This is a genomic window from Streptomyces sp. SID3212 (genome assembly GCF_009865405.1).
In the GTDB taxonomy this organism is placed as follows: domain Bacteria; phylum Actinomycetota; class Actinomycetes; order Streptomycetales; family Streptomycetaceae; genus Streptomyces.
Genome location: NZ_WWJY01001044.1, coordinates 1 through 43,229, shown reverse-complemented (window position 1 = coordinate 43,229; position 43,229 = coordinate 1). Strand labels below are relative to the sequence as shown.

24 protein-coding genes are annotated in these 43,229 nt (G+C 70.9%); 14 read left to right on the top strand and 10 right to left on the bottom strand.

The features are described 5' to 3' along the window. Positions 1–21: 21 nt before the first annotated feature. The 11 genes from GT042_RS30760 to GT042_RS30710 all read left to right on the top strand — a co-directional run bounded on the left by GT042_RS30760 (position 22) and on the right by GT042_RS30710 (position 29,581). Positions 22–5,040, top strand: coding sequence for a thioester reductase domain-containing protein (locus tag GT042_RS30760; protein WP_237531362.1), 5,019 nt, complete (start codon positions 22–24; stop codon positions 5,038–5,040). Positions 5,041–5,207: 167 nt separating this feature from the next. Beyond that, positions 5,208–5,825, top strand: a complete 618-nt coding sequence (locus GT042_RS30755; RefSeq protein WP_161311966.1) for a TetR/AcrR family transcriptional regulator — start codon at positions 5,208–5,210, stop codon at positions 5,823–5,825. A 304-nt stretch (positions 5,826–6,129) separates the two neighbouring features. Further along, the gene (locus tag GT042_RS30750) at positions 6,130–7,572 is read left to right on the top strand and encodes an NAD(P)/FAD-dependent oxidoreductase (protein ID WP_161311965.1); all 1,443 of its coding nucleotides are present in this window, start codon (positions 6,130–6,132) and stop codon (positions 7,570–7,572) included. Between the two features lie 609 nt (positions 7,573–8,181). Then, positions 8,182–8,865 (top strand): TetR/AcrR family transcriptional regulator, encoded by a 684-nt coding sequence (locus GT042_RS30745; protein WP_161311964.1) that lies wholly within the window; start codon positions 8,182–8,184, stop codon positions 8,863–8,865. Between the two features lie 105 nt (positions 8,866–8,970). Then, positions 8,971–9,759: an alpha/beta fold hydrolase gene (locus tag GT042_RS30740; protein WP_161311963.1), complete on the top strand. Its 789-nt coding sequence runs from the start codon at positions 8,971–8,973 to the stop codon at positions 9,757–9,759. A 194-nt stretch (positions 9,760–9,953) separates the two neighbouring features. Beyond that, entirely contained in the window at positions 9,954–12,116 is a 2,163-nt protein-coding gene (locus GT042_RS30735; RefSeq protein ID WP_237531361.1) for a BTAD domain-containing putative transcriptional regulator, read from the top strand. Between the two features lie 259 nt (positions 12,117–12,375). Continuing rightward, positions 12,376–13,962, top strand: a complete 1,587-nt coding sequence (locus tag GT042_RS30730) for an aminotransferase class III-fold pyridoxal phosphate-dependent enzyme (RefSeq protein ID WP_161311961.1) — start codon at positions 12,376–12,378, stop codon at positions 13,960–13,962. A gap of 122 nt (positions 13,963–14,084) precedes the next feature. After that, positions 14,085–27,809, top strand: a complete 13,725-nt coding sequence (locus GT042_RS30725) for a type I polyketide synthase (protein ID WP_161311960.1) — start codon at positions 14,085–14,087, stop codon at positions 27,807–27,809. Between the two features lie 307 nt (positions 27,810–28,116). Next, positions 28,117–28,668, top strand: a complete 552-nt coding sequence (locus GT042_RS30720; RefSeq protein ID WP_161311959.1) for a flavin reductase family protein — start codon at positions 28,117–28,119, stop codon at positions 28,666–28,668. Then, positions 28,661–29,212: a hypothetical protein gene (locus GT042_RS30715; RefSeq protein ID WP_161311958.1), complete on the top strand. Its 552-nt coding sequence runs from the start codon at positions 28,661–28,663 to the stop codon at positions 29,210–29,212. Before GT042_RS30720 ends, GT042_RS30715 begins: the two co-directional genes overlap by 8 nt. Positions 29,213–29,371: 159 nt before the next feature. Next, positions 29,372–29,581 carry a DUF6480 family protein gene (locus GT042_RS30710; RefSeq protein WP_272925779.1) on the top strand — a complete coding sequence of 70 codons (210 nt, stop codon included), beginning with the start codon at positions 29,372–29,374 and terminating at the stop codon, positions 29,579–29,581. A 119-nt stretch (positions 29,582–29,700) separates the two neighbouring features. On the opposite strand, the gene GT042_RS30705 is transcribed toward GT042_RS30710, so the two are convergent. Beyond that, entirely contained in the window at positions 29,701–30,354 is a 654-nt protein-coding gene (locus GT042_RS30705; protein WP_161311956.1) for a winged helix-turn-helix transcriptional regulator, read from the bottom strand. A gap of 78 nt (positions 30,355–30,432) precedes the next feature. Between GT042_RS30705 and GT042_RS30700 the strand changes: the two genes are divergently transcribed. Both GT042_RS30700 and GT042_RS30695 read left to right on the top strand, forming a co-directional pair. Then, positions 30,433–32,025, top strand: a complete 1,593-nt coding sequence (locus GT042_RS30700; protein WP_202534224.1) for a DHA2 family efflux MFS transporter permease subunit — start codon at positions 30,433–30,435, stop codon at positions 32,023–32,025. 110 nt (positions 32,026–32,135) lie between these two features. Further along, positions 32,136–33,059: a 2-dehydropantoate 2-reductase gene (locus tag GT042_RS30695; RefSeq protein WP_161311955.1), complete on the top strand. Its 924-nt coding sequence runs from the start codon at positions 32,136–32,138 to the stop codon at positions 33,057–33,059. 13 nt (positions 33,060–33,072) lie between these two features. Here the strand turns inward: GT042_RS30695 and GT042_RS30690 are convergent, their stop codons facing one another. The 7 genes from GT042_RS30690 to GT042_RS30660 all read right to left on the bottom strand — a co-directional run bounded on the left by GT042_RS30690 (position 33,073) and on the right by GT042_RS30660 (position 40,611). Continuing rightward, positions 33,073–34,659 (bottom strand): MFS transporter, encoded by a 1,587-nt coding sequence (locus tag GT042_RS30690; RefSeq protein WP_161311954.1) that lies wholly within the window; start codon positions 34,657–34,659, stop codon positions 33,073–33,075. Positions 34,660–34,791: 132 nt separating this feature from the next. Continuing rightward, positions 34,792–35,388, bottom strand: coding sequence for a hypothetical protein (locus tag GT042_RS30685; protein ID WP_161311953.1), 597 nt, complete (start codon positions 35,386–35,388; stop codon positions 34,792–34,794). Continuing rightward, on the bottom strand, positions 35,385–36,551 hold the full coding sequence (locus GT042_RS30680; protein ID WP_161311952.1) for an ROK family glucokinase: 1,167 nt from the start codon (positions 36,549–36,551) through the stop codon (positions 35,385–35,387). Before GT042_RS30680 ends, GT042_RS30685 begins: the two co-directional genes overlap by 4 nt. 289 nt (positions 36,552–36,840) lie before the next feature. Beyond that, entirely contained in the window at positions 36,841–37,638 is a 798-nt protein-coding gene (locus tag GT042_RS30675; protein ID WP_161311951.1) for an ATP-binding cassette domain-containing protein, read from the bottom strand. Beyond that, entirely contained in the window at positions 37,635–38,711 is a 1,077-nt protein-coding gene (locus GT042_RS30670) for an ABC transporter permease (RefSeq protein ID WP_161311950.1), read from the bottom strand. The genes GT042_RS30675 and GT042_RS30670 overlap by 4 nt, the downstream gene beginning before the upstream one ends. Next, positions 38,708–39,736 (bottom strand): substrate-binding domain-containing protein, encoded by a 1,029-nt coding sequence (locus tag GT042_RS30665; RefSeq protein WP_161311949.1) that lies wholly within the window; start codon positions 39,734–39,736, stop codon positions 38,708–38,710. Before GT042_RS30665 ends, GT042_RS30670 begins: the two co-directional genes overlap by 4 nt. Positions 39,737–39,873: 137 nt before the next feature. After that, the gene (locus GT042_RS30660) at positions 39,874–40,611 is read right to left on the bottom strand and encodes a GntR family transcriptional regulator (protein ID WP_161311968.1); all 738 of its coding nucleotides are present in this window, start codon (positions 40,609–40,611) and stop codon (positions 39,874–39,876) included. Between the two features lie 153 nt (positions 40,612–40,764). On the opposite strand from GT042_RS30660, the gene GT042_RS30655 reads away from it, so the two are divergent. Further along, positions 40,765–41,769, top strand: coding sequence for a Gfo/Idh/MocA family oxidoreductase (locus GT042_RS30655; protein WP_161311948.1), 1,005 nt, complete (start codon positions 40,765–40,767; stop codon positions 41,767–41,769). Positions 41,770–41,799: 30 nt separating this feature from the next. Here GT042_RS30655 and GT042_RS30650 read toward each other — a convergent pair whose 3' ends face one another. After that, positions 41,800–42,987 carry a cytochrome P450 gene (locus GT042_RS30650; protein WP_237531363.1) on the bottom strand — a complete coding sequence of 396 codons (1,188 nt, stop codon included), beginning with the start codon at positions 42,985–42,987 and terminating at the stop codon, positions 41,800–41,802. 1 nt (position 42,988) lies between these two features. Further along, the coding region (locus GT042_RS30645) for a helix-turn-helix transcriptional regulator (protein ID WP_161311947.1) at positions 42,989–43,229 on the bottom strand (241 nt) is incomplete at its 5' end.

The following is a 43,229-nucleotide window of genomic DNA, read 5'->3' as shown; positions in this document are numbered from 1 at the left end:
CCGCCGGTTGTCCCCTGGTTGTTGTCCGGGCGGACCGAACAAGCACTGCGGGACCAGGCAGCCCGCCTGCTCACCCACCTGCAGAACTCCCCCACCCACTCCGACCTGGACATCGCCCACTCACTGGCAACCTCACGCACCGCCCACGAACACCGCGCCGCCCTCACGGACACCGACCGCCACGCCGGACTGCACGCACTCATCACCGGCACCACCCACCCCCACGTCATACGCGGAACACAAACCGAAGGCCGCACCGCCTTCCTCTTCACCGGCCAAGGCTCCCAATACCCCGGCATGGGAATGGACCTCTACACCACATTCCCCACCTTCGCACAAGCCTTCGACGACATCGCCGCACACCTCGACCCCCTCCTCGACCAGCCACTGCACGAAACCATCACCACAGGCAAAAACCTCGACAACACGGGACACACCCAACCCGCCCTCTTCGCCATCGAAGTAGCACTCTTCCGCCTCCTCGAATCACTCGGCACACGCCCCGACTTCATGGCCGGACACTCCATCGGCGAAATCGCCGCAGCCCACACCGCCGGCATCCTCACCCTCCCGGACGCCGCCACCCTCGTCGCCGCACGAGCCACACTCATGCAACAGCTCCCACCCGACGGAGCCATGCACGCCATACAAACCACCGAAGCCGAAATCACCACCCTCCTGAGCGGTGGAAGGTTCCCCCGGGTAGCCGTCGCCGCGGTCAACTCACCGGTCTCCGTGGTCGTCTCGGGTGACACTGAAGCGGTCGACGCGCTGGCGGAGGAGTTGCGGCGGCGGGGACGGAAGACGAAGCGGCTCACCGTCAGCCACGCGTTCCACTCCCCGCACATGGACGGGGTGCTGGAGGACTTTCGGCGGGTGGCCGGTCAGCTGACCTTCCACGCGCCCCTCATTCCCGTGGTGTCCACCCGGACGGGTCGGGTGGCGACCGGCGACGACCTGCGGACTCCGGAGTACTGGGCCGGCCAGCTCCGCGGCACGGTCCGCTTCTCCGACGCGGCCAGAACCCTCGCCGAGCAGGGTGTGGTGAACTTCGTCGAACTGGGTCCCGACGGTGTGCTCGCGGCTCTCGCCCACTCGACCGTCGGGACGGGGACGGTGGTGCCGCTACTCCGCCGAGGCCGGCCGGAGGCGGAGTCGATGATCACCGGCCTCGGTCGGCTCCACTCCCAGGGGGTGCCGGTGAGCTGGCCGGCGTTCTTCGAGGGCACCGGCGCCCGGCGCGTCCCCCTGCCCACGTACGCCTTCCAGCACGAACGGTACTGGGTCGACACCTCGAAGGACACCGGCGATCCGGGACGGGCCGGCCTGCGATCCAGCGGTCATCCGCTGCTGGGGAACGTCATCGGCGTCGCCGGCGCGGACGAGCTTCTGTTCACCAACCGGATCTCGCCGGGTACCCATCCCTGGCTGGCCGGTCACGTCCACGACGGCTCGGTGGTTCTGCCCGCGTCCGCATACGTGGAACTCGCGGTGCGGGCCGGCGACGAGGTCGGATGCGCGGTGCTTGACGAACTGTCGACGACCGCGCCGCTGGTGATTCCCGATCACGCGAAGCTCCAGATCCAGGTCCGTGTGGCGGCACCGGACGCGGGCCGTCGGGCGGTGACCGTCCATGCGCGGCCCGACGATCCCGACGTGCCCTGGACACTGCACGCGCGCGGTCTCCTGAGCCCCGGAAGTCGCTCGGGCGCGGCCGGACTCACGGAGTGGCCTCCCTCGGACACCGAGGCGCTGGACCCCGCCGAGGTGTACGAACGACTCGCGCGTACGGGTGCGCGGTACGGCTCCGCGGCCCAGGTGCTCAAGGCCGCGTGGCGGCGGGGTGACGAGGTGTTCGCCGAACTCGCCCTGGACGAGGAGACAGCGACGGAGGCCGCGGACCATCTCCTGCACCCCTCGCTGCTCGACGGGGCCGTCCACGCGGTGCTGCCCGCCGTCCTCCACGACCTGCCCGCCGGGACGGCCCGGATCGTGTCGGCGTACCGGGGCGTACGGCTGTACGCGAGCGGCGCCCCCGCGGTGAGGGTCAAGCTGACCCTCGACGGTGATCACATCCGGACGGTCCTGCTGGCCGACCGGACCGGAGCGCCGGTCGCCTCGCTCGACTCCGTGGAGACCCGGTCGGTCGAGGTCGGCGAGGTCGGAAGCGCGGCGGCTCGGATCGGTGACAGCCTCTTCCACGTGGACTGGACGCCCTTGTCGCCACCGGCGCTCCCCACCGAAGCCGTGCGATGGGGCGTCTGGGACGGGACGGGGGCTGCCGGCCCGGAGACCGACCAGGTGAGGACGATCGCGGAGGCCATGGCCTCCGGGGACCGGGTCGACGCGGTACTGGTTCACGACACACCGCGGGTCGGCGACGACCTCGCGGTGGCGGCCCACGACGCCACGCGCCGCATCCTGAGTCTCGTCCAGGCCTGGCTCGCGGAGGACCGGCTTGCCGACACCCCCCTCGTCGTGGTCACCCGGGGAGCCATGTGCGTCCGTGACGGGGAACTCCCCGATCCGAGTGCGGCCGCGGTCTGGGGTCTGCTGCGCTCGGTGCAGTCGGAGACTCCCGGCCGGATCGTCCTCGTCGACGCCGACACCGGAGTCGCCGGCACCGTGCCGGACCAGCTCCTCGCCCTGGGCGAGCCTCAGCTCGCCGTCCGAGCGGGACAGATTCTCGTACCCCGCCTCCGACGCGACGAGGACACCGCCGACCCGCTGCCCGCAGCGCGGTGGGACAGGTCGGGAACCGTGCTCGTCACCGGCGGTACGGGTTCGCTCGGCGCCCTCTTCGCCCGCCATCTGGTGCGCGAACACGGCGTGCGGAGCCTCCTGTTGACGAGTCGTCGTGGCCAGGACGCGCAAGGGGCCTCCGAGTTGGCGGCCGAACTGAGGGACCTCGGCGCGACGGTACGCATCGCCGCCTGCGACGTCGCGGACCGGGCGGAGCTGGCCGCGCTCTTGGCCGGTATACCTGCGCAGCATCCCCTGACCGGAGTGGTCCACGCGGCCGGCGTCCTGGACGACGGTCTGGTCGGCGGCCAGACGTCTGAACGGCTGGCCGCCGTATTGCGCCCGAAGGTGGACGCCGCCTGGCATCTGCACGACCTGACCCGCGACGCGGACCTCTCGGCGTTCGTACTGTTCTCCTCGATCGCCGGACTGCTGGGCGGCCCCGGCCAGTCCACCTACGCCGCGGCGAACTCCTTCCTGGACGGCCTGGCACAGCGCCGAGCCGCCTCGGGACTCACCGCGACGTCGCTTGCCTGGGGCCTGTGGTCACAGGACGGCGGACTCTCGGGAGGACTGGACGAGACAGACCTCAAACGCATCGCACGCAGCGGTTTCCGTCCCGTCACGGCCGACTCGGGGCCCGCACTGCTCGACCTGGCACTCCGCCGGGGCCGACCGGCTTCGGTGGCGTCGCCGCTGGACATCGCGGCCGTACGGGAACAGGAGCTGGTACCGCCCCTGCTGAGGGGTCTCGCCCACAACGCGGGGCGCCGCAAGGTCCATGGGACGGGGGCCTCGGCCGAGCCACTCGCCGCACGACTCGCCGGGCTGCCCCACGCGGAGCAGCGCCAACTGCTCAACGAGGCCGTCCTGGCCGAGATCTCGCGCGTACTCGGCCACGCGGACGCCACGCGCGTCGACGAGGAGCGGCCCTTCCAGGCCATGGGATTCGACTCCCTGACCAGTGTGGAACTTCGCAACCGGCTCAACACGCTCGTCGGTCTGCGGCTGCCCGCCACTCTGGTGTTCGACCACCCGACCCCGGCGGCCCTGGTCGCCCACGTGGGGGGCGAGCTGCTCGGGGGGCAGCCCGACAGCGAGTACGGGCAGCGTGACATCTTCGACCTCGATTCCGAGATCCGCCTGGCCGAGGACATCCACCCGGCGGCCGAAGTGGTTCCTGTCACCGCCGATCCGCGGCACGTCCTGCTGACCGGTGGGAGCGGGTTCCTGGGCGCCTTCCTCCTGCGTGACCTTCTCCGGACCACCGACGCCGTCGTCCACTGCCTGGTCCGTGGTGGTGACGCGGACGAGGCGTTCGCCCGGCTGCGGAAGAACATGGAGCAGTACGGCATAGGGGACGCACTCGACCCCGAACGCGTTTCGGTGGTCGTGGGCGATCTGGCGCTGCCGCGCCTGGGGCTCTCCGAGGAGGACTTCGACCGCCTCGCCGAGACGGTCGACGTCGTCTACCACAACGGAGCGCAGGTCCACTGGCTGCATCCCTACGCGACCCTGAGGAACGCCAACGTACTGGGGACCGAGGAAGTCCTGCGTCTGGCAGCGCGCCATCGCACCGTGCCGGTCCACTACGTCTCGACCGTCGGCGTATTCGCCGGCGCGGCGGTGGCGGGCGTCCCACTGAAGGTGAGCGACCCGACGGGTCCCGGCGAGAAGCTGCCCAGCGGCTACCTCCAGAGCAAGTGGGTCGCGGAACAGCTCATCGGTATCGCCCGGGACAGGGGCCTTCCCGTGTCCGTCTACCGGGTCGATGTCATCTCCGGCGACCAGGACAACGGCGCGTGCCAGACCCGGGACTTCGTATGGCTGAGCATGAAGGGCCTGCTGGAGGCGGGCGCGGTGCCCGCGGGAGTCGGGGGGCGGTTCCACCTGCTGCCGGTGGACTACGTGAGTGCGGCGATCCTCCGCATCTCCGGTCGGCAGGAGGCCGGCGGCGGGACGTTCCACCTGTTCAACCCGAGCGCGGTGACCTTGCGGGAGTGTGTTGGCCGGCTCCGTTCGCTCGGCTACACGCTGGAGGAGGTGGACTGGGACACCTGGCGTGAGCGGGTGCATCAGGACCGGGGCAACGCCATCATTCCGCTGCTCCACGCCTTCGAGATGATGACGGGGGACACGGACGCCTTCTATCCCCCGATGGACACCACACAGACCGAGGCGGCCCTGGAGGGCAGCGGAATCACGTGCCCCCCGGTGACCGAGGAACTGTTCGCCAAGTACGTCGGCTACTTCGTGCGGACGGGACACTTCCCGGCCGCCGCGGCCGTCCTGTCCTGACACGCGCGAGGAGTCCGCCTCTTGGACCGGCGGACTCCTCGCGCGCCGGAGCGGCGCCGCCCCATGGTCGCCGGCCAACGCACCGACCCCCGGGACGATCCCGGGGTCGGTGCGTATTTCACAACGAGCCCCCCTATAAAGAGCGTCCTACTGGTAATCTCAGAAGGATGAAAAAGACTCCCTTGAACGACGCGGAGCGGCCGGCGGTCGACGCGGAGCCCGTTCTTACGCGCGAGCGCATCGTGCGGGCCGCCTCACGACTCATGCAACGTCAGGGTTACGACGGGACCGGGGTCAAGCAGATCTCGCAGGAGGCACGGGCGACTCTCGGCTCTGTGTACCACTTCTTCCCCGGCGGGAAAATGGAGATCGCTGTCGCCGCGATCCACCACGGTGACCAGGAGTTCTCCGAGGAGCTGCGCGTCGTACTGGACAGCGAACCCGACCCCGCGCGAGCCGTCGCGAGCTTCACCCACCATCTGGCCGAGAGTCTGCGTGCTTCCGACTGGATCGACGGCTGCCCCATCACCACGACAGCACTCGGCGCCGTGGGCCGCCTGCCCAAGATCCAGGAAGCCGCCGCCGATGCCTTCACCCGCTGGCGTGAAATCGTGCGCGTCAAACTCCTGGAGAGCGGGATCGGCGAGACAGAAGCCCACGAGCTCGCTCACACCGTCATCAGCACCCTTGAGGGTGCTGAACTCGCCGCCCAGGTCAGCCAGGACAGCGAACCGCTCGACCTCGCCGGCCGGCACCTCGCCCAATTGATCACCAGTTACCAGTGATCGGTTCTCTCCCCCGCGTGCCCGCGATCCCTTCCTGACCGGCGCGTCGCGCGACGTCGCCCGGCCGGAACGTCCCCCACCTGGGCGGACTTCTTCCGCGCGACGCCCTGGCCATGACCTGCCGCGTTCCGGCGACGAGCAGGAGCCGGACGCTCCCCTTCCCCTCAAAGGTGAGGCGTAAACCCTACGATTACCCGTCGGTGACCAGCTTTCGGCACCGCGCCGCTAACTTTCCGTGGACCAGAACGAGCCACTCATCTCCCGGTGGGAGTGGCCTTCAGCGACCAACGGAAAAGGTGCACCGATGAGTTCCCGACCACCCGTCACACATCAGTCCCCACCCGCGGGGCTCGGACGTCGTTCGCTGCTCAAAGCCCTGGGCGGGACCGCCTTGGCCGGGGGGGCGGTCGCCGCGGCCGCTCCGGCCGCGGCATCGGTCCGCGCGGACAACGTCGTTGCCGACGTGATAGTCATCGGCGCGGGATACGCGGGCGGTACGGCTGCCCGCGAGCTGAGCGCCCAGGGGCTCAACGTCGCGGTGGTGGAGGCGCGGGACCGCATCGGCGGCAGAATCTGGACGGACACGTTCGCCGGCAAGCGCATTGAACTCGGCGGCGGCTGGCTGAGCCCCGATCACCATCTGGTGGCCGCCGAGTTCAGTAGGTACGGCCTGACGAACGCCGCAGACGTCATACCCACCACGTCGGTCATGCCGGGCGCCAACGGCGGCTTCGACCGGCTCCTTCCGCAGGACGCCAACGCCCACCTCGGAGAGCTGTTCGATCAGTTCTTCGCCGGGTCGGAGACCTACTTCGAGCGGCCCAACGACCCGCGCTACCGCAGCGACCTCCTGGCTCAGTTGGATCTGCTTTCCTTCACCGACCGAATCAACCAGCTCGGGCTCTCCGACGTGGACGCGACCTGGCTCCACGGCTACTTCGCGGCCTACACGGGCGGTGACAACACCAGTCGTGCGATGACCTCGATGGCGCAGTGGTGGGCGCTCGGCGGGTGGAACATCGAGGGCTGGGAGAAGCAGACCGCGTTCAAGCCGACCGCGGGCATGACCAAGCTGCTCCAGAAGATGCTGGACGCGTCGCCGAGGGCCAAGGTGTACCTCAATTCGCCGGTCACCGCGGTCACCAGCACGTCGAGCGGTGTCCAGGTACGGGTCGGCTCCAATCGGCTCTTCACCGGCAGGGCCGCCGTGTTGGCGACTCCCGTCAACACCTGGAAGAAGATCAGCTTCAACCCCGGACTGCCGGCCGTACACGCCGCCGCGACCAGCGAAGGCGTGGGCGTCGGACTCGCGACGAAGCTGTGGATCCACCTCGCCGGGGACGTCGAAGCCGTGTACGCCATGGGTACCAAGTCGTCCGCCCTGCCCCTGATGATCCCTCAGGAAGCACTCTCCGGTGGAGGGCGGCTCATGATCGGCTTCGCTGGATCCTCCCTCAACGTCTCGGACGCGACAGCCGTCCAGAAGGCCGTCCGCGAGTACATACCCGGTGCCACCGTCGTCGGGTACCGGGCCCACGAGTGGGGCCGCGACCCGTACGCGCTCGGGGGATGGGGCCTGCGCCGTCCCGGGCAGCTGTTGAGGCAGCTGCCCGGGATTCAGCAGCCCCATGGCCGCATCGCCTTCGCGGGGGGCGACATCGCGTCCGGATGGAACGGCGCCTTCGTCGAAGGCGCCGTCGAGACGGGACTCCGGGCCGCGCAGCAGGTAGCCGCTCTCATCAACTGACCCTCCCTGTCGCGTGATCCGGTGTGTGGTGCCGACTCGACAGGCGTCGACGCAACCGGGCAGGACGGGTCGGGCGGACCCGTCCTGGCGTTACGGCGACGTTGCCGATTCCACTGTATAGAACATTCTAGTGAGAACCGTGGGGCGTGGAGAAGATGGCGTGAAACGCCATCTCCGCCCCGGCCTCTCCGAAGGAGCGGCGCGCCGCACCGCCGCCGGACCGCGTGGAACGCCGTCCGGCGGCGTCGTTCGTCCCGGGCCTGTGAATCGGTGGGACGCGGGGAGTGCCCCGAGGAGGGTCAGATCCAGGCCGGAAGCCGTTCACCCGCGCGGGTCCACGTGCACCGACCCATCGACAATGCGCCAAGTCCCCTCCACCCGCCCCTCGGCGATCGCTCTTTTCGGTCGCGGAGAGTGCGGGTGCGGTAGTCATGCTGTTATATGGGCCGACCACGAAGGTGCTCTCACGGTGACCAGCTGTCGCGACCGCCCGTTCCCGACGGCCGGTACCTGTCGCGCCGCGCGGTCGGCCCCCCGTCACGGGTACCGCGCCGTGGTGGTGTTCCGACACGCACCGGCCCGCCGTTCCACGCCCCTACGGAGTTCCCGATGACCAAGCAGTATCGTTCGTTCTGCACTCGCCAAGACCTGATCCGTTCAGCTGCCGAGGTCATCGACCAGTGGGGATTCGCCGAATCCTCCCTCAATACCATCAGCTCGCGGGCCGGTGTCAGTACAGGCGGGCTGAGTTTTCACTTCAAGAACAAGCAGGCGCTGGGTGAGGCGCTCGAACTGGCCGCCGCGCAGGCGCTGCTGAGTCTCACCGGAGCGGTTCCGTTCCGGCACCCCGCCCCCTTGCAATCGGTGATCGACGCCTCGCAGGCGCTGGTGCGGAGCCTCACCGACGACCCGGTCCTGCGGGCCGGATTCGGCCTGAGCCGCGACGCCACCTGGCAGGGCGGTGTCCGCCTGTGGGAGCAGTGGCAGGACTGGGTCCAGCTGTCACTCACCGTGGCGAGGGACCGGGGCACTCTCGCGGCGGACGTGGCGCTGGATGAGGTGGTGTCGGCCATCACCGTTTTCGTGGCGGGGTTCGAAGTCCTGCGGGGAACGGGCGAGGAGTGGCGTTCACGAGACGCGGTCACCGGGTTCTGGCGGTTGATGCTGCCCCAGATCTCGGCCGAGGCGTTGCTCGACGAGCTCGTTCCGGAAGGTACGGCCGCGGGGCTGCGGGCGGCGGACAGGTGCCGAATCGGCGACAGCCGGCCGACCAAGGTCTGCGGCGGCGCGTGAGCGGGTGAGTTGTGCGTACTTTGTGCCTCCTTTGAGCCGCACCACCGATGATGGGGCCGCAGCCCGGTCCGCCAGGGGTCGAGCACAGCGACAAAGGGAGCTGAAGTGGGAACTGAGTGGTTGCGCAGGTTCGCCCCTCCGGCGGACGGTCCCAGGCCGTCCGCCATCGCCGTGCGGTTGGTCTGCTTCCCCCATGCGGGCGGTGCGGCCAGCTCCTTCCTCCCGCTGTCCCTCGCGATGCCACCGGCCGTCGAGGTGCTGGCCGCCCAGTATCCGGGGCGTCAGGACCGCCGGCACGAGGAGCCCATCGACGACATCGGACGCCTGGCGGACATCCTGGCCGACGAGGTCCACGGGCAGATCGAGGGCCCGTACGCCCTCTTCGGGCACAGCATGGGCGCCGTACTCGCCTATGAGACCACCCGCCGCCTCGAGGAGCGCCAGTCCCCCGGACCCGTCGCGGTCATCCTTTCCGGACGGGGCGCACCCCGGCCGCGGCCGGAGGCCCACGACGGCCTCCGTACGGACGCCGACATCCTGGCAGCGGTACAGCGCCTCGGGGGCACCTCCCCGCAGGTGTTCGAGGACCCGGAGGTGAGGGAGATGGTCATGCCCGCGCTGCGCGCCGACTACCGGGCGATAGGCACGTACGAGTGGCAGGAACGCGGCCCCCTGAGCACCCCGTTCACCGTGCTCGTCGGTGACAGCGACCCGGTGGTCTCCGTGGAACGGGCCTCCTCCTGGGCGGACTTCACGAAGGCCGACACCCACACCCACGTCTTCTCCGGCGGGCATTTCTACCTCGACAGCAATCTTCCGGAGGTGGCCGCGGTACTCACGGCGGCTCTCAGCCGTTTCGCACCGGGCGCAGCCGCGGCATCCCTCACGTGGTAGCGCGGGCCAGGCGCGGCGGTGCGATGCGATCCGGCCGTCGCGGGGGTGGACTGCTTGTCCCAGATTTGTGCGCGCGTTGAACGTAATGTTGCACGATGGTGATCATATCTTGATCGGATCCCGGAAGGCGCTCCGGGCTCAGCCTGTTACGTGTAGGTATGGGGGACACGATGCAGTTCCGACTCCTTGGCCCAATGGAGGTCGACAGCCATGACGGGCCGCTGAACCTGGGGGGTACCAAGCAGAGAGCCACGTTGGCCTTCCTGCTGTTGCAGGCCAACAGGGTCGTGCCCACCAGTCAGTTACTCAACGCGCTGTGGGGTGTGGACGACGCTCCGACCACGTCACGCAAGATACTCCAGAACGCGGTGTACGGGCTGCGGGGCATCCTCTCCTCGGGCTCGCCGCGTCAGCGCAACCCCACCGGGACCACCGCGCTGTTGACCCAGCCGCCCGGTTACATGATGCGTGTGGAACCGGAGCAGGTGGATCTGCACCGGTTCCACACGTGGGTGGAGGAGGGGCGGGAGAAAATGGCGCAGGGCGCGTCGGAGTCGGCGGCCTCACTCCTTCACGACGCGCTGGCCCTGTGGCGGGGCCCCGCCCTGGCCGATCTCGTCGAAGCCGGCATCGAGTGGCCCGAGTTGGTGGCGGTCCAGAGAGCGCGCCTGGACGTGATGGAGGACTACTTCGACACCCAGTTGGCCTGCGGTCGCCACCATGTGGTTCTCGCCGAACTGGAGGCCATGGTCAAGGCCCAGCCGCTCAAGGAGCGGTCGTGCGGTCAGTTGATGCTCGCCCTCTACCGGTGCGGACGGCAAGCGGACGCGCTCAACGTGTACAGCCGTATCCGCACCGCGCTGGTGGAGGACCTGGGTCTTGAACCCGGCCACGGGCTGCAGCGGCTTCAACAGGCCATCCTCGCCCAGGAACCGGAGCTGTCCCTTGCCGGTCCGGTGTCCGGACATCCCTTCGGAGCGGCAGGTGACAGCGCCACCAGGGAACGGTTGAGCACCACATCGTCGACCCGCCCGATCGGGCAGCCGGCCGGTGTCCGGGTTCCCCGGCCCGGTCCGGCAGCGCCGCCCGACGACGCCGGGCCGGAACAGTTGCGTGTCTCCCGCCACCAGGTCGCCGTCGTGTCGATACGCACCTGGCTCGCTCCCACCCTGGTCGGGCCCGGCGACGAGGAGCTCGACGACCTGCTGAACGGCACCGCCGCCGTGGTCAGGGAGCAGGTCGAGCGATTCGACGGCACGGTGACCGCCTCGATCGGATCCACGTACCTGGCCCTGTTCGGACTCCACGGGCCCCAGGACAACCATGCCGGACGGGCCGTACTCGCGGCGCTGGCGATCCGCGACATACTCGACGTCGCCGGCCGGTCCGGGCCCGAGGCGGCCCAGCTGACGGTGCAGTCCGCCGTGACCATGGGCGGAGTGCTGCTGTCCCGGCGAGGGCGTGAGGCCGCGCCGACCGTAGTCGGCGCGGTGCTCGACGAGTCCCAGGCCCTGCTGTCCACCGTGCCCGCCGGTGAGGTCCTGGCCAGCGACGCGGTCCGCCAGGCAACCGGTGACACCGTTTCCTACCGCCTCTCGTCCACGGGCTGGCAGGTGATCGGCGCCCGGGTGAAGCGCGGTGATGCCGATGACGCGGAGCCGTGCTACGAACTCGACGTCCTGCGCGGGCTCATGAAGCGGACACAACACCGGGCGGTGCCTCATCTGGTCACCGTCCTCGGCGAACCGGGGACGGGGAAGAGCCGGCTGCTGGGTGACTTCGAGCACTGGGTCACCGGCCACCCCGGCGCGCCCGTCGTGCTGTCAGGCCGCACTCCCGCGGTCACCCATGACAACGCGCTCGCCGCACAGGCGCAGATCCTGGCCGCCTACTGCGGCATCCGTCCGAACGACGACGAGGACGCCGTGGACACCGCCCTCTCCTACCAGGTGCGCTCGTTGTTCCCGGACCCGGCCGACCGGGAGCGGATACTGCCCGCGCTGACGTCCCTGCTGAGTACCGGCTCCAAGGCTCTGCTCCGGGTGGTGTGCCCGGAGAGCGTCCTGGACATCTGGTGCGAGTTCGTCCGCGCGGCCGTACGGGGCGGACCTGTCGTGCTGTGCATCGACGACCTGCACCACGCGACCGACTCCGTCCTGGACTCCATCGAGGCGCTCGTCGAGTCGGTGGGACCTCGGCCCCTGTTCATGGTCGCCTCCGCCGACCCCGAACTCATGGTGCGCAGGCCCGGCTGGACCGGCGGGAACAGCCATGCCACCACGGTCACCCTGGACCGGCCGGAAGGCGTGTCCAGCGAACAATTGGTCAAGTTTCTCCGGTCCGCGGCCAACAACTGACCTTTCGACGGGGCTGATCGACAGCCGGGGGAAGCCTTCGCCGTTGAATTCGGTGGACGAATACGTGCGGACTTCCCCCGCGTCCCGCACCCCATTGCCAAGTAATCTGCCGCTCATTTACTCCCCGAATCCAGCCGGATGACTCCGGCGTGACCGGATGCTGGAATGGTCAGGACCTGCGTGCCCGCAAGATAAATCCGGCATCAGGAGCGCGATCCATTCCTGCTGCTGACACCTATCACGGTTCCCAGGGAGCGACATGAATTCTGAAACCGCAGAGCCCGAGCTGGCAGAGCCCAATCTGCGGGCGCTGCTGTCGACAGCAGGACTCGATGTCGAATACGTACGCGCGGAGGGCAACACACTGTTCCGGCGGGACAACGAGGGCGAGGAGATACCGGTACTCGATTGTGCCGGAGGGTACGGATCGCTGATGTTCGGCCACAACCACCCGGAGCTGCTGGCCGTCGCCCGCCGGCTCCTGGACGAGCGGACACCCCATCACGCGCAGTTCTCCTCCCATCCCTACGCGAACCGCCTCGCCGCCGAGCTGAACCGCATCATCCACCGTGAGACCGAATCCGACGAGCCGTACTTCGCGACGTTCGCCAACAGCGGCGCCGAGGCGGTCGAGGCCGCCGTCAAACACGCCGAACTCGACCGGGGACTGCGTCTCGGAGAACTCCTGGGCCGTATCGAGGCCAGCGGTGAACAGGCGCGGGCCGCGGTGCGCGGCGGCCGGGCGGCCGTGCCGGACGAGATTCTGGCACGGCTGGGAATCGAGGAGTCCGCGGGAGAGGGCGCGATCGAGGCCGTACTGGCGGAAATCACCCGAAGGAACGCCCTGTTGCAGGGCAAGGCACCGGTTTTCCTGGCTCTGGAGGGCGGCTTCCACGGCAAACTCATGGGCAGTGTCCAGCTGACCCACAACGCGGGCTACCGGGAGCCTTTCGCCACCCTGGGAGTCAAGACGCGGTTCGTTCCCGAGGATCGTCCCGATGTCCTGGAGGAGATCCTCGAGAACGAGGGGGGAACCCTCTTCCAGCTGGTGGTCACGGACGGGCTGGTCCAGTTGACCGAACACCGCCATCCCGCGTTCTGCGCGTTCCTGGTCGAACCGATCCAGGGCGAGGGCGGCATCCGCCCGCTGTCGGCGAAATCGGCCCGGTACATCCAGGAGTTCGGCGAGGCGGCCGACTGCCCCATCGTCGTCGACGAGGTGCAGAGCGGCATGGGACGTACCGGCGCGCTGCTCGCCAGTTCGCAGGTGGGGCTGCGCGGCGACTACTACGCGCTCGCCAAGTCACTGGGCGGCGGCCTTGCCAAGGTGTCGGTGATGCTGGTCCGAGAAGCCCGCTACCGGCCGCTGTTCGAACTGGTACACAGCTCGACCTTCGCCAAGGACAGCTACTCGTGCCACATCGCGCTGAAGGTGCTGGAGCTGTTGGAGGCGGACGACGGCCGGGCCTACCGGCGGGCCGTCGAGCGCGGCGGTGCCCTGACATCGGCCCTTGAGAGGGTCCGCGCGGCCTTCCCCGATGTGGTGAAGGAGATCAGGGGCCGGGGGCTGATGCTCGGATGCGAGTTCCGGGATCAGTCGGGCTCCGGCGACGAGGTGTTCGCCGGGGCTGCCGCCGGCGGAATGTTCGGCTATGTGATCGCGGGCCACCTCCTGCACGCCCACCGGATCCGGACCTTCCCCACCGCCAGCGCCACGAACACCCTCCGCTTCGAGCCGTCGCTCCTCCTGACAGACGAGGAGATCGACCGCGTGGAGCGTGCGCTCACCGACGTCTGCGGCATTCTGCGCGATCAGGCGTCACATCGGTTGGTCACCTCTTCCTGACCCCGCACCCGACGGCGACCGACTGTCCGGTGCCCGTCGGCGGGCCGCCCCGAACTGCTTCGCACGCGTTGAAAGATCCCGGGCCTCGGGAAACACCAGTTATGGAAGGGCAGTCGAAATTCATGATGAGTGACAGAACTCCGGCGGCGTTCGACGCGCGCACCGAGCGGGACGAGCCGGTCGCCGTCATCGGCATGTCGTGCAGGCTCCCGGGAGCGAACAGCCCCGCCGCGTTCTGGGACCTGCTGGCCAGTGGGACGAGCGCGGTCACAGACGTTCCCGGCGACCGGTGGGAGGCCGACGGACCGGCCGCCGTCAGCCGGGGCGGCTTCCTCGACGGCGTGGGCGACTTCGACGCCCCCTTCTTCGCTGTCTCCCCCCGTGAAGCGGCTGCGATGGACCCGCAGCAACGGATCGTGCTGGAATTGGCCTGGGAGGCTCTGGAGGACGCGCGCATCGTCCCCGAGTCCCTGCGGGGCAGCAGCACGGCGATGTTCGTGGGGACCTTGCGCGACGACTACACCAACCTGGTGTACCAGCGCGGGACCGAGGCACTCACCCAGCACACCATGACCGGGGTGAACCGGGGTGTCATCGCGAACAGGGTCTCGTACCACCTGGGGCTCCGAGGACCGAGCATGACCGTGGACGCCGCCCAGTCCTCCTCACTGGTCGCTGTGCACCTCGCCTGCGAGAGCCTGCGTGCCGGCGAGTCGACCGCCGCCCTCGCGGCCGGCGTCAACCTCAACCTCCTGGCGGAGAACACGGTGACGGAGGAGCGGTTCGGGGCGCTCTCCCCGGACGGTGTGACCTACGCCTTCGACGCCCGGGCGAACGGCTTCGTACCCGGCGAGGGCGGCGCTCTCGTCGTCCTCAAACTGCTGCGGACGGCGATCGAGGACGGCGACCGGGTCTACGGCGTCATACGCGGCAGCGCGGTGAACAACGACGGGGCGACCCCCGGGCTGACGGTGCCCAGCGAGGACGCGCAGGCGCAGGTCCTGAGTGCCGCCCGCGAGCGGGCCGGCGTGGGCAGGGGCGAGGTGCAGTACGTCGAACTGCACGGCACGGGCACGCCGGTGGGCGACCCCATCGAGGCGAGGGCCCTGGGTGCCGCCCTCGGTGCCGGGCGCGGCGACGGCGAACTACTGCGTGTCGGTTCGGTGAAGACCAATATCGGACACCTGGAGGGCGCCGCGGGAATCGCGGGCCTCCTCAAGACCCTGCTCAGCATCCACCACCGGCTCCTTCCGCCGAGCCTGAACTTCGAGAGCGCCCATCCCCTCGTCCCCCTGCCGGCGCTGGGGCTCGCCGTGCAGCGCGAGCTGACGCGATGGCCGCATCCCGAGCGCCCGCTGACGGCCGGTGTGAGTTCTTTCGGCATGGGCGGCACCAACTGCCACGTCGTGGTCTCCGAGGCGCCGTCGGCAGTCACCGACGAGACGCCGCCGGAACGGCCGGCCCCTGTCGCCGTACTTCCCTGGGTGGTGTCCGGCGCCGGACAGGTGGCCCTGCGGGCGCAGGCCGCCCGTCTGGCGGAGTTCGCCGGGGACGAGGCGGCTCCGTCGGCGGTGGACGTGGGGCTGTCCCTGGCCACCACCCGCAGCGCGTTCCGCCACCGTGCCGTCGTCCTGGCCCCCGACCGTCCGGCACTCCTCAAGGGTGTGGCCGCCCTGGCCGCCGGCCGCACCTCACCGGACGTCGTGACCGGCACCGCGGAGCCCGGTCCTCTCGCGGTGCTGTTCACGGGGCAGGGCAGCCAGCGCCCGGGAATGGGCCGTGAGCTCCACGACGCCTACCCGGTCTTCGCGGAGGCGTTCGACGAGGTGGCCGCAGCGCTGGACCCCCATCTGGAACAGCCCGTGGCCGAGACGATCCGCGGCGGCCACGGCCTGGACGAGACCGCGAACGCCCAGCCCGCGCTGTTCGCCATCGAGGTGGCCCTGTACCGGCTGGTCACGTCCTGGGGGGTCCGACCGGACTACCTGCTGGGGCATTCCATCGGCGAGGTCACCGCGGCCCATGTGGCGGGGGTCCTCGACCTGGCCGACGCCGCCTCCCTCGTCACCACGCGCGGACGGCTGATGCAGTCCGCCCGCGCCGACGGCGCCATGGTCGCGGTGGAGGCGACTGAGGACGAGGTTCTCAACCTGCTGGCCGACGGGGGCGACGACCGTGTCTCCGTCGCCGCCCTGAACGGCCCGCGGTCCACCGTTCTCTCCGGTGATCCGGACGCGGTCGAGGCGGTGGCCGAACAGCTTCGCCGGAGGGGCCGCAGGACCACGCGGCTCACGGTCAGCCACGCCTTCCATTCCTCTCACATGGACAGCGTGCTGGACGACTTCCGCTCGTCGGTCGCCGGGCTGACGTTCCGTCCGCCGCGCATCCCGATCGTTTCCAACGTCACAGGACGCGTGGCCGCCGAGGAGGAACTGAACTCCCCCGACTACTGGGTCCGCCACCTGCGCGGGACCGTCCGCTTCCAGGACGGGGTGCGCTTCCTGGAGGCGCAGGGTGTCACCACCCTGCTCGAAGCCGGCCCCGACGGCGTGCTGACCGCGCTCGCCCGCGACTCCTTCGAGCACCCCGACCAGGCCGAGGCCGTACCCCTGCTGCGGCGCGGCCGGCCCGAGCCGACCAGCGCCGTCACCGCTCTCGCGGCCCTGCACGTCCGCGGTGCCGCCATCGACTGGCCGGCGCTGTACGAGGGGTCGGGCGGGCGCCGCGTCGACCTGCCCACCTACGCGTTCCAGCGCAAGAGGTACTGGATGGACGGCGCGGTGCGCGGCGCGACGCCGACGGCGCCCACGACGCAGCGCCCGGACGGGGCCGACCTCAACGAGCCTTCTCCGCATGAGCCGTACGGGGAACTCGGCTCGCGGCTGGCGGGGCTCTCCGTCGGCGAACGCCGCCACACCGTGGCACAGCTGGTGGCCGAGCACACGGCCGCGGTACTGGACTACGCGGCGGACGAGCGGATCGATCCCCGGACGCCGTTCAGGGAACTCGGCCTCACCTCTCTGATGACCACCGAACTGCGTGCGGGTCTGGCGCGGGCCACCGGTCTGCGCCTGCCCACGGGGCTGGTGTTCGACCACCCCACCCCGCACGCGCTGTCCGAATTCATCGACGCCGAGCTGTCGAGCGCCGGCCTGCCGGGCCACGAGGCCCCCTCCCCCGTGGCGGCCGACGGCGAACCCATCGCGATCATCTCGATGGCGTGCCGTTTCCCGGGCGGCGTCGCGTCTCCCGAGGATCTGTGGCGCCTGGTTTCGGAGGAGCACGATGCCGTGTCCTCGTTCCCGGCGAACCGCGGCTGGCCCGACGACCTCTTCGACCCGGACCCCGAACGGCAGGGCGGCAGCACCGTCCGGCAGGGCGGATTCCTGCACGACGCCGGCGAGTTCGACGCGGCCTTCTTCGGGATCTCTCCGCGCGAGGCGCTCGGCATGGACCCGCAGCAGCGACTGCTCCTGGAAACCTCGTGGGAGGCCGTCGAACGGGCCGGGCTCCTGCCCGAGTCCCTGCGCGGCAGCCGCACCGGCGTCTTCATAGGAGCCACCGCGCTGGAGTACGGCCCGCGCATGCAGGACGCGCCACACAGCGTCCAGGGCCATGTGCTCACAGGCGGTACCAGCAGCGTGATGTCGGGCCGGATCGCCTACCAGCTGGGCCTCATCGGACCCGCGGTCACGGCGGACACCGCCTGCTCGTCGTCGCTGGTCGCCCTCCACCTGGCCATCCGTTCCCTGCGCTCGGGCGAGACCAACCTCGCGCTGGCCGGCGGGGCCGCCGTCATGTCGTCGCCCGGCATGTTCGTCGAGTTCTCGCGGCAGCGAGGGCTCGCTCACGACGGCCGCTGCAAGTCGTTCGCCGCGGCGGCCGACGGCACCGGCTGGTCCGAGGGCGTGGGCCTGCTCCTCGTCGAGCGGCTGTCGGACGCGCGCCGCAACGGACACAAGGTGCTCGCGGTCATCCGCGGCTCCGCCGTCAACCAGGACGGCGCGAGCAACGGCCTCACGGCGCCGAGCGGCCTCGCCCAGCAGCGGGTCATCCGCGACGCCCTGGCCGACTCCGGACTGACGCCGGCGGACGTCGACGCGGTGGAGGCGCACGGCACCGGTACCAGGCTCGGCGACCCCATCGAGGCCGAGGCCCTCATGGCTACGTACGGCAGCGGGCGCGGGGACCGGGACCCGGTGTACCTCGGTTCACTCAAGTCCAACATCGGGCACGCCCAGGCAGCCGCCGGGGTCGGCGGTGTCATCAAGATGGTCCAGGCGATGCGCCACGGCCTCCTGCCCCGGACGCTCCACGTCGACCGGCCCACCCCTCACACGGACTGGTCGGCCGGCGCCGTCGAACTGCTCACCGAGGCCAGAGCCTGGCCCGGGAAGGAACAGCCGCGCCGCGCCGCGGTCTCGTCGTTCGGGATCAGCGGGACCAACGCCCACGTCGTCATCGAACACGACCCCGCGGACGCCGGGGCGCCCACGGACGCCCACCGCGAGTCCGGAGCGCCCCGGGCCGGCCTCCCCGTGCCCTGGACACTCTCGGGTCGTGACGAGGCCGCGCTTCGCGCCCAGGCGGGCCGACTGCGCGCGAGCCTCGACCTGACGGCGGACCCCGCGTCCGTGGGCTGGTCCCTGGCGGCGACCAGGACGGCCTTCGAGGAACGGGCCGTGATCCTCGGAGACACCGTGGAAGACCGTCTCGCCGCTCTCGAAGCGCTGGCAGGCGGCCACACCCTCACCCCGGACGTGATGAGGGGCACCGCCGCCTCGGTACCCCGTACCGCCTTCCTCTTCACCGGCCAGGGCGCCCAGCACCTCGGTATGGGCCGGGAGCTGTACGGTTCCCACCCCGTCTTCGCGACTGCGCTCGACGCCGTGCTCGACGCGTTCGAAGGAAAACTGGAACGCCCCCTGCGCGAGGTGCTGTTCGCCGATCCCGGCGACGAAGCCGCGGCGTTGCTGCACCTGACCAGCTATACGCAGCCGGCGCTGTTCGCCGTGGAAGTCGCGCTGTTCCGCCTTCTGGCGCACCACGGCGCCACCCCCGACCTGCTGGCCGGACACTCGATCGGCGAGCTGGCCGCCGCCCATGTGGCGGGCGTGTTCTCGCTGGGGGACGCCGCGACCCTCGTCGCCGCCCGCGCCAGGCTCATGCAAGCGGCCCGGGCCGGCGGTGCCATGATCGCGGTCCAGGGGGACGAGGACGAGGTCCGGCGCTCTCTGGCGGGACTTGAGGACGCGGTGGGCATAGCCGCTGTCAACGGCCCGCGTTCCGTCATCATCTCGGGAGACGAGCCCGCCGCCGCGGCGGTCGCCACCGCCTGGCGTGCCAAGGGACGCAAGACCAGCAGGCTCCAGGTGAGCCACGCCTTCCACTCACCGCACATGGACGACGTCCTCGAAGAGTTCTGGGAGGTCGCGGCCGCACTGCGGCTCGATCCGCCTGCCATTCCCCTCGTCTCGACCGTGACCGGCCGGACCGTCACCGTCGAGGAGATCACCTCACCCGACTACTGGAGCGGGCAGATCCGCGCCACCGTCCGCTTCCTGGACGCGGTCGAGGAACTGGACCGCCTGGGTACCACCGTCTACGTCGAGATCGGCCCCGACGCGGTCCTCACCCCCCTGGTCCAGACCGCCCTCGAAGGCGCCACCACCGTGGCGCTGCTGCGCCCGGGACGTCCCGAACGCGACACCGTCGCCCGGGGCCTCGCCCGCGCCCACGCGGCCGGTGCGCGCCTGGACGGGACGACCTTCGGCAGCGGCGCCGCTCCGGTCGACCTCCCCACGTACGCCTTCCAGCGAGAGCACTACTGGCTGGCCCCGCAGCCGCCCGTCGATGTGCGCGGCCTCGGGATCGAATCCGCGGATCATCCGATGCTCGCCACGGCGGTCGAACTGGCGGGGCGGGAGGACGCCGTACTCACCAGCCGCATCTCGCTGGACAGCCATCCGTGGCTCGCGGACCACGCCGTCGGCGGCGTCGTGTTGCTGCCCGCCACCGCCTTCCTCGAACTGGCGATCGCCGCGGGTACCTACCTCGGCGTTCCGTACGTGGACGAGCTCACCCTCGAAGCGCCGCTCGCCCTGCCCGTGGGCGAGTCGGTGCGTCTCCAGGTCTCCGTGGGGGCTCCCGACGGCGCCGGAGCCCGGCCCGTCACCCTTCACGCGGGCTCGGACCGGGAGGTCCCGCACGCGGGCCGCTGGATCCGGCACGCCTCGGGGACCCTGACACCGTCGCCCTCCGCAGCCCAGGAGTCCCGGAGCCTGGTCCCGTGGCCGCCGCCCGGCGCCACGGCGCAACCGGTGGACGACGCCTACGAGCGCCTCACCGCACTCGGCTACACCTACGGCCCCGTCTTCCAGGGGCTCACGGCGCTCTGGCTCGACGGCGCGGACCTCTACGCCGAGATACGGCTGCCCGCGGGACCCGCCGAGACGGCCGCGCGCTTCGGCCTGCACCCGGCACTGCTCGACGCGGCCCTGCACCCCCTGGTCCTGGAGTCCGGCGCGGCAGGTCGGCATGACGGCATCCTGCTGCCGTTCGCCTGGTCGGGGGTCTCCCTGTACGCCACCGGCGCCACCGAACTGCGGGTGCGCATCGCTCCCGCGGGCACCGACACGGTCAGCCTGACCCTGGCGGACGCCACCGGGGCGCCCGTCGCCCACGTGGAGTCCCTGACCCTGCGTCCTGTCGCCAGGGAGAAGTTGGTGCCCACCGCGGGGGACGCGGCCGACGCGCTCTACGAGGTCCACTGGCCGAGCATGGCCGTACCGGAGCCGGAGGCCTCCGCCACCTGGGCGGAGGCGGGCGACGACCTCTCCGCCGTCGAGGCGGCCGACGTGGTCACCGTCCGCCAGTACGGCACACGAACCTCGCCCGCCGCGAACGGAGAACACGAGGCGCCCCTGCGTGTCCTGCGGCTCGTCCAGGAGTTCCTGACCGACGGCCGATTCGCCGACTCCCGTATGGCGGTGGTCACGTCCGGTGCGGTCGCGGCCTCGCCCGACGAGGACGTCACCGATCTCCCGGCCGCACCCGTGTGGGGTCTGATCCGTTCGGTGCAGTCCGAGCACCCGGGCCGCCTGGTGCTGGTCGACATCGGCACCGAGGACGAGGCCCGGAGCCTCCTGCCCGCCGCGCTCGCCACCGACGAGACCCAGATCGCGATACGGAGCGGAGAGCTGAGGACACCCAGACTGGCCCCGGCGCCGCCGGTGGACGCGGACGCCGCTCTGCCGGGACTCGACCCGGACCGCACCGTCCTGATCACCGGCGGCACCGGTGGTCTCGGCTCGCTCGTGGCCCGTCACCTGGTCACCGCACACGGTGTCAGGCACCTGCTGCTCAGCAGCCGGCGTGGCCCCGACGCTCCGGGAGCCCGGGAGCTGGCCGCCGAGCTGGCCGAACTGGGCGCCACGGTCCGGGTGGAGGCGGCCGACCTCTCCGACCGTGCGGCCGTCACCGCCCTTCTCGCCACCGTGGGCGCGGCCCACCCGCTGACGGCCGTGGTGCACACCGCCGGTGTCCTGGACGACGCGACGGCCCTGTCGCTGACGCCGGAGCGCCTCGGTGACGTGTTGCGGCCGAAGGCGGACGCGGCCCGGCACCTGCACGAACTCACCCAGGACCTGGACCTGCGGGCGTTCGTGCTCTTCTCCTCGGTGTCCGGCCTGACGGGCACCGCCGGGCAGGCGAACTACGCCGCGGCCAACACCTACCTCGACGCGCTCGCCCACCACCGCCGCGCCCGGGGCCTTTCCGCCGTCTCACTCGCCTGGGGCCTGTGGGGCGGCGCCCATGGCATGGGCGGCGCGCTCACCGCGGCAGACCTCGCCCGCTGGGAGCGGGCCGGGATGCCGGCCCTCACTCCCGCGCAGGGGCTCGCCCTCTTCGACCGGGCCCTGTCCCGGGACACCGCGCTCCTGGCCCCGGTGCCGCTGAGGCCGTCGCGCGTCGCACCGGACGACACCCACCCGCTGATCCGGGACCTCGTCCCCACCCGTGTCCGGCGGGCCGCCGCGCGTGGACGCGACGGGGCACCGGGTTCGGACTGGGTGCGGCAGATCGTCGCCCTGCCCGCGGACCGGCGGAAGGAAGCGGTCCTCGATCTCGTACGCGGCAACGTCGCGGCCGTCCTCGGCCACTCCACAGCGAGCGCCGTCTCTCCGGACCGCTCGTTCAACGACATCGGGTTCGACTCGATGAGCGCTGTGGAACTCCGCAACCGGCTCGGGCAGGCCACCGGCCTGCGCCTGCCCACCACGCTCGTCTTCGACCATCCCGCTCCGGAGGCCGTGGCCACGTTCCTGCTGGGCAGGACGGCGGAGCAGGAATCCCCGGCGACGAAGGCGCCGCGGCGCGGGACCCGTACGGACGAACCGATCGCCATCGTGGGAATGGCCTGCCGCTACCCCGGCGGGGTCGCGTCGCCCGACGACCTGTGGCGCCTGGTCGCCGACGGGGTGGACGCGGTCAGCGAGTTCCCCTCGAACCGTGGATGGGACCTGGACGGACTGTACGACCCCGACCCCGATGCACCGGGCACGAGTTACACACGGCACGGTGGGTTCCTGCACGACGCGGACCTCTTCGACTCCGGATTCTTCGGCATGGCCCCGCGCGAGGCGACGGCCGTCGACCCGCAGCAGCGGATCCTCCTGGAAACCGCCTGGGAGACCTTCGAGAGTGCGGGGATCGACCCCGCGGAGCTGCGCGGCAGTTCCACGGCCGTCTTCGCGGGAGCCATGTATGACGATTACGCGGCCCGCGTAGAGGCCTCTGCCGGGGAGTTCGAGGGCTTCCTGCTCGCCGGGAACCTGTCCAGCGTCCTCTCCGGCCGTGTTGCCTACACCTACGGCCTGGAAGGCCCCGCCGTCACTGTCGACACGGCGTGCTCGTCGTCGCTGGTGGCGCTCCACCTGGCGGCGAACGCCCTGCGCAACGGTGAATGCGACCTGGCGCTGGCGGGCGGGGTGACCGTCATGGCACAACCGACGACGTTCGTGGAGTTCTCGCGGCAGCGCGGCCTGGCACCCGACGGTCGTTGCAAGCCGTTCGCCGACTCGGCGGACGGCACCGGCTGGTCCGAAGGGGTGGGCCTGCTTCTCGTCGAGCGGCTGTCCGACGCCCGGCGCAACGGCCGTCACATCCTCGCGGTGGTGCGCGGCACCGCGGTCAACCAGGACGGTGCGAGCAACGGCCTGACGGCGCCCAACGGGCCGTCCCAGGAGCGAGTCATCCGGCAGGCACTCGCCAACGCGGGGCTGAACGCGGCCGACGTGGACGCGGTCGAGGCACACGGCACCGGTACGCGGCTCGGCGACCCGATCGAGGCCCAGGCACTGCTGAACACGTACGGACAGGAACGCCACGACGACAAGAGCCCCTTGTGGCTCGGCTCCCTCAAGTCGAACATCGGCCATGCCCAGGCGGCGGCCGGCGTGGGCGGCGTCATCAAGATGGTCCAGGCCATGAATCATGGAGTCCTGCCACGGAGCCTCCACGTCGACGAGCCCTCCCAGCACGTCGACTGGGAAGCCGGCGCCGTCTCGCTGCTGGCCGAGCCGCGGGAATGGCCCGCGACGGAGCGACCCCGCCGTGCGGGTGTCTCCTCCTTCGGGATCAGCGGGACCAACGCGCACGTGATCATCGAGGAGCCCGCGGCCTTCGCGCCTCACCGGCCGACCACTCCGGCCGTCCCCGGACCGGGAGCGGTCGCGTGGGTGCTGTCCGCCCGTACGGAGGACGGAGTGCGGGAGCAGGCGGCACGACTGCGCGCGTACCTCGGCGAACAACCGGGAGCGACACCCGCCGACATCGGCTACTCACTGAACACGAGCCGCGCCGTCCTGGACCACAGCGCGGCCGTCGTCGGTAGCGACGAAGCCACCCTCCTGGACGGACTCCACGTGGTGGCCCGCGGTGGCACCGACAACTCCGTGCTCCGCGGCTACCGTGGCAAGCCGGGCAAGACGGCCTTCCTCTTCACCGGACAGGGAAGTCAGCGCGTGGGCATGGGGCGTGAGCTGTACGCCTCCTCGCCCGTGTTCGCACGTGCTCTGGACGACGTGTGCGCGCACCTCGACCCCGCCCTGCCGCGGCCTCTCAAGGAAGTACTCTTCGCGCCCTCGGGGTCGGCGGAATCCGAACTGATCGATCTGACGACCTTCACCCAGGCCGCGCTGTTCGCCGTCGAGGTCGCGCTCCACCGTTGGTTCGAACACCACGGAGTGACACCCGACTTCCTCATGGGCCACTCCATCGGCGAGGTCACCGCCGCCCACGTCGCGGGGGTCCTCGATCTGGCCGACGCCTGCCAACTGGTCGCCGAGCGCGGGCGGCTGATGCACTCGGCCCCCGAAGGCGGTGCCATGGTCGCCGTGGAGGCGAGCGAGGACGAAGCACGAAGCCTGATCGACGCGCTCGGCGCGGACGGTGCCAGGGTCGCCGTCGCCGGAGTCAACGGCCCCCGGTCGGTGGTGGTGTCAGGAGATCCGCAGGTCGTCGAACGGCTCACGAGCGGCTGGCGCGACAAGGGCGTACGAACCAAGCGGCTGACCGTCGGCCGTGCCTTCCACTCTCCCCACATGGACACGGTGCTGGACGAGTTCCGGGAGGCGGCGGCCAAGTTGACGTTCCGCGCGCCCCGCATTCCCGTCGTCTCCAACGTGACCGGCACGCTGGCGACGGACGAGGAACTCACCTCGCCGGACTACTGGGCCCGGCACATCCGTCAGGCGGTCCGGTTCCACGACGGGGTGCGGTACCTGGAGGCACACGGCGTGACGGACTTCCTGGAGCTGGGCCCGGACGGCGTGCTCACCGCACTGGTCCAGCGGTCGCTCACCGGGAGCCCGGGGATGGCGGCTCCCGCGCTACGGGGGAACAGGCCGGAGGCCGAGACCGTCATGGGCGTCCTCGCACAGGCGCAGATGCGCGGCCACGGACCGGACTGGGCCAAGGTCCTCCCCGGGGCCCGCCGGGTGCCGCTGCCGACCTACGCCTTCCAGCGGCAGCGCTACTGGCTCGACGCGCCGGCGACGAACGCCGACGCGGCCGGACTCGGTCTCAACGCGCTGGACCACCCCTTCCTGGGCGCGGCCGTGGCCGTCGCGGACCGGGACGAGTTCCTGTTCACGGGACACCTGTCCCTGCGCACCCACCCCTGGCTGGCCGACCACTCCGTGGCCGGCACGGTGCTGCTGCCCGCGACGGGACTGCTCGAACTGGCCGCCCGCGCGGGTGAGCACGTGGGCGCTGAGGTGATCGACGAACTGACGCTCTCCGCGCCACTGGTCCTGCCCGAGCGGGGTGACGTCCAGGTCCAGCTGACGGTCGGCGCGTCCGACGGCGGGCTCCGCACGGTCGAGATCCACTCGCGCACGGACGAAGGCGACTGGGTGAGCCACGCCCTCGGCACCCTGGACTCGGAGGACGCCACGGACGAAGCCGCCGACACCGGTCTGGCGGCGTGGCCGCCCCCGGACGCGGTCGAGGTCGGCCTCGAAGGCGTCTACGAGCGCCTGGCGCGGGAGGAGTACGCGTACGGTCCGGCGTTCCAGGGGCTGCGACGGGCCTGGCTCGGCGACGGACAGATCTTCGCCGAGGTCGCGCTGCCGGAGGAGTCGAGCGAACAGGCGGACCGGTTCCTTCTCCACCCCGCTCTGCTCGATGCCGCACTGCACCCCCTGCTGCCGGCGGTGACGCCGGGAACCGGCCTGGCGCGCCTCCCGTTCTCGTGGTCGGGTGTACGGCTGCATGCCGTGGGCGCGTCCTCCCTTCGCGTGCGGCTGACGCTGCCGGATCCGTCCGCCGAGACGCTGGAGGCGTCACTGCTGGTCGCCGACACCGCAGGGGTGCCAGTGGCGTCGGTGGAATCTCTGGTGCTGCGTCCGCTGTCGCGGGACGCGGTACGGGCCGCGGCCGATCCGGGGCGCGAGGGGCTCTTCCCCGTCGAGTGGTCCGAGGTCGCCGCCACCGGGACCACCGATCCGTCGATGTGGGCCGCGCTCGTGGTCTCGCCGATGGATTCCGTGCCCACGTACCCCGATCTGGACACGGTCGCGGAGGCCGGACCGGACACGGTGCTGTGGTCGCTGACGTCGCGCGAGGAGAGCGGAGAGCTTCGCGGCGCCGGCATCGCCTGCCTGGCCCGCGTGGAGTTGTGCCGGGTCCTGGAACGGGTCCAGACGTTCCTGGCGGACGAACGGCTGGCGGACGCCCGGTTGGTGGTGGTGACTCGCGGTGCGGTCGGCACGTCCGCCGACGAGGATGTCCCCGATCTGGTGCACGCGGGTGTGTGGGGTCTGTTGCGCGTGGCGCAGACGGAGAACCCGGGCCGCGTCGTCCTGGTCGACGTCGATCATGAGGGTGAAGGTCTGCTGCCTGCGGCACTCGCCACGGCCGAACCGCAGATCGCGGTACGGGAAGGCAGGTTACTGGTCCCGCGTCTGACGCGTGGGCCGGCCACCACGGGCACCGAGGCCCCGCGCTGGGACCAGGGCACGGTGCTGATCACCGGAGCGACAGGCGCGCTGGGTGGGGTGGTCGCGCGCCATCTCGTGGCCGAGCACGGCGCCAAGAGCCTGTTGCTGCTGAGCCGCAGCGGAGGGAACGCGCCGGGGGCCGCCGACCTCAAGGGGAAGTTGGCCGGACTGGGGGCCCAGGTCGAGTTCGCGGCCTGTGACGTGGCTGATCGCGAAGCGCTGTCCCAGGTGCTGGCCCGCGCCTCCGTGACCGCCGTGGTGCACACCGCCGGAGTTCTGGACGACACCGTGTTCGGCGACCTCACACCCGAACAGCTGGACGCGGTCGTCCAGCCGAAGATCGACGCGGCCTGGAACCTGCACGAGCTGACGCGGGACCTTCCGTTGTCCGCCTTTGTCATGTATTCGTCGATCGCCGGGCTCATCGGCAACGCGGGGCAGGCGAACTACGCGGCCGGCAACACGTTCCTGGACGCTCTGGCACAGCACCGGCGTGCGCTGGGGCTGCCCGGGGTCTCACTGGCCTGGGGCCTGTGGTCCCAGTCGAGCGCCCTCAGCGAGAAGTTGAGCGAGACGGACTTGCGGCGCCTGGCCAGGGTCGGCCTCGTGGCACTCCCGGCCGACAGGGCGATGGACCTGTTCGACACGGCTCTGACCACCGGCCGGCCGGTCCTGGCCGCCACATACCTGGACACCAAGGTGCTGCGCAAGCAGGGCGAGCGAGCGCTGCCGATCCTGCGGAACCTCGTCCCCTCGCCCACGAGGCGGCGCACAGCCGGTGCCGGTCCGGACACCGGCCAGGGCCAGGGATGGGCCGAGCGGCTGGCGCGGCTGCCCGGCGCGGAGCGGGAGAAGGCCATGGTGGACCTGGTGCGTACCCAGGTGGCGGCGGTACTGGGACACTCGGGCGCCGGCGCGGTCGACGTCGGACGGTCCTTCCAGGAGGCGGGGTTCGACTCGTTGACCGCGGTCGAACTGCGCAACCAGCTCAACGATGTCACGGGACTGCGGCTGCCCATGACGCTCGTCTTCGACCATCCCAACCCCGGTGCCCTCGCGCACCATCTCCTGGAACGGCTCGAAGCCGAGATGGCGCCGGCGGCCGACCCGGTGCTGGCGGAGCTGGACCGGATGGAGTCGTCGATCCGGTCGGCCACCCTGAACGACGAGTCGAGGACGCGGGTGGCGGCGCAATTGCGTGCACTCCTGCTACTGACCGAAGGGGCCGCTGGGGACAGCCCCGCTGTCCCCGGTGACGCCGATGACACCGGCGCCGCAGGAGGACAGGACCTCGAAACGGCGAGTGACGAGGAATTGTTCGCACTCCTCGACAAGCTCGAGTAAGGAAAGGGGCACCTCGACGCGGCGCTGAATGATCCTCTGGCCGGGAACGACTCTCCCGGCCAGAGGATCCGCATGTCCGGACCGCTCCGCTCAGGGCACGCAAACGTCCCATCGACCGGTCATCATCCGGCAACGGGCCATTGGCGGGACCTTATCCGGCGAATCGGACCGCACCCTCGGCCGGCCGGCGGCCGACTGGCCCAAGAGCGGCCAATGGGCATCCCTGACCTGGCGCGATGCCTCTGATTACAAACGAAGTTACCTCGTGATGAGTGGCCGGAGAGGCCACAATATTATGTTGATTTCCATGAGTTCCATATCTGCGCAGGAAACCACCGACTCGATCCCCATGACCCCTTCCACGTTGCGCGAGGCAATGTCCCAGTTCGCGACCGGCGTCATCGTACTGAGCGTCGGCGGTGAGCACGTTCATGGAATGACTGCCAACGCTTTCAGCTCGGTATCCCTCGATCCACCCACGGTCCTGTGCTGTGTGTCCCACAACGCGGTCATGCACAAGGTGATGCTGGCGTCACGCCGCTTCGGAATTTCCGTGCTGGGCGCGGAACAGGAAAGCCTGGCCCGGCACTTCGCCGACAAGAACAGGCCGCTGGGGCCGGCGCAGTTCAGCGGACTCGACTGGCGGCCCGGGCCGATCACCCAGGCCCCGCTGCTGCATGGCGCCATCGCGTGGCTGGAGTGCGAACTCTCGGACCACTACGACTCGAACGACCACTCGATCTTCGTCGGAGAAGTGGTGAACTCCGACAGATCGCCCAACGCGTCGGGGTTGCTCTTCTTCAACGGCGGATTCCAGCACGTCCGCCCCACGAACAAGAGGCAGAGCGCGGATGGGTAGGCCCGCCGCCGGGGACGCCGACCGCGTACCGGACACCGCCCTCTGGGAGCCGGTCGTCGGACCGCGGTTCGTGGAGGCCCTCAACGACGGCCTGGCCAGGGCCGGTTGGAAACCCCGGCCGGCACCGCCGTCGCCGGTGCCGGCACGCAACGGGCGGGACCGGCCCGACCTGTTCGCCGCCAGGGTGATGGCGTCGTTCGGGGCCGCCCTGTCCACCGCCCTGGCTCCGGAGGAACGGGGCAACCGCACGTTGCGACTGGCTCTGCTGCGCCGAGGCCGCGAGGTCCTGGCCGAAGCCCTGATACCGGCCGGCTCGACAGCGGCACGACGGAGGGGAGCCCGGACGGACCGGGCGTTCCCCGAGCGCGAGACGTTCGTCCGCACCCTGCTCATGGAGTGTGTGGTGATGACGGTTCTGGAGGGGAGTGAGTTCCGTGGTGGCGGCCCCCGGCAGGCGGAACCGATGCATGCACAGGAAAGGCCATGGCGAGCTGACACCGTCTCGGAACACTCTCGCGTCGGCGGTAAGCACTCCCACGCGTGATCGATGCCGTCCGTGCCCACCGAAACCGGCCCCTCGGACGCGGGGGTGGCCCCTCGTCCCCCTACGGAACCATGCCCATCGCGATGCCGGAACACCGATGGAACCCCGGGCTGAAACACGGCCTGGCCCCCGCCGTCCCGCTCCCTTGATGCGGACGGCATGGGGCCGGAGGATGGTGGAGGTATGGCTATACCTCTGATCAACCCTCCGGAGGAGACACCGCCTGCCGAGGGCTCCATCAGCGAGGCCCACCAGGAACGTGCGGACGGGGGCGTCTGGGAGCATCCAGGCGTCTGGGTAGGTCTCATCCTGCTGCAATCGGCTGTCGTCGCCGCGTTCTTCATCGCGCGGACCTTCGGGTACGGATGAGCGGATCGCGCGCTCGGCTGCGGGTCCGCCTCACGCGCGACGGGGACCCACAGCGCCGCTCCCCCACCGCTCGGCACCGCACCGTGCGACACGCCGCGCGATGAGGGTGTCCAGCGGTCTCATGTCCGCCGCTCGCCGTCTTCCACGACCGGGCGCAGGCGGGTGAGCAGGTCGCTCCGGCCGGTGGTGGAGAGGCCGAGTCGGATGGCGAGGTGGAGGTCGATCTTGCCGGTGAGGAGGCCGAGGACGGCTCGGGGTGGTCCTTGCAGGGTGAGGTCCGGGTCGGTGGCGCGGCCGAGGCGGGTGTGGACGCGGCCGTTCCGCAGTTCGATGACGGCCAGTTCGCCGTCCGCGACGAGTTGGATGTCGGCGGGCGGGCCGTCCGGGTCCGCGTCGGTGGTGAACCACGCGGGGGCGTAGGCCAGCCACTGGGCCCGGAACGCGTCGTCGGGGCGTTCGTCGGTCATGAAACGCAGCCCCCACAGCCCGATCGCCTTGAGGACCGGCTGGAGTGCCTGGCCGGTCTCGGTCAGGTGGTAGAGGGCGGTGGCCACGGGCGGCGGTGCGTCCTCGCGGGTGATCAGCCCTGCCGCTTCGAGTTCCTTGAGGCGGGTGGAGAGCAGGTTCGTCGCGATGCCCGGCAGGCCGTTCTTGACGTCCGTGAACCGGCACGGGCCTTGCAGCAGCAGTTCCCGGACGATCAGCAGCGTCCAGCGGTCCCCGATGACGTCGAGCCCCCGGGCTATCGAGCAGTACTGGCCATAACTACGCATGCGCCCAGCCTACGACAAGACGACAGAACCTAAAGTAGGTGGTAGAGAAAGTAAACTGATCGAGTGTAGTTTTGAAACATGACTCGTTCGCCGTCCAAACCGCTCGTGCTCGTCGCGCTTCTCCTCGCCGCGTTCGTGATCAACCTCGACACGACCCTGGTCAACGTGGCGCTGCCGACCCTCACGCGCGAGCTGGGCGCCACCGACTCGCAGCTGCAGTGGGTCGTGGACGCCTACAACCTGGTGTTCGCCGCCCTGCTGCTGACCTCGGGAAGCCTGTCGGACCGCTTCGGCCGCAAGGGCATGCTCATGGCCGGTCTGCTGGTGTTCGGTGTGGCCAGCTTCGTCGGCGGGTACGCCACCACCCCCGAGGAGCTGATCGCGGCCCGCGCCGTCATGGGCCTGGGCGCCGCGATGACCTTCCCCGCGACCCTGGCGCTGCTCACCGGGGTCTTCACCAGCCGCAAGGAACGGGCCCTGTCCATCGGCCTGTGGGGCGCAACCGCCGGAGTCGCCATCGCGCTGGGGCCGATCGTGGGCGGCTTCCTCCTGGAGCACTACAGCTGGGGCAGCATCTTCTACACCCTCGGCCCGGTCTCCCTGGCCGTCATCATCCTGGTCGCGTGGTACGTACCCAGGTCGAAGAGCCAGGTCGCGCGCCGCCTCGACTACCTCGGCCAGATCCTGTCCGCCGGCTTCATGGGCCTGCTCGTCTACACCATCATCGAGGCCCCCACCTGCGGCTGGACCTCCACCGCCACCCTCGCCGGCTTCGCCGGGTCCGTACTCCTGCTGACCGTGTTCATCATGGGCGAGCGCCGCGCCACGCAGCCCATGCTCGACGTACGGCTCTTCACGGACATGCGCTTCAGCGCCGCCAGCGTCTCCGTCACGATCTCGTTCTTCACCCTGTTCGGATTCATCTTCCTGATCACGCAGTACTTCCAGTTCATCCGCACCTACAGCCCCCTGTCCACGGGCGTCCACCTGCTGCCCGTCGCCGCCTCCGTCGCCGTCGGATCGACCTTCGGAACACGCCTGGCGATCCGCGTCGGCAGCAAGGTCATCGTCACCGCGGGGCTCGCCCTCCAGGCCGCCTTCTACTTCTGGGTCGCCAGCGACATCTCCCCGACCCTCAGCTACGGGGTCATCGCCGGCCAGATGGTCGTCTTCGGCCTCGGCATGGGCCTGACCTCCGCCCCCGCCACCGATTCCATCATGGGCGCCGTCGCGGGCGACCAGGCCGGTGTCGGATCCGCCGTCAACGACTCCACCCGCCTCCTCGGCGGCACCCTCGGCGTCGCCGTCATCGGCAGCGTCTACGCCACCCAGTACGACTCCCGCCTCGACACCACCCTCCCCGCGTCACTGCCCTCCGGACCGGCCGACGTCGCCCACCAGTCCGTCGGAGCCGCCTTCGGCCTCGCCGACCAACTCGCCGCCCACGGGCAGGCCGCTCTGGGCGGGGCCGTACGACAGGCCGCCACCGGAGCCTTCGACCACGGCCTGACCACCGGCTGCCTCGTCGCCGCCTACGTCGCCGTCGCGGGCGCCCTCTTCGCCGTCGCCTTCCTGCCCGCGCAGCCCACCCAGCCCGCCCTGCCCCAAGGAGAGACCCCCGGTCCCCCCGACGCCGACGCGCGTCCCCGGGGATCAGGAACAACCATGTAAGGGATGAGGTGATCGCGATGGTGGACGTATGGCCTGTGCCCGGGTGCTCACTCTCGCCGGAATGACAGGGACAACCGGGAGCACGTCCCCAAGGATCCGAGGAGAGAACCGTGAAGACATTGGTGGTAGGTGCCGGCGCCGTCGGCGGCTTCGTCGGAGCGCGGCTGCTCCAGGCGGGGCGGGACGCGGATCTCCTGGTACGGCCCCGCCGGGCCGGACAGCTCCGGGAGCGTGGCCTGCGCGTCCTCGACGGCGACCGGGCCGAGGTGGTCAGCGCGGCACCGGTGACCGCCGACACCCTGACAGAGCCGTACGACCTGGTGCTGCTCTCGGTGAAGCCGGACGCGCTGTCCGCAGCCATGGACGACATCGCCCCGGCGGTCGGCCCCGGCACCTCGCTGGTCCCCTTTCTCAACGGCATCACCCACCTGGACGTACTCACCCGGCGTTTCGGTACGGCGGTGCTCGGCGGCACCTTGCGAGTCGCCACGGAGCTGGGCCCCGACGGCGACATCCGCCAGTACGCGCCCGGCGGGCAGATCGAGATCGGCGAACTCGACGGCCGTACGAGCGGCAGGGCGGACGAGGTGGCCGCGACGCTGAGCATCCCGGACTTCACCGTCACCGTGACCGCCGACATCGTCGGCGCGATGTGGGGCAAGTGGGTCATGATCGCCACCGTCGGGGCGATCACCTCGCTGGCCCGGGGCACCGTCGGAGACGTCGTCGCCGTCACCGGCGGGACGGAGTTCGCCGCCGCGACCCTCGACGAGGCGGCCTCGGTCGCCGCCGCGGCCGGTCACGGGCTGGACGAGGCGGCCCACACCGCGCTCCGCCGCCTGGTCACGGCGGCCGGATCCCCCATGACGTCGTCCCTGTCCCGCGAACTGGCCGCCGGGCGGCCGACCGAGGTCGAGAACGTCCTCGGAGACCTCGTCAGGCGGGGCCGCGACGCCGGCGTCCCCGTACCCCGCCTGGAAGCCGCCGCTCTGAGCCTGCGCGCCCACAACCGGCGCCACGCGGCGGGGAATTGACCCCCGCCCGCTCTCAGGAGGGCTGCTGCGCGAAGTCCTTGGTACGGATCGTGAAGAAGGAGACCACACCGGAGGCGAGGGCGATGATCGCGCCGACGAGGAGGAGCTCGTTGAGGCCCGACGTGAAGGCCGCCGCGGCGAGGTGCTCGACCGGCGCGCGGACGGCGGCCGGGAGGGCGTCGACCGTCTGGCTGACCGTGCCGGACTGGACGGCGGTGGAGATCCGGGAACCGATGTCCCCGACGCCGTGGATCGCGGCGATGTGGTCGGTCACGTAGGACTTGATCTTGCTGGAGAACAGGGTGCCCAGCAGCGCGATGCCGGTGGCGATGCCGATCTGGCGGAACGTCGAGTTGATGCCGGACGCCATGCCCGCGCGCGCCGGCTGGACCACACCGACGGCGGTCGACGCCAGCGGTGGGTTGACCAGTCCCAGACCCGCGCCGGACATGAGCATGCCGGGGATGAGGTGGGTCCACCCACTCGACGCGTCGAGCCCCCGCATCCACAGCAGTCCGCCGCCGATCAGCAGCAGACCGGGTCCGATCAGCCACTTCACCGGCATCCGGGAGGAGAGCCGTCCCGACACCGTGGACATCACCAGGATGCCGACCGAGATCAGCAACAGCCGCACGCCCGCCCCCAGGGCGCTGAACCCGAGGATGTCCTGGAGGTAGAGCACCAGGTAGAGCAGCATCGACAGGAGGGAGGCGCTGAGGCCGAAGGCCGCCACCAGGCCGCCGGTGAAGGTCGGCTTCCGGAAGAGCGTCAGGTCGAACATCGCCTCGGAGACGCGCAGCTCGACCAGCACAAACGCCGTCATGAGTACGACCGACGCCGCGAGGCACGCGATGACCACGGGGTCGGAGAACGAGTCGTGGCTGGACTGGATGAGCGCGTACACCAGGCTCGACAGGGCGGCGGTGAACAGGACGAAGCCCGGCCAGTCGGGGTGGCGGGCCTCCGGATTGCGGGAGTCGGCGACCTTGAGCACGGTGATCGCGACGGCGATCACCCCGATGGGCAGGTTGACGTAGAAGATCCACTCCCAGGACAGGCCGGTGGTGAGCACCCCGCCGAGCAGCGGCCCGATCGCCACGGCGAGCCCGGTGATGGTGCCCCAGATACCGAAGGCGACCCCGCGGTCCTTGCCCCGGAACGCGTCCGCGAGCAGCGCCAGCGAGACCGAGAACATGATGGAGCCGCCGATGCCCTGGAGCCCCCGGGACAGTTGCAGCATCAGCGAACTGTTCGAGAGCCCGCACAGCAGCGAGGCGAGACAGAAGACCGCCAGACCGATCACGTACAGCTTCTTGCGGCCGTACATGTCGGCGAGACTGCCAGCGGTGAGCAGGAGCGCGGCCAGGGTCAGGGAGTACGCGTCGACGACCCACTGGAGGTCGGAGAAGCTGGCGTGCAGCGACCGCTGGATGTCGGGCAGCGCCACGTTCACGATGGTGATGTCCAGCAGCAGCATGAACGTGCCGAGGCAGACGGCCGTCAGCGTCCACCACTTGTTCTGCGCGGGCGGGGTGTGCCCGGCCCGGGGGGCGGGGTGGGATCCGCCCGGTTCGGGGGCCTCGGGTTCGGCATCAGGCATGCTCACTCCTCGTCCACGGCCTGAGGGGCGTACCGGTCCCACCGACTATCTCCCCCCGGCGCCCCCGGGCCGCCCTCACCGCGCGGGGCCAGCCGGGCGAACCTGGTCCGGGGCATGAGCCACCCGGAGCGGTCAGGGCGTCGCCGTGGAGACGACGTACACGCGTGGGAAGGCCGGGTCCGAGAGGTCGACCACCACGTCCTGGCTGGGTCTGGGGTCCTTCTGGTCGTGGCTCACCCCGGCCCAGGCGTGGTCCGGGATGTCGAAGTCCCAGCCCACTGTGCGCTGGTCGCGGGCGGAGATGGGGATGGAGCCTTCCTTGAGGGAGGAGCGGGTGACGCCCATCTCCGTCAGGAAGGTGTCGAGCCGTCCCGAGGTGACGTCGAACTGGACGTACAGCCGGCTGGACTTCCAGTTGCTGGTCTCGTAGTAGCGCAGTCCGGTGGCGCCGCCGGGGACCGGGACCTCGTAGATGCGGCGCTTCATCTTGGAGGGGCGCAGCGGCTGGAGGCCGGTGGCCGACGACTCGGCCTCCTTGTCCCGGCCGCTGCTGCGGCTCTGCTCGGCGGAGACGACCAGGTAGCCCGCCGGGACGCCGACGAGCAGCACGATGACGACGGCGGTCAGCCAGCGGCGGCGGTTGCGGTGACGGCGGTCCTCCGGGGGCTTGCCGTCGTCGCCCGGCCGTACCGGCTGCGGTGGCGGCACGTGCGAGGGGAGGGTGCTCATGACGGCGGTTCCTCCTCGGTCGGGGCCGTACGGCTGGTACGGATGGCCTGCGCGTACCGCTCGTAGCGTTCGTAGCGCTCGACACGGCGGCGGGTGGCCCGGCGGAAGCGGCGCGCCACCAGCCGGGCGAGGTCGGCGGCGCCGACCATGCCCGCCTCGGGGCCCAGCTCGGCCTTGACGATGCGCGCCTCGGGGCGGTAACCGCGCCCGGTGAGGTGGCGGCGGAAGGCGTCGCGGGCCGGGCCGATGAGCAGGTCGTCGGCGGCGCTGACGCCACCGCCGATGACGAAGCAGGAGGGGTCGAGGGCGGCGGCGAGGTTGGCGATGCCGACGCCGAGCCACTGGCCGATGTCCTGGAACAGCTCGATGCACATGGCGTCGCCCTCGCGGGCGAGTTCGGTGATGAGCGGGCCGGTGATCTCGTGGACGTTGCCCTTGACGCGGTCGATGATGTTGTACGCGACCGGGGAGTCGGCGACGGCCAGTTCCCTGGCCTCCCTGACGAGCGCGTTGCCGGAGCTGTACTGCTCCCAGCAGCCGCGGTTGCCGCAGGGGCAGCGGTGGCCGCCGGGGACGACCTGCATGTGGCCGAACTCGCCGGCGACGCCGTACTTGCCGCGCTTGACCCGGCCGTCCTCCAGGATCGCGCCGCCGATGCCGGTGCCCAGCGTGATCATGACGAGGTGGTCCTCGCCGCGTCCGGCGCCGAAGCGCCATTCGGCCCAGGCGGCGGTGTTGGCGTCGTTGTCCACCATCACGGGGACGGCGAGGCGCCCGGCGATCGCGTCCCGCAGGGGTTCGTCGCGCCAGGCGAGGTGCGGGGCGAAGAGGACCCGCGAGCGGTCGGCGTCGACCCAGCCGGCCGCGCCGATGCCGACGGCGTGCACGTCGTGGCGGTCGGAGAGGTCGAGGACCAGCTCCACGATGGTGTCCTCGACCACGCGGGGGCTCTTGGACTTGTCCGGGGTCTCGGTCCGGATCTTCTCCAGGATGTTGCCGTCCGGGTCGACCACCCCGGCCATCACCTTCGTCCCGCCGATGTCGATGCCGACGGTCGGGACGCGGGGCGCGGTGAGCAGGGAGCGGCGCTCCCTGGTGCCGACGGTCCTGAGGACCGTGCCGCGGGCGGACCCGCGGTGCGCGAAGTCGCGGTACGTGCTCATCGGCCCGGCTCCCTGGTGTCCGTCGGCTCAGGCCTGCCGTACCGAGTGCGTCCTCGGCTGATCGCTCGCACGAGTCGTGTCGTCCCTGCGGGGTCGGGGCCGGGCCCTGGCGGGCGGCGGCGGCGGACGGTGCCCGCCGGGGCCGATTCTGCCATCCGCCCTGCCCGGGGTCGCCACGGACCGGGGTTCACGCGGTGGTACGGGCCCGGCCCGGGCCGGTCGTACGGCTCGGGCGGGCCGGTCCTACGGCTCCGGCGGGGTCCGGTACGGCTCCGGCGCGCCCGCGCGCCTACTCGGCGGCCGGCCCCGGGGCGGCCGGGCGGGACAGCTCGTGGGTCAGTTCCTCCAGTTCGGAGCCGCCCGCCATCTGGCGGGTCAGCTCGTCCAGGGTGATCGAGTCCTTCGTGTGGCTGCCGGCCATGACCCCGCGCTTGAGCAGCGTGAACCGGTCGCCGACCAGGAAGGCGTGGTGCGGGTTGTGGGTGATGAGGACCACGCCGAGGCCCGCGTCCCGCGCGGCGGCCACGTACTTGAGCACCACGCCGGACTGCTTGACCCCGAGCGCGGCGGTCGGCTCGTCCAGGACGAGGACCTTCGCGCCGAAGTGCACGGCGCGGGCGATGGCCACGCACTGGCGCTCGCCGCCGGACAGGGTGCCGATGGGCTGGTCGACGTCGCGCAGGTCGATGCCCATGCGCAGCAGCTCGGCGCGGGTGGTGGAGCGCATCAGGTCCACGTCGAGCCGTTTGAAGGGACCGGCGCCGCGGGTCGGCTCGGAGCCGAGGAAGAAGTTGCGCCAGACCGGCATCAGCGGGACGACGGCGAGGTCCTGGTAGACGGTGGCGATGCCCCGGTCCAGGGCCTCGCGCGGCGACGACAGCGTGGTCTTCTCGCCGTCGATCAGGAAGTCACCCGCGTCGTGCCGGTGCAGCCCCGAGATGATCTTGATGAGGGTGGACTTGCCCGCGCCGTTGTCACCCAGCACACAGCTGATGGAGCCGGCCTGGACCTCCAGGGAGACCCCTTCGAGGGCGCGGACGTTGCCGTAGTACTTGCTGACGCCGTCCAGTTCTACGAGGGCCGTCATCGTGTCGCCTCCGCACGCTTGCGCACCCAGGCGTTGAGCAGGGTGGCCAGAAGGAGCATCGCTCCGAGGAAGAACTTGAACCAGTCGGGGTTCCACTCCGCGTACACGATGCCCTTGCTGGTCATGCCGAAGATGAACGCGCCGACCGCGGAGCCGACGGCGGAGCCGTACCCGCCGGTGATCAGGCAGCCGCCGATGACGGCCGCGATGATGTACGTCAGCTCGTTGCCGACGCCCTCGCCGGACTGCACGACGTCGAACGAGAACAGCAGGTGCTGGCCGGAGATCCAGGCACAGAACGCCACCCCCATGTAGAGGCCGATCCGGGTCTTCGCGACCGGCACCCCGACGGCCCGCGCGGCGTCGGCGTTGCCGCCGACCGCGAAGATCCAGTTGCCGAAGCGGGTGCGCAGCAGGATCCACGTGGCGACGGCGACGAGGACGATCCACCAGAGGATGGTGACCTTCAGCTCGATGTTCCCCAGGGTCAGCTGGGAGGCGAAGAGCTTCTTCGCAGAGGGAAAGCCCTCCATGTCGCCGATGGCCTTGGTCGACACCGTGCCGCTGATGAGCTTCGTCAGGCCGAGGTTGAGGCCGGTGAGCATCAGGAACGTGCCCAGCGTGATGATGAAGCTGGGGAGTTTGGTACGGGTCAGCATGAGGCCGTTGAAGGCGCCCAGGGCGAGGGTGACCAGCAGCGAGACGAAGACCCCGACCCAGACGTTCGCCGTCATCTGGTAGCTGAACATCGAGGTGACCAGGGCGGAGCTGGTGACCATGACCCCGGCGGAGAGGTCGAACTCGCCGCCGATCATGAGCAGCGCCACCGGGACGGCCATGATCCCGATCGTGGAGGCGGCGTAGAGGACCGTACCGAAGCTGGACATCCGCAGGAACGAGTCCGCGACGACCGCGAAGAAGAGGAAGACGGCGAGGGCGCCGACGACGGCGCCCAGCTCGGGACGGCCGAGGAGCTTGCGCAACGGGGAGGCGCCCAGCAGCCGTTCGTCGCCGGGGGCCGGTCCGCCGGGCCCGCCGGGACGGTCCTCGACGGGGGGTGCGCTCGTGGTCATCGCGTACCCCGGTCGGTGTAGCCCGCCAGTGCCCCGGCGTCCTGCTGGGTGATGATCTGCGGTCCGGTGAGGACGGGGCGGCCGCCGCCGAGCACGTCGGCGTTGTAGCGGTAGAGCCAGAGCAGGTCCACGGCCTCGTACCCCTGGAGGTACGGCTGCTGGTCGACGGCGAAGCCGAGCGTCCCGGCCTTGAGGGAGGCGGCGACGGCGGCGTTGAGGTCGAAGGTGTCGATCTCGGCCTTGCTGTCGGCGGACTTCTTGGCCTGGACGGCGGCGTCGGCGAAGGGGGCGCCGAGCGTGACGACGGTGTCGATGGACGGGTCTGCCTGGAGCTTCGCCTCGATGGACGCCTGGACGTCGGGCATGTTCGTGCCGTCGACGTACAGGTTGGTCATCGATCCGCCGAAGGTCTTCTTCGCCCCGGCGCAGCGCTGTTCGTGGCCGACGTTGCCCTGTTCGTGGATGACGCAGAGCGCCTTCTTCTTGCCGCGCTTGTCCAGTTCGTCGCCGACGGCCTCCCCGGCGATCGACTCGTCCTGGCCGATGTGGCTCAGCGCGCCGAACGCCTTGGACTGCTCGGCGCCGGAGTTGACCGTGATCACGGGGATGCCGGCCTTGCGGGCCTTGGCGAGGACGTCCTTCATCGCGTCGGGCTTGGCGAGCGTGACGATCAGCCCGTCGACCTTCTTGTCGATGTACGACTGGACCTGCTGGGCCTGCTCCTGGCCCTGGTCGCTGTGCGCGTACAGGAACTTGATGTTGTCCTTCTCCGCCGCCTGCTCGGCGCCCCTCTGGACGATGTCCCAGAAGGTGTCGCCGTCCCCGGAGTGGGTGACCATGGCGACGGTCCAGTTCGGGGTGGACACGGCGGCCCGGCCCGCGGCCTGTCCCTCCGCGGAGGCCCGGGCCGCCCGCTGCTCGGCCCGCAGGCCGCCTGTGCTGCTGCAACCCGCGAGCGCCGAGGCCCCGAGCACCGCAGCCAGTACGGCACCCATGGCGCGCACTCCTGTACCGACCTTTGCCACGACGCGGCGCCCTTCCTGATCTGTCCCGTACCTGATCTGTCCCGTACCGGTTCCGGCGCCCAAGTATCGGTCATGGGCCGCCGGCAGGTAACCGTCGGGTGGGGAGCAGATGGAATCCCGGGGCGAACCCCGGGAACTCAGGGGCGTACGAGCAGCTGGAACTCGAAGGCGTAGCGCGACGCGCGGTAGATGTGCGAGCCGAACTCGACGGCCCGGCCCGTGTCGTCGAACGTGGTCCGTTCCATGGTGAGCAGCGGGGCCCCGGCGGGTTCGGTGAGCTGTCCCGCCTCCTCCGGGGTGGCGGCCCGGGCGCCGACCGACTGGCGGGCGCTGTGCAGGGTGATGCCGCCGGAGCGCATCATCCGGTAGAGGCCGGTGGCCTCCAGCCGTGGGGTGTCGCACTCGAACATGCCGGTGGGCAGGTGGTTGCGGAGGTACGCCATGGGCTCGTCGTGCGCGTACCGCAGCCGCTCGATCAGCCGGACCTCGGCGCCCTCCGTCACCCCGAGGGCCGCCGCGATCCGGGCGGTGGCCGGCTCCAGGGTGTTGGCCAGGACGCGGGTCGCGGGGCGCTGGCCCGCCGCCTCCAGGTCGTCGAAGAGGCTGCTCAGCTCCAGCGGGCGTTTGACCTGGCTGTGGACGACCTGCGTGCCGACGCCCCGGCGGCGCACCAGCAGCCCCTTGTCGACGAGGGACTGGATGGCCTGGCGGACGGTGGGGCGGGACAGCCCGAGCCGGGCCGCCAGTTCGATCTCGTTGCCGAGGAGGCTGCCCGGGGCCAGCCTGCCCTGTTCGATGGCGCCCTCCAGCTGCTGGGACAGTTGGAAGTACAGGGGCACCGGGCTGGTGCGGTCCACGCTGAGCTGGAGCGGCAGGGAGGGCTCCGTCTCCTGCCCGGGCTGGGACGATCTCGGCTGATGGGGCACGTCGCCGAGCGTAGCCGCCGGGAATGTCGGCGTGAAGTGGTGAAGTTCGATTGTCAGGACAAATGCTTGACACGGTGAGGAGCGTGCCGCCACCTTGGGGCCATGCGCATCGGACTCATCGGCACTGGCCGCATCGGAACGTTCCACGCGGAAGTGCTCAGCCGCCATCGTGAGGTCGGGGCCCTGGTCGTCGCCGACACCGACGCCGCACGGGCGTCCTTCGTCGCGGACCGGACAGGCTCCACCGCCGCCCCCTCCGTGGACGAGATCTTCGCCTGGGGCGTGGACGCCGTGGTGATCGCCTCGGCCACCTCGGCCCACGCCGACCTGATCAGCCGGGCGGCGCGGGCCGGGCTGCCCGCGTTCTGCGAGAAGCCGATAGCGCTGGACCTGCCGGGCACGCTGGGCGCGCTGGCCGATGTCGAGAAGGCGGGCACGGTGCTCCAGCTGGGGTTCATGCGCCGCTTCGACGCGGGGTACACCGCCGCGCGGGAGCTCGTACGGTCGGGGAAGCTCGGGCGGCTGCACACCGTACGGGCGATCACCTCGGACCCGGCGCCGCCGCCCGCGGGTTATCTGCCGCTGTCCGGCGGGCTGTACCGCGACTGTCTGGTGCACGACTTCGACATCATGCGGTGGGTCACCGGGCGCGAGGTGGTGGAGGTGTACGCGACCGGGTCCGACGCCGGGCCCCCGATGTTCCGCGAGGCGGGCGACGTCGACACGGCGGCGGTGGTGCTCACGCTGGACGACGGGACGCTGGCCACGGCCACGGCGACGCGCTTCAACGGCGCGGGGTACGACGTACGGATGGAGCTGGCCGGGGAGCTTGACCAGTTCGCCGTCGGACTCGACGACCGTACGCCGATCACCTCGACCGAGCCCAAGGGGCCGCCGCGCTGCGACAACCCGTGGCCCGGGTTCCTGGAGCGCTTCGCCCCCGCGTACGAGGCGGAGCTGGACGCCTTCATCCAGGTCGTCAACGGTGAGCTGGACAATCCGTGCGACGGCAGGCAGGCGTTGATCGCGCTGCGGATCGCGGAGGCGTGCGAGCGCTCGCGCCGCGACCACCGGCCGGTGGCGCTGGCGGAGATCCCGGGGGCCTGAGAGTCCGCCCGGCCCCGCAGGAAGCCCTTCTCACCAGCGCACAGGCAGCCGGCGGGTGCCGCGGATCAGCCGTCCCGGCAGCCAGTCGTACGGTCCCGCCGCCGGGTCGAGCGAAAGGTCCGGGCAGCGCTCCAGCAGGGAGCGGACGGCGATCCGGCCCTCCAGCCGGGCGAGCGGGGCGCCCAGGCAGAAGTGGATGCCGTGGCCGAAGGCGAGATGGCCGCCGCCCCGGCCCGGCGTCCTCGACCTGCGGATGTCGAACGTGTCGGGGGCGGTGAAGCGGGCGGGGTCGCGGTCGATCGACGCGAGGGCGACCAGGACCATGTCGCCGGGCGGGACCACCACGTCCCCGTACGCGACCGGTTCCAGGGCGAACCGCCTGGTGCTGGTCTCCACCGGGCCGTCGTAGCGCAGCATCTCCTCGATCGCCCCGTCGAGGAGGGAGAAGTCGGCGCGCAGGGCGGCCAGTTGGTCGGGGTGGTCGAGCAGGGCCCGTACCCCGTTGGAGATCAGGTTGACCGTCGTCTCGTGGCCGGCCACCAGCAGGACGAAGGCCATGGCCCGTAACTCGTCGGCGGAGAGCCGGTCGTCGTCCTGGGCGTTGGTGCGCAGCAGCGCGGAGAGCAGGTCGTCGCCGGGGTGCGCGGCCCGCCGGTCCTTGATGAGGTGGTCGAGGTAGGCGGTGAGTTCCCCGGCCGCCTTCTCCGCGTCCCCCGGGCGCGGCGGCGCGACGAACTCGTTGGTCCAGGCGCGGAACGTGTCGCGGTCCTCGTGCGGCACGCCGAGGAGTTCGCAGATGACGGTGATGGGCAGCGGGAAGGCCAGCACGTCGACCAGGTCGGCCCGCCCGGTGGCCGGCAGCGCGTCGAGCAGGCCGTCGGTGACCTGCTGGACGCGCGGGCGCAGGCTCTCCACGCGGCGCCCGGTGAACTCCCGGGAGACCAGCTTCCGCAGCCGGGTGTGGTCGGGCGGGTCGCTGGTGAGGACGTGCGGGCCCATCGCCTCCTCCGGCAGGCCGCCGGCCACCGGCGACTTGGAGAGCCGGGGATCGGCGAGAGTGGCGCGCCCCTCCTCGTACCCGACCACGAGCCAGAACCGCTGGCCCGTGTCGTCCCGTACCTCGTGAACGGGCCCCGCCTCGCGGAGTTTCGCGTAGAAGGGGTAGGGATCGCTGTTGAAGTCCGGCCCGTACTCTTCCAGTTCGATGATCGCCATCATGTCACCGTACGTCACCGCCCCGGTCGGCTCCGTCGCCGGTGGCCGGATCCGCGTCATGCACCAACAGGGCGATCTGCACACGGTTGTTGAGCCCGAGCTTGGCCAGGACCCGGGAGACGTGGGCCTTGACGGTCGGCACGCTCATGTAGAGATCGGCGGCGATCTCGGCGTTGGACCTGCCCCGGCCGACGGCGTACGCGACCTCCCGCTCCCGGTCGGCGAGGCCGACGAGGCGGCCGGCC

Excerpts from the sequence above, each read along its gene's own strand:
- GT042_RS30655 (WP_161311948.1), top strand. The coding sequence starts at position 40,765 with ATGCGCATCGGACTCATCGGCACTGGCCGCATCGGAACGTTCCACGCG.
- GT042_RS30675 (WP_161311951.1), bottom strand. The coding sequence starts at position 37,638 with ATGACGGCCCTCGTAGAACTGGACGGCGTCAGCAAGTACTACGGCAAC.
- GT042_RS30745 (WP_161311964.1), top strand. The coding sequence starts at position 8,182 with ATGACCAAGCAGTATCGTTCGTTCTGCACTCGCCAAGACCTGATCCGT.
- GT042_RS30670 (WP_161311950.1), bottom strand. The coding sequence starts at position 38,711 with ATGACCACGAGCGCACCCCCCGTCGAGGACCGTCCCGGCGGGCCCGGC.
- GT042_RS30680 (WP_161311952.1), bottom strand. The coding sequence starts at position 36,551 with ATGAGCACGTACCGCGACTTCGCGCACCGCGGGTCCGCCCGCGGCACG.
- GT042_RS30735 (WP_237531361.1), top strand. The coding sequence starts at position 9,954 with ATGGAGGTCGACAGCCATGACGGGCCGCTGAACCTGGGGGGTACCAAG.
- GT042_RS30685 (WP_161311953.1), bottom strand. The coding sequence starts at position 35,388 with ATGAGCACCCTCCCCTCGCACGTGCCGCCACCGCAGCCGGTACGGCCG.
- GT042_RS30700 (WP_202534224.1), top strand. The coding sequence starts at position 30,433 with ATGACTCGTTCGCCGTCCAAACCGCTCGTGCTCGTCGCGCTTCTCCTC.
- GT042_RS30715 (WP_161311958.1), top strand. The coding sequence starts at position 28,661 with ATGGGTAGGCCCGCCGCCGGGGACGCCGACCGCGTACCGGACACCGCC.
- GT042_RS30705 (WP_161311956.1), bottom strand. The coding sequence starts at position 30,354 with ATGCGTAGTTATGGCCAGTACTGCTCGATAGCCCGGGGGCTCGACGTC.
- GT042_RS30720 (WP_161311959.1), top strand. The coding sequence starts at position 28,117 with ATGAGTTCCATATCTGCGCAGGAAACCACCGACTCGATCCCCATGACC.
- GT042_RS30690 (WP_161311954.1), bottom strand. The coding sequence starts at position 34,659 with ATGCCTGATGCCGAACCCGAGGCCCCCGAACCGGGCGGATCCCACCCC.
- GT042_RS30730 (WP_161311961.1), top strand. The coding sequence starts at position 12,376 with ATGAATTCTGAAACCGCAGAGCCCGAGCTGGCAGAGCCCAATCTGCGG.
- GT042_RS30725 (WP_161311960.1), top strand. The coding sequence starts at position 14,085 with ATGATGAGTGACAGAACTCCGGCGGCGTTCGACGCGCGCACCGAGCGG.
- GT042_RS30710 (WP_272925779.1), top strand. The coding sequence starts at position 29,372 with ATGGGGCCGGAGGATGGTGGAGGTATGGCTATACCTCTGATCAACCCT.
- GT042_RS30755 (WP_161311966.1), top strand. The coding sequence starts at position 5,208 with ATGAAAAAGACTCCCTTGAACGACGCGGAGCGGCCGGCGGTCGACGCG.
- GT042_RS30650 (WP_237531363.1), bottom strand. The coding sequence starts at position 42,987 with ATGATGGCGATCATCGAACTGGAAGAGTACGGGCCGGACTTCAACAGC.
- GT042_RS30750 (WP_161311965.1), top strand. The coding sequence starts at position 6,130 with ATGAGTTCCCGACCACCCGTCACACATCAGTCCCCACCCGCGGGGCTC.